The sequence below is a fragment of the Acinetobacter sp. YH12100 genome, from assembly GCF_013419135.1.
Classification (GTDB): Bacteria; Pseudomonadota; Gammaproteobacteria; order Pseudomonadales; family Moraxellaceae; genus Acinetobacter; species Acinetobacter pseudolwoffii.
This window is the reverse complement of record NZ_VPAQ01000013.1, coordinates 1-57,671: the sequence shown is the minus strand read 5'-3', so window position 1 is coordinate 57,671 and position 57,671 is coordinate 1. Positions and strand designations below refer to the sequence as shown.

The following is a 57,671-nucleotide window of genomic DNA, read 5'->3' as shown; positions in this document are numbered from 1 at the left end:
TGGCATTGCTATACAGGTCGGTTGCATAGGTCTGATTGAGCAGCTCGGCCAGAGGCTGCATGCGTTGCAGATGTATGGCACACCAGTCTTCAATCGGATAGCATTGACCATCTGCCAGAATTGCAGCATTCGGCGCACGGCCACGATTTACCACTTCGGTCTGATTCTGCTCAATGATCTCCTGCTCCTCACCGAAAAGTGCTGGACTGTCCTGCAATAAACAATACAAGGCCACCACTTCCAGGAAGCCGGCGGTGTCTTCATTGATGCCAATCGGGCTATATGGATTGACATCGACTGCCCGCAGCTCGACATAGGCAATCCCGCGATTTTCCAGCGCTTGAGATGGGGTTTCACCCTCTTGTGGCACCTGCTTCGGACGTACCAGACTGTAATATTCATTTTCGATTTGCAGCACATGATCATTGATCTGAGTCGGCTGGCCATCTGCTGCATTTAGTCCAAGACGACTAAAGGGTTTATACGGTGTTTTGACTGCTTTTTGCAGTCCTTCTAGATAGTCTTGCAAGTTATTATAGTGAATGCCGAGCTGTTTCTGGGCTGAGTTCTGGTAGCCAAATCGTCCCATACGCAATGCTGTCGCATAAGGGGTATACAGGGTGCCTTTTACCAAGGGCAATAGATGATGATCACGACCGGTCATAAAGCACTGGCAGACTGCCGGACTGGCACCGACCAGGAACATCACCAGTGGGGTCAGACGAATAAAGTTACGGATCAGCCCCATATAGCGGTGGCTGCGATAATCCTGCAGGCTTAAGTCCTTGAGTGCTTCATCCTGCTCCTGCTGCTGTAAGGCTTCGAACAGATGATCCGGGAAAGACAGGTTATAATGCACCCCTGAAATGGTCTGCATACGGCGACCATAACGCACCCCCAAGCCATGACGATACAAGGTTTTAAATAAGCCGATATTCGAGCTGCCATACTGCGCCAGCGGAATACTTTCATCGCGGCTATCCAGCATGCAGGGCATCGACATCGGCCAGAGTTTTTCCTCATTTTCCAGATGACGATGCACAATCGCGTGAATATCAGTGAGATAGTCCAAGGCTTTTTTGATCGTGTCCTGCGGCGGCGTAATGAACTCCATTAAGGCTTCAGAATAGTCTGTGGTGATATGTGGATGAGTCAAGGCTGAACCCAAGGCACGCGGATGCCCTGCCTGTGACAGGAAACCATCACTCTGCATACGTAAGCTTTCACGCTCAATACCACGCAGCATGCCTTTGATGAGTGACGACTCTACCCAGGTCGGTAACACATTTTGGGAAGTCGGTTCAGGTTGACTCATTACAATCTCGCTTAAAGGGGCTAAACTATTAAATTAAAATCATCAGTTTAATCAGTATAACGTGATTTCTGGCCGGCACATGATAGGCTGTCTAGTTTTCAGGCAAACTATTGATTTTTAATTTGGCAATTTTTTAACACAAACTTCCTCTATAAGACATGTGAAATTTGTGATTTTATAATTAAATGAGCAGAGGCAAACAATAAAGCATATGAATTATCAAGATTTTTTAGACTTCTGGTTTTCCCCGGCCGCAGAACCGAACTGGTTTGTTAAAAGCGCCGCCTTTGATGCCTTACTGGCTGAAAAGTTTAGTGTCTTGCATCGGCAGGCCGCACAAGGCGAATTATGGACCTGGCGAGAAACGCCAGCAGGCCGGGTGGCCGAAATCATTATCCTGGATCAGTTATCCCGTAATTTATATCGCAACGATCCACGTGCTTTTGCTCAAGATGGTATGGCTTTGGTCCTGGCGCAGGAAATGATCCAGCTAAAACTCGATCAAGCGCTTGATCCAGTCTACCGCCGTTTTTTATACATGCCCTTTATGCACAGTGAGTCAGCACGTATCCATGAAGTGGCATTGCAGCTGTTTGAAGCGCTGGATAATCCAACTGTATTGGACTATGAGCTAAGACATAAAGTGATTATTGACCGTTTCGGACGTTATCCGCATCGAAACCAGCTTTTAGGCCGGGAATCGACCGCGGAAGAATTAACTTTCCTGACCCAGCCAGACAGCAGTTTTTAAGAGTTTTTAAACCCCGCTGTCTGGACTGGATCATTGCATCAGGAGATCGAACATGAAATATACCCTCTGCGGGCTGGGTCTCATTGCGGTAGTGGGTCTGAGTGGCTGTGCAACGACACCCTCAAAGCCTTTAAGCTTTGATCAGTTAGGTCAATATAGTACCACGCCCCTCAACAGCAGCACCTATCGCATCAGCTTTCAGGCTCGTCCCAATATGAGCTTTGGTACTGCTGAAGAAATCACCCTGCTCAAAGCCGCACAGACCACTGTGCAAAATGGCTTTCAGTTCTTTAGAGTGCTGGATGATCCAAGTAACCGTACCCAGCAACCGCCACGTCAGGCGATCGTCTATCCGGCACCGAGCTATTATCCATATGGTTATTACCGTCGCTATCCGGGGTTCTGGCCAGACCCGTTCTATGACCGTCCTTATACTGTCACCCTGGATCCTGCTCAGGTGGCCTATACCATTGAATGCTTCAAAGCCGGTCAGGCACCCAGTGATGCTTTCGATGCGCGCTTGATTTTACAGTCACTTGGGGCTAAATATGGTCTAAGTCCATCCGGCGCAGTGCTGCAACCGCAACCGGCCAATCCCTCTTGACAGGATGATCTATGCAGACAGAGCGTATCTCACCGAGCTTACAACGCAGTAAACGTTTTGCGACCATCGCGCTGGTGGTCGCGGTACTGATCTGGTTGGCACTCATGCTTGCTGCCAAGCTGCTGCCAGAATATGTCTGGCTGATTCATATCCTGATGCTCTCTGCAGAAGCCGGTGTGGTCGGTGGTCTGGCTGACTGGTATGCGATTACTGTACTGTTCCGTAATCCTTTTGGCCGCTTGCCGATCCCGAAATTTTTACGTGACCATACCGAAATCATTCCCCGCAACAAGGCCCGTATTGCAGAGTCAATGGGCCGTTTTGTGCAGGAAAATTTTCTTTCTCCGCAAATTGTACAGCGCAGTCTGGCCAGTACCGACTTGAGTCTGGCCGCGGGGCGCTGGCTGGCCAATCCGCAGAATAATGCCCAGGTCACCCAGGTGATCCAGCAAACCGTGCCTAAAGTTTTTGAATTTGTCGGGCAGGAACAGATTGCCGGATTTATCCAGAATAATAGCGTGCAATGGGTCAAGAATACCCAGATCAATACCCTGGCCAGCGAGATGCTGCGCGCCGTACTCGAAAATGATTTCCATCAGGATGTACTGCAACGCGGCCTAGACGTGGTACATGCCTGGATGAGCTCACATCCTGAAGAAACCCGGGAACTGACCCGTAACCTGTTCAAGGAAATGGGAGTCTGGAAACTGGCCAAAGGCGCGAGCTGGATCGGGATTAATGTGCAGCAACGCAGCATTGATTCTGTCATTCAGAGGGTTGAAGCGATGCTGGCCGATCCGGATCATCCTTGGCGGCTTAAAATTGAGGAAACTGGACATCACTGGATGTTGCAACTGGCCGACAACCACAGTGAAGCCAGCCAGCGTCTGAATGAAACCAAGGATGCCTTGCTCGATAGCCCGCAGGTGCTGAATTTTATCAGTGGTGCCGTGGTGATTTTATGTGATGCCATTAAAGAGGATTTGCAAAAACCGTATTCCGGTATTGCCGAGAATCTCAGAATTGCGATTCAGCAGGTCGGAGAAAATATTATCTCGAATGCTTCGGTACGTGAGCTGCTGAATAAACGTCTTAGCGGGATCGCGGTGGATCTGAGTGATCAGTACAGTGAAAAAGTGATTCGTTTCATTAGCGAGCGCATTCACGAATGGGATTCGACCGAGATGATCGACAAGATTGAAAATGAAGTCGGTGGCGACCTGCATATGATCCGGGTCAATGGTGTCGTGGTCGGTGCCTGTATCGGTCTGGTGCTCGGGATTATCCGGGCGGCGGTGGAGCATCTGATTTAAAAACCATTTTCTCTTTGATACAGCTTGGCTCTTCAACAGATTCAGGCTGTTTGGGGACAGAATAAAATCAGCCCAACCTTAAAAATAAAACCTGCCTGCCCTATTTTTCACATCGGCATTTTTAAAAGGCTGAAACCCTTACTATTGTCAGAGTTGTTTTAATCAATCACTTCGGTGCTTGAGGGCCGGACATATCCACCAATAGTCCGGTAAATTTGCGGACAAAAGGTAATAAGGTCACCACGACTGGAAAGGCAATTGCCCAGGAAATCATCCAGTTGTGAAACCAAAGTGGCATGAATCCATCAATCCAGCCTAAATTGCGCAGCATATTGATCATGGAAATGATGCCACTCATCAGACCAGACAAGATAAACGGCACAATAATCAGTGCCCATTTCGCCGGAAGTTTAGGAATATTGCCAATAATGGTCGGATGTTGTTGCGAATCCACGGACTGCTCTTTTTCTATATTTTAAGATCACTAATATAAGCCAAATTTTATACTTCTGAAGGTGCATTTTTATTAAAATTGATGTTATTTTCACCCGATTGATCACATTCTCCCAAAGACCAGATTGTAAAAAATCTGTGGAGTGATCGTATAATTTTTATTCCCTAGAAATGCTTTTACCTAAAGAGCATGAAATTTGCTATATTTGCTGTTTTTCTGCGACATTTATTTTCGACTGATTATGAACACGGCAATCCAAGCAGCTCTAGAACATGCAGTGCAATCCCTTCAAGCTGAAGGTGTCCTCCCATCTGACTGGAAAAACAGCAGTAGTTTGACGCGTACCAAAGACCGAACACACGGTGATTTCGCCTCAAATATCGCGATGATTGCCTCTAAAGCTGCGGGTATGAAGCCGCGTGATTTAGCAGAAAAAATGCTTGCGGTTCTTCCTGAAGTGGCGGATATCAGCAAAGCGGAAATCGCAGGTCCTGGTTTTATTAACTTCTTCCTCAATGCAGACCAGCGCTTTGTGGTACTCGATCAGATTCAAGCACAGCAAAATGCTTATGGTCGCACCCAGGTCAATGCGGACAAACGCATTCAGGTTGAATTTGTCTCTGCCAATCCGACCTCTAGTCTGCACGTGGGTCATGGTCGTGGTGCCGCGTATGGCATGACCGTTGCCAATCTTTTAGAGGCGACTGGTGCCAAAGTAGATCGCGAATACTATGTCAATGATGCTGGCCGTCAAATGGACATTCTGGCCACTTCAACTTACCTGCGTTATTTAGAGTTAAATGGTCAGGAACTGGTCTTCCCGAAAAATGCTTACCAAGGCGACTATGTCAAAGAAATCGCGCAAAGCATTATTGACCAGGATGGCGATGCTTATGTCCGCCCGGTTGCGGATGTGTATAAAGATGTACCGGAAGATGTGCAATTCGCTGCTGAACTGGATGCAGATGGCAACAAAGTGGTGGTGTCTGGCGACAAAGAAAAGCACATTGATGGTTTGATCTTTAATTCTCAGGCGTTGATTGGTACAGGCTATCGTGTCTTCCTACAGGCAGCACTCAAAGCGATTCTGGATGATATTAAAGATGACCTGGGCGAATTTGGTGTCACTTTCAACCAATGGTTCAGCGAAGAATCATTAACCGACAAAATTGAAGAAGCCTTACAGACCTTAGATCAACGTGGTTTCCTGTACGAAAAAGATGGCAATATCTGGTTCAAGTCGACTGAATTTGGTGATGAAAAAGACCGTGTGGTGAAACGCCGTAATGGCCAGACCACCTACTTTGCCTCTGACATTGCCTATCACCTGAATAAATTACAACGTGGCTATACCGATATTATTGATATCTGGGGTTCCGATCACCACGGTTATATCGCACGTGTAAAAGCAGCGATTGATGCGATGGGCTATGACTCGAAGAAATTAACGGTGCTTCTGGTTCAGTTTGTCAGCCTGTGGCGCGGTGGCGAGATGGTACAAATGTCATCTCGTTCAGGTCAGTTCGTGACCTTGCGTGATCTGCGCAAAGAAGTCGGCAACGATGCTGCACGTTTCTACTATGTGATGCGTAAATCTGAACAACACATCGATTTCGATCTAGACTTAGCGGTGTCGCAAAGCAAAGACAACGCTGTATATTACATCCAGTATGCGCATGCCCGAATCTGCCGTATGTTAGAAAAAGCGGCCTCTACAGGCGTGAATTTTGACGCTGCGGCAGCGCGTACTCTGGCGGCCCGACTCGAGCTGGATGCTGAAACTGAAGTTCTGGCTAAACTGGCTGCCTATCCAGAAATTCTGGTGCGTGCTGCAAACAGCCATGAGCCACATCAAATCGGCAACTACCTGAAAGAGCTGGCAGCCTTGTTCCACGGCTGGTACAACGACAATAAAGTACTCGGTGATGATGCTGAACTGACTCAGGCGCGTTTACTGTTATCAGTGAACGTACGTCAGGTATTGCGTAATGGCTTAGAACTTTTAGGTGTGTCTGCGCCTGAGAGCATGTAAGCAAAGCACCGCTTTGCATGCTCGCAAGGCGAAAGCTTCGCTTGAGTAAGCATGTATAGATTGTTTTGCATGCTCGCAAGACAAAAGCTCTACTCGAAGCCACAACGAAAACTGTTGTTTTAGCTGTTCAGAAAATACCTGGCTAGATTCTGCCAGCTATTTGAAAAAATAGTTCAAGTATAAATCTGGTGTGCAGTTTGATCTAAATAATGACATTTGGATCTTAATCACATAGGATGAAATAATAGTCAGGCATAACCACTGTTATGCCTTTTCTATGAGGCAACCCCATATAGAGGAAATCCCAAGTGTTTGGAAAAACGCAACGCGGTGTATCTGAAAGACCGAATAAGCCTAAAAAGCCACTGATTCCGACCTGGCTCGGCACACTCGTGATCATTTTAATCGTGTTGAGTTTTTTAATGGCACTGATGTTGTGGAAGCCATGGGAACCGGTTAAGCCTAAAACTCAAACGACTACAGCATCTGTCCAGGAAGAAGACACCAATAAGGATTACCGTTTTTACGATTTGTTGCCACAACAACAAGTAACTCCGATTCCTGAACAGGCGGTACCTGAAGCTAAAAGACAGGATACTGTGGTGATTGTAGAAGCACCTCGACCTGAAGTTCCTGAAGCTGCAGCAAGCACTGAACCTGGCTTAGAAGCCAGCGAAGCACCAGTTGCAGCTCCGGCCAGCTATATTCTGCAGGTCCGCAGTTTTGATGATCCGGATCAGGCCGATGCCCGCCGTGCGGAAATTATTCTGAATGGCCTGTCTGCTGATGTGGTCAGAAGCGTAGAAAATGGCAAAGTCTGGTATCGCGTGGTCTCAGGCCCTTATGACTCGGCTGATGCGGCACTGATTGCCCAGCAGACCTTGCAACACAGTGGCATTGATTCGATTGTGGTGAAACGCTAAAGATTTAAATGAGAAAAAGCGCCTGATGGCGCTTTTTTTATTTAAATCTTTCTCTAACCTTCTCCTTAATAGAAGAGGAAATTCCTCCTTTTTAAAGGGAGACTGAGGGGGATTTTTATTTATTCTAAACTAGAAAATATTTAATCCCTCCAACCTCCCTTTAATAAAGGGAGGCTAAAAGCAGCTTTTAAACCGTATGCCCCAATGCTTCACCCATATTCACCAAAGAATTGGCATTGAACGCGGCATCCCACTGCATTTTATTTTCTTCAAATAAAATCACTGCAGTTGAACCGAGGTAGAACCGGCCCAGTTCCGCACCTTTTTCCAGGAACAGATCATGCTGGTTTAACTCGATCCGACCAGAAGGTTTAACCTTGCCAGTAGCCACCGTTTCGATACCGGCCACAATCATCGCACCAACCAAGACCACGGCCATACGGCCAATTTCAGTATCAAACAGGCAGACCATGCGTTCATTGCGGGCAAACAGACCCGGAATGTTTTCTGCCGTGACCTGATTGACCGAGAACAGTTCCCCCGGTACATATAAAGTTTCAGTCAAAGTCCCTGCAAATGGCATATGCACACGGTGATAATCACGTGGTGACAAATATACTGTCGCAAATTCACCATTCTTGAAGGGTTCAGCCAGTTGCGGGTCAGCAATCAGCGCTTCTACAGTAAATTTTTGACCTTTGGCCTGAAACACATCGCCATTTTCAATTTTACCCAGCTGGGAGATCGCCCCATCCGCAGGTGAAACAATGCTGCTGGCATCTGGATCAACTGCACGAATCCCTTGTTTCAGGGCACGGGTAAAGAATTCATTAAATGATTTGAATTTCAAGGCATTGGCCTGTTCAGAAATCGACATATCAATGCCGTACTGTGCCTTAAAGGCAGTAATTACAGCCGTTTTGATAATCGGGTTTTCGCTGGCAGCAATTTTGCCGACCACACGAGACAGGCGATGTTGCGGTACTAATCGTTGAGCTTTAATAAAAAACTGTTGTTTTAAACGTGATGTGATGCTCAAGATGGCACCTCCCCTGTAGCGATTGGACTATTGAGGCGATTGCCCCATTCACTCCACGCACCATCATAGGCTCGAATTTTCCAGCCCAGTAAACGGCCCAGAATATAGGCCAAACCTGAGCGATGATGGGACTGGCAGTACACCACAACCGGCTGAGTCAAATCAAAGCCCAGTTGTTCCAGACGCTGCTGAGTACGTGGTAAAGGCTGCAATTTTAAATGATTTTGCCGGTTAAGTGCAGTACTCCATTCAAAATGACGTGCTCCCGGAATATGACCGCCGCGGCGCGCTGCCAGACGCAGGCCAGTATATTCATCTTCAGTGCGGCAATCCCACAGTTGAACTTGTTCATTTTCAATGAGCTGGTGTAATTCATCATAGTCAATCTGAAACTCTGATTTTTGCTCGAGATTGACAGGAACTAAATGACTCACCGGGCTAAATATTTCCTGATCGGACGAGGTTGGCAAACCTGCACCTAGCCAGGCATGAATCCCGCCATTCAATAGACTGGTATTTTCAAAACCCAGACAATGCAGATTCCAGAGTAAACGCCCGGCCCACGCCCCGCCCTCATCATCATAGGCCACCACATGATGCTCAGGCGAAATATTCAGATAAGCAATGAGGGCCTGCAAGCCTTCTACATCCGGCAATAGCCCCATCGTATGATCTTCCTGACGAACCAGCAGCTTGGGTTGTAAATGCAGGGCATGTGGAATATGCAACTGCTCATACACAGAAGCCCGGCTGAGGTCGACAATACGAAGTTTTTCATGGCCCAAATAGGGAACTAAATCTTCTGCCTCGATCAGCAGACCAAAATTAAAAGCTGAAGCTGTCATCGTTATCATGGCTATGATGGGTCAAATTGTTTTGATCTTAGCACAGCTCATTTTTACACTTATGCGGTTTCTTTTAAGATGATTAGCAGGATTTTAGATAAGTCATGCTAAAAATCCATCTCGTATAAAAAAAACCGCCCCTGTAACGAAGCGGTTTTTAAAATTACTCATGTCTAAAATGTGCTTAAGCAGGTTCAGTGATCTCGAAAACCTGACGCAAATAAGCCAGGAAAGTATCATTATCGGTCATGGTTTTGCCCGGGCTGTCTGAAATTTTTGCCACCGACTGACGGTTACATTCCACCAGTTTCAATACGATATTTAAGGGGGTTTGGCCCATGTCGTTGGTCAGGTTGGTGCCAATCCCGAAACTGACCTGAAAACGGTCTTTAAAGTATTGATGCAGTTTCCAGGCTTTTTCCAGATTCAGACCATCACTGAAAGTCAGCATTTTGGTTTTGCTGTCAATTTTCAGTTTTTTATAATGTGCATAGGCCTTGTCACCCCAAACATAGGGATCACCACTGTCATGACGCAGGCCGTCAAACAGTTTGGCAAAATACAGGTCAAAATCACGCAGGAAAGCATCCATACCGACCACATCAGTCAGGGCAATACCTAAATCACCACGATATTCCTGTACCCAGGTTTCCAGCGCAGATTTCTGGAAATTACGCAGACGCACGTCAAGCGCCTGAAATGCTTGCAGGAATTCATGCGCCATGGTGCCAATCGGGGTAATTCCCAATTCTTTCGCCAATAACACATTACTGGTACCACGGAAGACATGTGGTGCAGCCTTGTTGAATTCTTCTACCACATGCTTTTGCCATTCGAAACTATAACGGCGACGTGTCCCAAAATCCGACACTAAAAATGGCGGATCATGTGGATGTTGCGATGCATCGTATTCTTTTAATAATTGTATTTTCGCCTGTAAACGGCGCTCACCTTCAGCCAGCACTTCAGGACTACGGATCCGGCTAAAATACAGTTCATTGACAATTGCCAGTACGAAGATTTCAAACATCATCGCCTGAACCATCGGGCCTTCAATGGTGATATCTAAACGACCTTCGCTATCGATACTGGCCTGAATAAAACGGCGTTTCAGTTGAAACAGTTCCAGATAATCGACGAAATCGCTCTTGATAAAACGCAGACTTCTTAAATATTGCAACTCGTCTTCTTTGAAGTTGAGCTGACACAACAGATCAAGTTGATGATTGAGATCATCCAGAATATCCGTCAGTGGATAGACTGTATCTTCCAGATTACGACAACGGAAATGGTAGACACTATGCGTTTGCGGAAACTTGTGTAATACCACTTGTAACATGGTGAATTTGTACAAGTCAGTATCTAACAGGGAACGGATAATTGGAGCCATAACTAAGGAAATATCGCTGTGCTTATCTCAACATTAAAGCATAAAATTTTATGTAATATTGCAGGATTTACGTACAGCTAGCTGAATTCGCGACAAAAGTATCAGAGTATAATGGGTTTTATTTTGACAACTGGCCTTGGGTTTTCCCCTGTTCCTGAATGATTTTCTGCAGCTGTTTTTCCTGACCAATCACCTTGGCAAATTCGGCTGTGGTCTTTTGCCCGGTCTGCTTGGCTTGGGCATCACAGTCGACCTGACGCAGCTGTTTGGCAATCGCAAATTCCATTTTAAACAGTGCCCCCATCAATGCGGTATTGCCTTTATTGTCGCGGGCGCAGCGATCAGCACCATGATTGAGCAAGGTCGTCACAATAGTTTGATGGCCATAATAGGTCGCCATCATCAGTGGGGTAAAACCGGCACTATTGCGTACATCAACAGGAAAACCATACTTGAGAAATTCATGAATCACTTCGTCATTGCCGGTTTTGGCTGCGGCAAAAAACAATGCAACTAATTCCTGTTGTGAGCTCATCTGAATATTGTCCACAGTTTTAGCAGGGGAGATCTCCTTGGCGGTGGCCACGTTTGCGAATATGGAACCTATCGCGAGAATACTGGCTAAAACTGCATGCTGCATAGCTTTCATGATGAACTCCAACAGAAATCAAATAGAGACATGAATCGAAAATGATTCTATTCAGATTAGATAAGATGAGTAAAACGTAGTGCCTGTAGAACTCCCCCTAGGGTGCAGGAAAGGTTTGGAGTTCTACAGGACTTTGCGGAGGTGAATTCTTAAACCCTAGTCACCAATCCTGATCGACCAATCAAAATCAGTCTTTGAGTTGTGCTGCTTTGGCTTTGACCGTTGCGATGTTGCCCTTCACCGCTTTGGTCATACGTGTACCGTAGTCGGTATCTGCCTTGTAGAAATAAGACAACATGATGTGCTTGGTTTCTGAATCTTTTACTGCACCTAAGTCCGCAGCCAGGTTCATAATCAAGTCATCTTTCTCTTTGGCAGTATACGAACGGTACAGCTCACCTGCCTGCTTGAAGTTCTGCTCTTTCACACCGATTTGCTGTACATGACCCGATAATGGTGTTTGTACCGCACGTGCTTTTGCAGTTGCAGCTTTTGGCTCTTTGCGGCTTGGCTCATAGTTCACATCCGAGTCACGCTCAGACACGTTCATATAACCTTCCTGGTTGTTGTTATTTACAGCAACCACTGGACGGTTCACCGGAATTTGCTGGTGATTCACACCCAGACGGTACATTTGCGTATCTGAGTAAGAGAAGATACGGCCTTGTAGCAGACGGTCTTCCGATGGCTCAATACCCGGAACTAGATTACCTGGTGCAAATGCCGACTGTTCAGTCTCATTGAAGAAGTTCTTTGGCATGCGGTTCAGGGTCAATGTCCCCACTTTCACTTCTGGAACTAAGTCAGTTGGCCAGATCTTGGTGGGATCAAGTGGATCAAAATCAAACTTGCCGAGATCTTTTGGATCCAGTACCTGGATATGCAGATCCCATTTCGGGAAGTTGCCGGCATAAATGTTGTTATAAAGATCATTGGTCAAGTGATTGAAGTCTTTGCCCTGTTGCACGGCAGCTTCTTTCACATTCAGCCCCTTCACGCCTTGTTGCGAGCGGAAGTTGAATTTCACATATTTGTATTCGCCCTTGTCGTTATATAGCTTGTAAGCATGTACACCGAAACCGTCCTGTTCGCGGTAGCTGGTGGGCACACCTTGTTTGCCGTACACATAAGTCAGCATGTTGGTAGCCCATGGCTGGCTCGACAGGAAGTCAAACACACGGTTGGCATCTTGTACGTTTGTCACCGGGCTTGGCTTCATTGCATGAATGAAGTCCGGGAATTTGATCGCATCACGGATGAAGAATACCGGTGTCTGGTTACCGACCAGATCCCAATTCCCTTCTTGAGTATAGAACTTGATCGCGAAACCGTGTGGGTCACGCAGGGTTTCCGGTGAACCTTTACCATGAATTACCGTAGACATACGGACAAAAACTGGAGTTTTAGTACCGGTCTTGAATAGAGAAGCAATTGTTAAATCAGACAGGTCTTTAGTTGCAACGAATTCACCATACGCCCCTGTACCACGCGCATGTACCACACGCTCCGGAATACGCTCACGACCAAAACGTTGTAGTTTTTGTACCAATTGAACGTCTTGAAGCAAGACTGAACCATTTGGGCCTGCTGTGATTGAGTTCTGGTTATCACCGACTGGCGCGCCATTGTCTTTAGTTAGAGGAGCAGCTTGTGTGGCTGTGACAGTTGCAAGCATTGCAACCAGTAATGAACGCTTAAACATTTCTAAATCTCTCAATTTATTACCTTTCCTGCAGGTGCTAAGATATATAAAAACTAAAAATTGTTAAAACAGATTATTTTTATCACTTCAATCGTTTTAATGAATTTATAAAAATTAATCAATTGATTTTCAAATATTTAAAACTCATAAAAATTAGCATCTGATACTGCTTCAGGTTTTATTCTTGTTACAATCACGCCCATCTATCGTTATCAGTCAATATGTAAAATGCGTGCCTTATTACAAAGAGTTTTAGAAGCTAAAGTCGTGGTCGAGGGTGAAACCACTGGCGAAATAAATAAAGGAATTCTGGTTTTTCTGGGTCTGAGCAAGGACGACAATCTGGAAAAAGGTAAAAAGCTGATTGATAAGATATTGAAATACCGATTCTTTGATGATGAACAAGGCAAAATGGGCTGGAATGTCGGTCAGGCCGGAGGTGGTTTACTGCTGGTTTCGCAATTTACCCTGATGGCGCAAACCCAAAAAGGTTTACGTCCAGATTTTGGCCCTGCCATGCCACCTGCTGCTGCAAAAGAGCTGTATGAGCAACTGGTTGACTATGCAAAGTCACAATTTGAACATGTACAAACTGGTATTTTTGCAGCGGATATGAAAGTACATTTGGTCAATGATGGGCCGGTGACCTTTAATTTAGAAGTTGAATAGCGACATTATTTTCCACATTAAAAAGCCCTCAGATTCAGTAATCGAGATCAGGCAGGAAACTGTCTGGTTTTTTATTATTGTTATTCATAATGATATGGGGTAGCTGGAAACCTCATCCCCAACGGTCTGGGGCATCAGGTGTATTGTACCGCAAGATTAGAAAATAATTGTTTCTGCAAAAGATTTAAAAAATTAAGGAGCTTAGATCTAAACTCCCTAACTGACTGGCATTACCCAGATTGAAACTGGCTGAATCCTGCCCTCAGCCCTCCTTGAAAAAGGAGAGGAAGTCAGGAGCAGAGTTTTATTTACCCGTTTTTTCTTTAATAAACGCCCGGGCAAATTTAATTTTTTCTTTGACCGGTTTGGGCAATTTGGGTGGAATCATCTTCGCCACCTGGTTAAACCAGACCAGCAGGCCAAAGTCACCTTCCATTTTGATGGTGCCACTTTGCATACCGGTCATGAATGCTGTCGGGTCACCTTTGACCAAGGTCTTTACACCCTGTTCACTATCAGCAAACTGCAATACAAAATCTGCTTTCTCTGCATCACCTGAAACCGTCTCAATCTGGCCATTATTGACAATAATTTGACGTGCCATACCTTCATCTGTGCCAATCTGGATCCGGAATTGACGCTCATGTACCAGTTCAATAAATTTTGGGCTGGTACGTGCCAATTGCTTCATACGTAAAGCCAGACCCGCGACCAACAAGTCCAGTGGATCGGTACTCATATCAATAAGAGGAAGTTTTAACACAGGAATGGACGACAGTTTCATGGAGGATGCCTATTCTAATTGTACGAAAATTGACAAATATCCTAGCATAATTCTTGGCTAGGTTGATTAAGCAGTTTGTATCATATTTCTAAGCTAAAAAATGCACCCGTGGGTGCATTTTTTCTTTGCGATTTGTAGACTTAACGGCTCGAAAGCTGCTGCTGGTCATCTTCATAGACTGGCGTATGTTCGATACAACGGCGTTTTGCCAAGGCACGCTCTGCACGACGGTCTTCACGCAATAATAAGAAAGTGACCACCATCATGACTGCTGTCAATGCACTCAGATAACTATAGGTCATTGGCAGATCAAACCAGGCTTGTGTGCCTACACGAATCATCTCAATCAAGCCCCAGACCAGCATCCCGGCTGCCATAAAACTCAACCAGCGACGATAAGGCGAGAAGAACACAGCAACTACAGCTGCAGCGACTAAACTGAAGCCCACGATCGTTGCTAAATTCGCTGTTACCATATAAACCCCTCCATCCAAATAGATAGTTTGCCTGTTTGATATTGCAACGGTTCTATCTATTGAATTTCGTTCAATCAATAAAATGGAATCTGTTGATTTGTATCTCTATGCCTGCATTATGCTGAGTTTTTTGCATAAAAAAAGTCCTGTGATCTGGTCTCACGACATACTTTGTCGCGATATTATATTGTCATTACATTTTTTGCTTTTGGCATTTTTGTGGATCAATGACTGTGTCAATGTTGGCGTGTCATTACAAAATTATCAGGGCTGTTATTGACTGAAAAAATTATTTTTCCGTTTAAGATGATCGATGTTTTTATAGTCAATCTTCTCTGCTGGCTTGGTCACCTTAGTACAAAGGCAATCAAAAAACGCGACCCTGAGGTCGCGTTTATTCTATCAAAAATAGTGTTTATGCCTGATTCAGGTCTTTATCGTGTACCCCGAGCAGATACAGCACCCCATCCAGACCGACACTGGAAATCGCCTGCGTGGCATTTTGACGCACCAGTGGCTTGGCACGGAAAGCCACACCGAGTCCTGCAATCGATAACATTGGCAAGTCATTGGCACCATCACCGACTGCAATGGTCTGTTCCAGGGAAATTCCCATCTCTTTGGCAATTTCGCCAAGCAATAAAGCTTTACGCGCGCCATCGACAATATGACCTTTGACTTCACCCGTGACTACACCATCCTGAACATCAAGCGCATTGGCATGCACTTCATCAATATCCAGTTTGCCTTGCAAATATTCGGCAAAGTACTGAAAACCACCCGACAGAATTGCAGTACGGTAACCCAATGCTTTCAAAGTTGAAATCAGGCGTTCAGCACCCTCGGTAATGGTCAGGCGCTCGGCAATTTTCGGCAGTACCGATGCATCCATGCCTTTCAATAAAGCCACACGGGCACGGAAACTGGCCTGAAAATCAAGTTCACCCTGCATGGCGCGTTCGGTGATTTCAGCAACCTGCGCACCGACCCCTGCTTCAATCGCCAGTTCATCAATCACTTCCTGTTCGATCAGGGTCGAGTCCATATCAAAGCAGACCAGACGGCGGTTACGGCGATAGGCATTGTCTTCCTGAACCGCAACATCGACATTCAGTTCACTGGACAAACGCAAACAGGCAGCACGCATGGCTGCGGCATCCAGCATTTGTCCTTTTAAACCAAATTCGATACAGGCACGTTTCGGACCGGTACTGCTGCCATCCAGGGCCAGACGGCCAGACAGACGGGTTACGGTTTCAATATTAAAACCCTGAGCCGAGACAATCTGGGTCACGGCCTGCAAATGAGAGGCATTTAATTCAGGGGCCAATGCCGTTACGATATAACGTGTGCGCCCACCCTCTTTGACCCACTGATCATATTCAGTCGCAGAGATCGGTTTAAAGCGCACAGTTAACCCGATATCATGTGCTAGAATCAGGATTTCCTTCATGGCTAATGCTGTCGCCGTTTGGTCATCAGACGCTACAACAATACCTAAGGTTAACTGATTATGAATAACCGCTTGCCCCACATCTAAAATCTGTAGGGAATGGGCGGACAAAACCTGCATTAATCGTGTAAATTGATTAGGCTGGTCAGGTCCTAAAAATGATATAAGAATGATTTCTCGCATGAATTGACTCGGGTCTGAGCTACAACTATTGTTAGAATCATAATCGAAATTGAACAGAATTGCCTTGGAAGTTTACGTTGAATGCGCCTAGACAAGGGCTATTTGCTAGCCTATTGATTGTAAGTTTTGCTCTGCATACCTTTTTACTGGTATTGGCAACCACTCACCAACTGAATGAAAACCGCACCAGTCAGGGGCAGCTGATCACCAGTCAACTGGTGACAGACAGCCTGTCCGAGCTGGAACCCGCCAATCGTGTTTCTCTGGCTTTGCTGGCAAATCGTTATGCGACCAACCCGAGTGTGGCTTCGATTCGAATTCTGGATGCGAAAGGTCAGGTTTTAGCCACCGGTGGACTGACCAAAACTCGTGATGGTGAAGTTTTTGTCCGTGATGCACTGCAAAACGAGAAAAAAGTCGGTCTGATTGAAATCACCCTGATTGAGCCAAGTATGGGTGAAATTCTGCGGACGCAATGGCTGGCGATTCTGTTCTCTTTCATTATTCATGCTTTGATTTGGGTGGCGTACCGCGCGATCGCGCGTCCTAGCCGAACCGAATATCTGGCACGCATTAACAATGAATCCCGTTTAAAATTCGAGATTCAGACCCTGACCCAAGCTCTGGAACAGGAAAAGCACAATGCTGCGCTGGCCATTGCCCAAGCCCAGCAGGCAGTAAAAAATAAAGCCAAAGAAAAAGAACATAAGCCAGCTGTACTGGAAAGCGATAGCCTGAGCTTGAATATCCAGTTCTATGATCCAAAACAGTTACTCGATAGCGTGAATAAAACCGTATCGGTGCCTTATTTCAACCTGTGTCAGATTTTCCTGAATAAAGCCACTGAACTCTGTGTGCAGCGCTACAAACTGAATGGCAGTGATATTAGTACTGTGCATAAATTTGATGAAAAAGGTGCCACTATCAGCATTGCGGCAGACAAACCGAATGCCTTGGCTTGCCTGACCATGATCAGTGCCGTGTTCCAGCTGCTTTCGGAAGTCCTGTATAAACGCTATCGTGAAGAAAAACGTTTTGTGCTGCAAACCCGCAGCGCGATTGCCTCTAAAGTCGAGGAGATGCAGCTCAGCTCGGTACAGGCCGCTGAGCGCCTGACTCAGCATCTGGTCGCGAAAGAAAGTGCCTTACATGTACCGAACACCTTGCTGAAAGATGTAAGCGACCACTTCCAGCTGGTCAGCATGCCAAATCCAACCAATGTCCTGACCCGTCATGCTTTTGTGGTGAATGGAATGGATGCTGAAAGCGCCGAGCTGGCACAGACTTTTAGAACCGAAATTCTAAAATCCAAACAGTCCAAAGCCTCATAAATATCCCTGAATGTTTCAATTAAAAAAGCCGGATCCAACATCCGGCTTTTTTATGGATATAAAAAAATACGCCAGCGTATCTTGGCCTACCCCTTAAATTTTTAATTGTTTTTGTTCCAGCAGATATTGCTGGGCATTATAAGGCTGGGCCGGATCCTGACAGGGGACCTTATGCCACTGACCATCGGCATCTAGCTCCCATGCATTTTGACAATCTTTTAAATAGCTGATCAGGCCATCTTTATAAATCCGTTTTTTCAGCGCTGGATCCAGCACCGGGAAACAGGTTTCAACTCTGGAAAACAGGTTGCGCCCCATCCAGTCTGCACTGGCACAATACAGTTTCTTGGCGCCGCCATGCTCAAAATAATAGACCCGGGTATGTTCCAGAAAACGTCCTACGATTGAACGTACCTGAATATTTTCTGACATGTTGGTGACTTGTGGAATCAGGCAGCAGATTGAACGCACAATGAGGTCAATTTTCACCCCGGCCTGCGAAGCCTGATATAGGGCAGCAATCAATTGCGGTTCGGTAAGCGCATTCACTTTGATGATGATATGCGCGGCTTTTCCAGCCAGGGCAAATGCCTTTTCCTGGTCAATCAGTTTCAGCAATTCACTATGCAGGGTAAACGGCGCATGCAGCAAGGCTTTCAGTTTGGCCATTTTTCCCATACCGGTCAGTTCCTGGAACATGCGGTGCACATCTTCACAGATATCCAGCTGTGTGGTCATCAGGCCATAATCGGTGTACATGCGGGCATTCCCGGCATGATAGTTTCCAGTGCCCAAATGTGCATAACGCAGTAATTCCTGGTTTTCACGGCGGACAATCAGAATCATTTTGGCATGGGTTTTATAACCGACGATGCCATACACCACAACCGCCCCCGCTTCTTGCAGGATATTTGCCACCATAATATTGGATTCTTCATCGAAACGCGCCCGCAGTTCAATCACGGCCGTGACTTCCTTGCCATTTCGTGCGGCTTCTGCCAGCACCTGAACAATTTCCGAGTCCGGACCACTACGGTACAGGGTCTGCTTGATCGCTAGCACCGCCGGATCCTTAGCCGCTTCGCGCAGTAAAGTAATCACCGGCTGGAATGAATCAAAAGGATGATGCAGTAGCACATCCTGCGCCTTCAAAATTTCAAAAATGCTTTTCTGTTTACGGAAAATTTTCGGAATGACCGGACTAAAATGCGGATACTTTAATTCCGGACGCTCAAAGCTGGTACTCAGGCGGGACAAATTGATCGGCCCATCAATCCGGTACAGTTCCTGTTCCGTCAGATCAAATTCATCCAGCAAATAATTGATGATGTTCTGAGGAGAGTCATTTTCAATTTCCAGACGTACCGCACGACCAAAGCGGCGCGAACACAGTTCGTCTTTTAAAGCCACTGCCAGATCATCAACATCTTCCGACAGTACCAGATCGGCATTGCGGGTGACCCGAAAGGCATAACATCCGGTCGCTTTCATGCCCGGGAACAAATCACTGATATGCTGCTGGATGATCGCAGTCAGAAAAATCTGGGTAGCATTGTTTCCGGCAACGTCTTCCGGAATTTTAATCAGGCACGGTAAAGAACGGGGTGCCGGCACAATTGCCATCTCGATTTCACGGCCAAAGGCATCTTTACCTTCCAAGCTGATAATAAAGTTCAGACTTTTATTCACCAAACGTGGAAAAGGATGTGAAGGATCCAGACTGATCGGGGTCAGTACCGGTTGCACTTCTTTGGCAAAAAAGGCTGCAATCCAGGCCTTGTGTTTTTCCAGAAGATCCTGATATTGAAGAAACTGAATCCCCTGCGCCTGAAGTTCAGGCAAAATTGCATGATTCAGTACCTCATACTGTTTGTTAACTGTGGCATGAATGGACTGGGACAGTTCTTGTAGAATCAGCTCGGTAGGTACAGCATCAGGCGTCCGGGTAGTCGCATTCAGGTCTTGCTGTTTCATCAGCCCGGCAATCCTGATTTCAAAGAACTCATCCAGGTTACGGGAAAAAATAATCAGGAAGTTTAAGCGCTCTAAAATCGGTAAATTCGAATCGAGTGCTTGTGCCAAGACACGACGCTGAAATTCAAATAAGGAAAGTTCCCGATTAAAATAGGTCGCTGACGAATGCTGAAATTGTTCCATGCCCTCTCAATGCTGTTGATCACAGTCTGTTGTTTCACATCATTGAGGGGCGATCTTAGGCAGACTTCATGACACTTATGTTACAAAGCTTGATAAATCCATATAAATTAATATTCTAACTTTTTCACATTATAAAAAATCATGCTCTGGTTGGTTGTGTGCTGTCATCAAATTGCAATTAGGTGTCTGTTTTTTCAGTTTGTCTGGCAGCCCAATAAGTGGCTAGTGCTGGTCCTGAAATATTATGCCACAGACTGAAAATGGCACTTGGTAAAGCGGTCATTGGAGATGCAGCAAAATGGGTCGCAGCCAAAGCCACCCCCAGACCAGAATTCTGCATCCCCACTTCAATGGATACTGCACGACAGTCTATTTCTGCCAAGTGAAATATACGGCTGGCCCAATAACCCAGTAAATAGCCCATACCATTGTGTAAAGCCACGATCCCTAAAATCATTAACCCGGATTCCAGAATCTGGGTTTTGCTGCCGGCAATAATCGCCGCGACAATTGCCACAATTGCAATCACAGAAATCAACGGCATCACCTGAATATAGGCCGTGACTTTTTGCTTGAGTAGCGCCCGTACGATTAAGCCCAGAATAATCGGGAATAACACCACCTGTAAGATCGACACCAGCATCGACCAAGCATTGATCTCAATCCACTGACTGGCCAACACATAGAAAATGGCCGGAGTTAGAATGGGGGCCAGTAACGTAGAAACCGAGGTACAGGCAACAGACAAGGCAGTATTGCCCTTGGCCATATAGGTAATCACATTGGATGCCGTTCCACCCGGGCAGCAACCCACCAAGATCACCCCGATCGCAATCTCCGGTGGCAGCTGAAACAGCTTGCACAGTAGAAAAGCCAAACCTGGCATTACCATGAACTGGGCGACGACACCAATTGCTACCGCTTTCGGACTTTGCAGGACACTTTTAAAATCGCCTAACGTCATGGTCATGCCCATGCCGAACATAATGATGCCCAACATCCAAGGAATATAAGCCCGTAACCAGACAAAAGCTTCAGGGATCATCAAGGCAATGCCGGAAAAAAGTACGACCCATAAAGCAAAGGTTTTTTGGACAAATTGGCTAAACTGGAGCAAGGCTGACATGGGGTTCATCCAGGGGTACAAAGGCAGAATAATAACAAGATAAAACAGGCATCTCTCAATACCAGAAATCTGAAGATTTAAATGCGCCGAAGATCAAATAAATATCCGAAGCGCATCATGATAAAATTTTAAACCGGCTGAACGATATCTTTGGTATAGATGCGTTTTACCCCATGCGCCAGCATATCTTGCCAAGCATGTTGCAAGGAACCATTGAGATCAATGCCCTTGCTGGCATCGGCAATGACATAGGTCTTAAAGCCCAGTTTGCAGGCATCGATGGCGGTCCAAGCCACACAGAAATCGGTAGCAATCCCAACCACAAATACCGTATCAATACCACGTTCACGCAGATAGCCGGCCAAACCGGTTGTGGTTTTCTGATCTGCTTCCATAAAGGCGGAATAACTGTCAATCCGGGAATCAAAACCCTTGCGGATAATCAGTTGCGCTTGCGGTAAATTTAAATCCGGATGCAACTCGGCATCTACTGTCCCCTGCACACAATGCTTTGGCCATAAAACCTGAGTGCCATAATCCAGCTGAATGCTGTCATAAGCCGCTTTAGCGGGGTGATTGTCTGCAAAAGAAATATGGTTTTCTGGATGCCAGTCCTGCGTCAGGATAATATTTTGAAAATACTGCCCCAATAAATTGATATTGGGGATAATCTGGTCAGCATTGGCCACTGCCAGATTACCCCCTGGGGTAAATCCTCTTTGTACATCTACGACCAGCAATGCGATATTATTTTGCATGTATTTTCATCCATTGAAATCTCGATTTATGTCCAAGCATAGCGCAAATTGTTATCGGATTTTTAGAGCGGCTGCTAAAAACCCTGTGACTGCATATTCTGATTCTGCCTGTTTTTAACCGCACTGCGGATCTGATTCCTTGAATTTTAAACACAAAAAAGCCTGCAAAAGCAGGCTTTTTCAAATCTTGGCCTATTACACTTTGGTACGGTTCACCAGGAATAGCATACACAGTGCAGAGATGATGATACATGGGATTGCGGCTGTAATTACCCCTGCGGCACCAAAACCTGCCACCAGGAGCTGACCTGCGATGACTGGGCCTAGCATGGCACCAATACGACCGACTGCAGAAGCTACACCGACACCGGTACCGCGCACTTCTGTTGGATACACGATACTACCGAAGGCATAAAGTACACCCTGACAGCCAATTACGAAGGCACCTGCCAATGCTGCTGCCATATACATCTGGTTCAGTGAGCTTGCACCATTTAGTGCCAATAGACCTGCAAGAATACCGCCGTACATCAACAGGATCACATACGCTTTTTTCCAGCGATCGGTCAGCATACCCAGGATAATTGTACCAATCGTCGCCGTGACCATGAAGTAGAACTGTGCGGTTGAACCATCCTTACGGCTAAAGCCAAGTTCCATAAACAATGAGGGTAACCAGCTCAACATGATGTAAACCACCATCAGCGTAAAGAAGTAGCTGATCCAGATGCACATGGTACGTAACAGGTTGTCCGAATTAAACAGGTCCTTAAATGAACCTTGTGGTGCAACGGCAAGTTCTGCTGCAGTTTTGTTCTGTGTTTTCAGGTATTCCTTCGATTCAGGCAAAAATAGCATCATCAATGGAATTGCAAAAATCGGTAACAAGCCGCCCAGATAGAAAACATTTTTCCAGTTGGCACCAAATTCAGTCGCAGCAATTAAAGATAAAATCGCAGCACCCACAGGCATACCGCAATACATCAAGCCGACTGCACGACCACGATTTTGCGGCGATACCGCTTCAGAAGCGAGTGTGATGAGAATCGGCATCGCACCGCCCAGACCTGCTCCGGCCAGAAAACGTACTGCCAGCAGACTGTTAAAGCTATTGACCCAAACTGTACATAAAGTGAATATGGCAAATGTTGCTGTCGACCAGATCAACACTTTCTTACGGCCGATACGGTCTGCAAATCGACCGCCGATCAGTGCACCGGGTAATAAACCCAGAATCCCTGCACTAAAAAACACACCCAACTGGGAACTATCGAGACCGAAGTGCTCACGCACACCGGCTGCAGCAATACCAGCAGCCTGAATATCCAAGCCTTCAATCACCGCTATCAGAAAACAGATGGCGACCGTGACGATAGCATGCTTATTGTCTGATTTTTCCATTGGATTATCCTTGTTCAATCAGCGTTACAAAAGAAAGACCATCATCTATGAGCCTGAGCGCAGAAATAACTATCAATAAGTTGAACGTTTTACTTGGATATCCCCACAGCAGCTGAAGCAGCTCCATGCAATAGACCTTGAGATAAAGTCGCAAAAGCAATTAATCAAAAAGTTTTAAAATTCAAAATTTATACTTTAAGACTTATACATCAAGTTAAAAAACCAACCGATTAGAAAAATATCATGCAATTCATTGATATTAAAAAAAGATTAATCTATTCAATTTTTCAATCTGTTTACATCAGCTTAGCCCCCAGACAAAGATGTTTTACATATAGGTTCATTCAATAAAAATATTAATTCAGCAGCTAAAGACAACGAAATTCACGACTTGGCCGAGATTTTTACTCAAATCGAGCTAATTTTGCAGACAAAATTCCATAATATCTTGCTGAACCGGGACTTAAGTCGCAGTTTGACTGCGGTATTTCGCCGGATAAATCATCTAATTTATTACTTGATTGTTTTCAAAAGGCTTTGTATAAAGAATTGAGTGGCTTTGACTAAAGCATATTGTTCTTATGCGTTTGATCAGTCATAATTTGCATAAGCAATCTTCAATTCAGCGCAAGTCCATTGAATTTGCTATAAATCAAAATACAAATCCATCCCAATTTATGTTTTCTCATTCCTTTCGGATGGACAAATAGGATAGTTTTTTAAAATGACTCAGCAAGCACAGACCATTCAAGGTTCCATAGTCGCAATCGTCACCCCTATGTTTGAAGATGGCAGCGTAGATTGGAAGGGTCTCGAGAAGCTGGTTGAATGGCATATTGCAGAGGGCACCAACAGTATTGTTGCCGTTGGAACGACAGGCGAAGCCTCGACCCTGAGCATGAGTGAACACACCCAGGTGATCAAAGAAATCATTCGTGTGGCCAACAAACGTATTCCTATTATTGCCGGCACAGGCGCAAACTCGACCCGTGAAGCCATCCAACTTACCCGTGAAGCCAAAGAGCTCGGCGCCGATGCTGCTCTTCTGGTGACGCCTTATTATAACAAACCGACCCAGGAAGGCTTGTACCAGCATTATAAAGCTGTGGCTGAAGCGGTCGATCTTCCGCAGATTCTGTATAATGTCCCTGGCCGTACCGGTGTCGACATGCTGAATGAAACCGTGATTCGTCTGGCCGATATTCCACAAATCGTCGGGATTAAAGATGCGACGGGTGATGTACCGCGTGGTGCTGAACTCTTGCAAGGTCTGAAAGACAAAGACATGGTGGTCTACTCAGGTGATGATGCAACGGCATATCAGCTGATGGGTCATGGCGCCAAAGGCAATATCTCGGTCACAGCGAATGTGGCTCCGAAAGCCATGAGTGAAGTGTGTGCCGCTGCCATTACAGGTAATGCTACAGACGCTGAACAGTTAAATGCTCAGGTTGCAAATTTACACAATATTTTATTTTGCGAATCAAACCCAATTCCTGTGAAATGGGCACTCCATGACATGGGCTTAATTGGTACTGGCATTCGCCTTCCATTAACACCACTTGCAGAACAATATCGCGCTCCGCTTCATGAAGCACTGGTCGAAGCGGGCGTTATTAAATAAAAGAGCACAAGATTATGCAATTACGTTTAGGACTTAGCCTTACACTTTCAGTATTCAGTTTGGCAGGTTGTAGTTCAATGGCCTTTAATAACGGCACTTTAGACTATAAAGAAACTACAACTCTGGACGCTTTACAATATCCTGAAGGCGCCATGGTACGTCCTGCAACGCCATTGTATCCTGCTCCAACAGTCGATCCGCTTGCAATTGAAAATGCACCGAAGCTTGAAAACCAGCGTGGCAACCGTTTTGCCTTGCCACGCCCTCAGGCCCAGACTGAAAACACCACTCAAGCTGAGCTGACTGAAAGCAATGCTGTTGGTAAACCACAGTTGGTCACAGACGGAAATCTTAATCCGCTGCTTAAAATTGACGGAAATTCTGCTACAATTTGGCAATATACGCTTGCCACCCTCAGCAGCCTGAATCATAGCATCGTTGCGCAGAATAAAAACCGTTACGAAGTCACGATTCGGGTCGACCAGCAAACCTATGTATTAAGATTATCTTCTGTCGGTTCAAGTAATAACCTCGCTGTGTTCAATGCCGATAACAGTTTTGCCGACCGTGAAAAAGCCGCAGAACTGCTCAACCAGATTTACCAAAATTGGCCAGCCTAGACATTTCTAGGCATTTTTTTTTGTAAAAGGTTCCCTCATGTTAAAACAAACCTTGCTCTATACTGGTAAAGCGAAATCTGTCTACACCACAGACAGTTCAGACCATCTGATTTTAGTCTTTCGAGATGATGCCTCTGCATTCAATGGCGAAAAAATCGAGCAACTAGATCGTAAAGGCAAGGTGAACAACCGTTTTAACGCCTTCATCATGGAAAAGCTGGCAGAAGCGGGTATTGAAACTCACTTTGAAAAGCTGCTGACTCCAAATGAAGTGCTGGTGAAAAAACTGGATATGATCCCGGTTGAATGTGTGATTCGTAACTATGCAGCAGGTTCTTTATGCCGCCGTTTAGGTGTTGAAGAAGGTAAAGAACTGACTCCATCTACATTCGAATTGTTCTTTAAAGACGATGCGCTTGGCGATCCAATGGTCAATGAATCGCAAGCGATTGCTTTAGGTTGGGCGACTGCTGAGCAACTGGAAAAAATGAAAGAATTGACTTACCAAGTCAATGACGTGCTGAAAGCATTGTTTGATGCCGGCAACATGATTCTGGTCGACTTCAAACTTGAATTCGGTGTATTCCATGACCGTATCGTTTTGGGTGATGAATTCTCTCCAGACGGTTGCCGTCTATGGGACAAAGACACCAAGAAAAAACTCGACAAAGACCGTTTCCGTCAAGGTTTAGGCGGTGTAGTTGAAGCCTATGAAGAAGTTGCGGGTCGTTTAGGTATTAACCTCGACAACATCTAATGGCATAGTCCATTGCTTCAAAAAAACCGAGCTCAACAGCTCGGTTTTTTTATCCCTGATTTTTTTGGCTGGGCCAGATTGACCTTTTAAGCTTTAATCGAAAAAATAAATATTACAGATAAAAATGATCGCTTTTACATTGGCAAGCCTATGGTCTAATATCATCACATACCAGGCAAATCAGTGAGCTGATTGATTTAACTCAAGGTTTGCCGACCAGATTGATCGCCTACCCTCTAGGATGTTCTCTCCCTTGAAAAAACATCCTAATTTATGCCCAATTCGCCTTGAATTGGGCTTTTTTTTGCCTGAGTTTAATCTGTTTGTGTACTGATATTATTGCTGCTGTTGCTGTTGTTGCCAACGGCGTTGCTGTAAGCGCTCTCCTTCAACTTCACGTTTATTGCGTGCCGACTCATACAGTTTGGTATCTTTCAGTTCTGGCGGCATATAGTCTTGCAGCACAAAATGCTCAGGATAATGATGCGGATACAGATAATCCACCCCGTAGCCCTGTTCTTTCATCAGCTTGGTCGGTGCATTTCTCAAATGCAAAGGCACCGGCAAATTCGAGGTTTTATCTGCAAGCTCCATTGCCTTGTTAATTGCCAGATAGGTGCTGTTACTTTTGGCACTGGTGGCTAAATACACCGCACATTGTCCTAAAATAATCCGGCATTCCGGCATTCCGACGGCCTGCACCGAACGGAAACATTCACCCGCCAGCAATAAGGCATTCGGATTGGAATTACCGATATCTTCAGAGGCTGCAATCAGCATACGGCGGGCAATAAATACCGGATCTTCACCGCCTTTGAGCATGCGTGCCATCCAGTACAGCGCTGCATCGGGATCACTGCCGCGAATTGATTTTATAAAAGCCGAGACCAGATCATAATGCTGTTCACCGGACTTGTCATAACGGGCAATATTTTGCTGTGCCACTTTCACCACCCCTGCATTGGTGATGATATTTTCCATATCCGGTTCAAAAGTACTGGCAATCAGATCAAGTAAATTCAATGCTTTACGGGCATCACCTGCTGCGAACTGCACCAAGGCATCAAATTCTTCAATCAGGATATGTCGTTCCTGCAAAAAACGGTCATTTTGCAAGGCTTGTGTGAGCAGAGTCTGAATCGATTCCGCACTCAACGCATTCAGGCTATACACCTGACAACGTGACAATAAGGCACTATTCACTTCAAAAGACGGGTTTTCGGTAGTGGCACCAATTAAGGTAATTTTCCCTTTTTCGACTGCATTTAACAGTGCATCCTGCTGGGATTTATTAAAGCGGTGAATTTCATCAATAAAGACCACTGGCGTCAGCAGATCACCACCATCGGCAATCACTTCACGCAGCTCTTTCACTCCGGTATTCAGGGCAGACAGACTGATAAAAGGCCGATCTACCGCTTGTGCCAACAGTAAGGCAATGGTGGTTTTTCCAACGCCGGGTGGTCCCCAGAAAATAATCGACGGTAGATGACCCTGATCAATCATCTGGCGTAAGGGCGCCTGTTCCCCCAGCAAATGTTCCTGCCCGATAATCTCTGCAAGGTCACGTGGTCTTAAGCGTTCTGGAAGCGGGATATGACTATCTGACATGTTATTATTGGCTCAAACTAAATTCTGATCTCATTCTAACACCAGCAGTTTTGATTCCAAGATTGCAAACATAAAGCATAAAAAATTAATTTATGTAGAAATCCTCTATTTTTTTAATTCTGAATGAATTAATCTTCATAAAAGCAAGTAATTTGAACATGATTAATTGTGAATTAATTACAGTGTAATTTTCATATTGTTTATTCTAATTAAAAGAAACTTATGTCGCCCTTTGGGTATTTTTTGGGTTGTATTGGTGAATGCATGAAGCATGATAAATTTGAACAGGGAGCTGTGAGCCAGTCGGAACCTCTGCTGGCAACATCACTGAGTTCAACCCCTGTTCATCTGTCTGAATTAATTCAGCTTCAAAAACTGATTGATGCCTTACCCCAACCTCTCTGGGTCAGTAGCAAAACACATCTGCACTATTTTAACGCCGCCATGACCGATTATCTTGGTGTGAACCTGAATGAACCGGGCAATATATCGTGGCAGAGTTTCATTCATACCGAGGACTTACAGCTGTTTTCGAAGCTGTGGCATGCGGCACTGGATCAGCATCAGAATTTTGAAACCCAGTGCCGGATTAAACGCAGCGATACCCATTATCGTATGTGTACGCTGGCGGTAAAATTTCATCATGATCCGGAAGATGTGTTGCAGTGGGCGGTTTCACTGACCGATGTACATGATTATTTTGAAATCCAGCAACAACTGTCTCAAATCGTTTCAACCCAGGAAAATATGCTGGATGCCAGCGCAGACTGCATCCATATTATCAGTCCTGAAGGTCAGATTCGGCATAGTAACCAGTCTGACGGTCTGACACCAGAAAGCGAAACAACAGCGCAAGATCAGGACAGTTCTTTGTCCTGGCTGAACCGTTTAGCACCTGAAGCCCGAAAATCTGCGCAACGTGCACTGAAACAGGCAGTCCTAGGCTTAAATAGCCGTTTTTCTAGCAAAACTCAGAGCAAAGACCAGCCAATCCAATATTGGGATCATCTGCTGACCCCGATTCTGGATCAGCACAATATTACCCAAAGCATCCTCTGTGTCTCACGCAATATCAGTCAGCAAAAAATTGCAGAAACCCGCTTAAAAGAAGCCATTAAACGAGATGAACTGACTGGTCTGTATAATCGCAGTGCCTTCTATAAAACCTTTAAACAGGTGCTATTAAAAGCGCAACAACAGCAGACCAAGGCGGGTCTACTGCTGATTGATCTGGATTATTTCCGGCACATCAATGACACCTTGGGCCATATTGCTGGCGATCATCTACTCCATGTTCTGGGTCAGCGTTTCCAGGCCTGTTTCGGCCCGAATACCATTGTGGCCCGTTTGGGTGGAGATGAATTTGCTGTTCTGGTGAAAAATCTGGAAAGTGAAGAACAGCTGCTGGCCACGGCGCAACTGGCCTATAGCCAGCTGGATCAACCGATCAATTATATTGGCGACAGTATCAGCAGTGCTATGAGTATTGGCTGTGCCATCTATCCACGTGATGCCCTGAACACCTCGAATCTGTTGAAGTGTGCCGACATTGCCTTAAATGATCTGAAAAATAGTGGTCGTGGCGGCATCCGCATGTTTAATCAGGACATGTGTGGTTCGCTGGAAAATATGACCAAGCAGCTGACTTTGGCCCGCAAGATTATTCTGGCCGATCAGATCATTCCCTACTATCAACCCAAAGTCCGTCTGTCTGATGGTGTGGTGATTGGTTTTGAAGCACTGTTACGCTGGCAAGATCAGGATCAGCAGGTGCAACTGCCTTCCGAGATTTTTGGTGCCTTTCAGGACTATGAGCTGGCCTCACGTATCAGTGAAACCATGCAACTGAAAGTCTTTGCCGATATGAGTCGCTGGCAGGCCCAAGGACTGGATCTGTTACCGATTTCAATCAATGCTGCACCGGTTGAATTTTTGCGCGATGACTATGCTGAAAAAATGTTGGCCCGCCTGTCCAATTTTGATATTCCTGCGCATAAGGTGGAACTGGAAATTACCGAACAGAGTCTGTCCGAGCATGGTGCCAATTATGTGATCCGGGCCCTGAACCTGCTGAAACAGGCCGGAATCCAGATCTCACTGGATGATTTCGGCACCGGACATTCTTCACTAACCCGTTTACAAGACTATCCGGTGGATTGCATCAAAATTGACCGCAACTTCGTCGAGCGTATGAACAGTGACCCCTCTGCCTTGGCGATTGTCAAAGCCATTACCCAGATTGGTTCCAGTATTGCTTTGGATGTTCTGGTCGAAGGCATCGAAAATACCGAACAACTCGATACCCTGATCCATTGTGACTGTCAGATTGGACAAGGCTTTTATTTCTATCGTCCGATGGCCGGTGCTTCGGCTCAGGCCCTACTGCAGCCGGCAAATCAATAGGTACTTATCGCGGCAAATTAACGCACCCAACGCACGATATAGTCTTCGATGTCGTCTTCAGGAATGTCGGCTTCACTCAGGCAGCGCCCTGCTGCCGACTTGCGTGCCTGAATCACACTTTCCCGTGAACCGCTGATCAGATAATGCCAGGATGGCAGGCTTTTGCCCTGCTCGACCCGGCGATAAGCACAGCTTGAAGGCAACCAGTGAATCGTTTCCAATTTTTCTGGCGTGAGCTGAATACAGTCTGGCACATAGTGCAAACGCTCTGGATAATTGGAGCAACGCGCAGTCGTACAATCCAGCAGTTTGCAGGCCACTTTGGTATAAGCGACTTCCTGGGTATCTTCATCTTCCAGTTTAATCAGGCAACAGAGTCCGCAACCATCACACAAGGCTTCCCACTCGGCTTGCGTGAGTTCGGCAAGGCCATAGTTTTTCCAAAATTCGGGACGTAAAGTATCGGTCATGATCAGGTCGGCGCACTCAAAAATCAGCTGATTATAGCAGCCCAAACCGCGCAGACCTACCGCTCAAATTCTTATTACCATCACGTAAACTATTGTTAAATCATAGACAGTTCGTCAACAAAACACTAACAGTCGCTGGAATCGTTTATTTCTATACTAAATTTGAAAATAAAAACACATGGAGAATATATATGTTTCGCTGGGCTATTATTTTTGCTGTTATTGCATTAATTGCGAGTCTACTTGGTTTCGGTGGAGTAGCAGGCTTATCTAAGGATTTTGCAATTATCTTGTTAGTAATTGCGGTGATTCTTGCGATCGTTGGATTTCTTTCCCGCGGTAAGGTCTAGATTCAGTTTAGATTGAGTCGAAGCAAGTATGATCCTTCGAAAAAAACAAGAGCCTTCTGGCTCTTGTTTTTTTATAGCTTTATTAAGCGAATATCAAGTTCAATATTCACTTAAGGTTTTAAATGACGCGGTCTAAAACCTGCCGCCAGCAAGGCCGCCAGATAGGCCACCACACCAATGACACACAAGATGAGTACTTCTGCGACACGCATCCATTGCGACACATCGGCATTGTACCAACTTAAGGCATAAGCCAAAGCTGCGATCATCACCACATTGGCAAACATGAATTGCAGGAAGATTTTTTTCCAGTGCGGGCCAAAGCGGAAAATATGACGCTTATGCAGATAGTAATAAAGCAGGCCGGCATTCACCATGGCTGAACCGGTCGATGCCAGTGCCAGTGCCATATGTTCTGCTTCCCAGTCAATCAACTTGAAGATACCGATAAAAATCACGTTCAGGATTGCATTGGCAGCCACAGCCATCAGACCGACACGCACCGGTGTTTTGGTATCCTGCTGTGCATAGAAACCCGGGGCAAAGACTTTAATCAACATAAAGGCAATCACACCACCGCTCATACATTGCAGCGCCAGAGCCGTCATTTGGGTATCTTCAAAGCTGAACTGACCACGTTCAAACAGGGCCTGAATGATCGGGGTCGACAGCATAAACAAGGCAATACTGGCCGGTAAACCTGCCATTACAATCACTTTAGCGGCCCAGTCCATCATGCCGCGGAATTTTTCCGGATTCTGCTCGGTATGTCGTGCCGATAAAGATGGCAAAATGACAGTACCAATCGCTACACCAATCAGGCCAAGCGGCAACTCGGTCATGCGCTCGGCACTATACAGCCAGGACACCGAACCATCCTGCATAAATGAAGCCCAGATGGTATTCAGCAGCAGGTTAATTTGCGTGACGGATACACCAAATAAAGCCGGCAGCATCAACTTCATGATGCGATCCACGCCTTCATGCTTGAAGTCAATTTTAGGTGGGATCAGCAGGTTTTTACGCCACAGTTCAGGAATCTGAATCGCCAGCTGTAAAATACCGGCAATGATGACTGCCCAGCCCAGTGCCATAATCGGCTCTGCCATATGCGGAGTCAGCCAGAGCGCACCAGCAATCATGGCGACATTGAGCAAGACCGGTGCAAAGGCCGGTGTACTAAAAGAGCCATAACTGTTCAGAATACTGCTGGCAAAAGCCGTCAGTGACATGAACAGTAAATAAGGAATGGTCAGGCGGAACATGTCAGTCGCCAAGGCGAATTTCTCAGGATCGCTATGGAAACCGGGCGCATAGATATACATGATCAACGGTGCAGCAATCACTGCGAACATGGTCAGCAGACTCATTACCGTTGCCAGACAGCCAAAGACCCGGCTAATCAGAATCTGCACTTCGGCATGGGTACGACTGGTTTTGTATTCGGTCAAAACCGGAATAAAGGCCTGTGAGAATGCCCCTTCGGCAAATAATCGCCTGAAAAAGTTTGGAATACGAAATGCGACCACGAAGGTATCGAAGTCCTTACCCGCACCAAAGACATTCAGTAAAACAATATCTCGAACCAATCCCAGTACACGTGACAACATGGTCATCGCACTGACAATGACGGTCGAACGCCAAAGCGCCATCCTATTCACCTAATGTATAAATTTGTGGCTATTGTAATGAAACCTCTGTCAGAAGTTCATTGCTTAATTGCATCCCTCAAGCGAGGTTGAGGTATTTTTATAATGCTGTAACTGGCAACGAAAATCAGCCCAGTTAAAATACGGTCCCGGATCGGTCTTACGGCCCGGGGCAATATCCGAATGTCCGGCAATATGCTGCTGAATTTTAGGATAATAATCTTGCAAACAGGCAGTGACTTTGATCAAGGCTGCATACTGTACCGGTTCAAAAGGCAAGTCGTCACTGCCTTCCAGCTCGATGCCAATCGAATAATCATTACATTCTTTTTTACCCAAATAGGTCGAACGTCCAGCATGCCAGGCACGGTCATTAAAATTGACGAATTGCAGTACCTCACCAGAACGTAAAATCAGCAGATGGGTCGAAACCTGCATCCCTTCAATGCTTTGAAAATAGGGATGGACTGACCAATCCAGTTGATTCTGAAAAAACTGTTCAATATAACCGCCGCCAAACTGTGAGGGTGGCAGACTGATGTTATGCACCACAATGAGCTGAATCTCGGTATTGTCCGGACGCTGGTTAAAATTGGGAGAGGGAATGTGACGTGCGCCCATCAGTTGTCCATTCTTAACCTGAAACTCGGCTGCCTGTTGCATAAAACCATTCTCTCCAAAAATAAAATCTGCACGATCAGGGTTGCAGCCGGCTTCATGCTAAAACTTTCAGGCACAAATCTCAATTCATCCCGGCAGACTGTAGGAAAAATCGCTCATTTTTTATGTAACAGTGCTAAGATAATGCGCAATTTTCACGGCTTAAAAGATACGGAAATACTCATGCGCATATCTCAAGCGTTGCTAGACCAGTCGATTCAGATCAATATCCAACAGGCACTTTCAGAAGATATTGGTGACGGTGATATTACTGCCCTGCTGACCCCTGAAGATGAACAGGCCACTGCCACGATCATCAGCCGTGAAGATATGGTACTGGCCGGGCAACCTTGGGTGAATGCCTTGATTCAGGCTTATGATCCAAGTGTTGAAGTGATCTGGCTAAAAAATGAGGGTGATCGGGTTCAAGCCAATGAAACTTTCCTGAAACTGGCCGGTTCTGCACGCAGTTTATTGACTGTGGAACGTCCTGCGCTGAATTTTGTCCAGACACTGTCTGCCGTTGCGACGAAAACAGCGCATTATGTCAAACAATTGGATGGCTTAAATACCAAGCTGCTGGATACCCGTAAAACCCTTCCTGGCCTGCGTATTGCACAAAAATATGCCGTTGCCATTGGTGGTGGGCAGAATCATCGTCTGGGTTTATTCGATGCCTTTTTGATTAAAGAAAATCATATTATGGCCGCTGGCGGAATTGTTCAGGCGATTGCCAAGGCACACCAGATTGCGCCGGGCAAACCGGTCGAAGTGGAAGTCGAAACCTGGGATGAACTGAATCAGGCCTTAGAGGCCAATGCGGATATCGTGATGCTGGATAATTTCAGCCAGCAGCAAATGATTGAGGCAGTACAGCATGTGGCCGGCCGCTGCAAACTGGAAGCATCTGGCAATATCACGATCGAAAATTTACGTGAAGTTGCCAGTAGCGGTGTCGATTATATTTCGATGGGTGTCTTGACCAAAGATGTCAAAGCTGTGGATTTATCGATGCGATTTAATGCTGAAGCCTAAATTCGATAGATGACCATTGAGGGTGCGAAGCACCCTTTTTTGATTTTTAGAATTTTTTTTGCATATATTTTGCTCAATTTTCTATTTTAGACCTTAATCATCATCGTCGTCCCGATTACCTCGACGATCGCGGTCATCATCGTCACCATCACGGTCGTTATATCTTCCGTTATCCTCCTCACGATCCTGATTTAACACTGAACGCTCGTCATCCTTCCGCTGATTGCCCCAGTCACAGGCGCTTAGTCCAAACATGCCCAGCAAAGACATTGCACAAATCCACTGTTTCATCTCGCATTCCTCATGGTGATATCGTTTGAATATCGGGGTAAAATAGCTCTGGATCTAGCCGATTCATGTCGGAATTTTGTCAGGAAGTTTTGTGCTGCATTTTCAATGGAGCTGTATTCTGAAATTTCCGGCATAAAAAAACGCATCCTGAGATGCGTTTTATATTTGGCAGGAATGAATTACCAGCCCAAAGCTTGTTGCTGTTTTTTTACCAGCTCCTGAATGCCTTTCTCGGCCATTTCCAGCATGGCATCCGATTGGGCACGGGTAAATGGTTTGTCTTCCGCAGTGCCCTGAATTTCAATAAATTCACCGGCCTGTGTCATCACCACGTTCAAATCGGTTTGACAGTTCGAATCTTCTTCATAGCAAAGATCCAGTAATACTTCATCTTTGAAAATACCAACAGAAACCGCAGCCACCAGACCTTTTAATGGATCATGTTTGATTTTCTTTCTTTCCAGCAAAACATTCATGGCATCGACCAGCGCCACCGCAGCACCGGTAATCGCTGCAGTACGGGTACCGCCATCAGCCTGAATCACATCACAGTCAATGGTAATGGTATTTTCACCCAGCTTTTTCAGGTCAACCATTGAGCGCAAGCTACGACCGATCAGACGCTGGATTTCCTGGGTACGGCCACTCTGTTTGCCACGTGCCGCTTCGCGGTCGCTACGGGTATGGGTTGAACGTGGCAACATGCCATATTCAGCCGTCACCCAGCCCTGGCCCTGACCTTTCAGGAAACGTGGAACAGAACTCTCTACACTGGCAGTGCACAGTACTTTGGTATGACCAAACTCAACCAATACCGAGCCTTCCGCATAACGTGTATAGTTACGGGTAATTTTCACTTCACGTAATTGATCTAATGCTCGTTGGTCGATACGCATGATAAGTCCTGTATAGGCTAAAAATAATTGCGGCTCAGTATAACAGAAGCCTTTGCCAAGATTGGTCAGCCGGATGATTGATTTACAAAATCGATGCATCAGAGTGCGGTTAAATATCGAAATTCTGCCGACCTGTGGCGCTACGATTTGCCTTAATTTTTGCTAGACTAAATCTCCCCTTGAGGAAACCCATTTATGTCCTTACGTGAAGATCGCAAGCAGCAAAGCCATCAGGCGCTACTGGATGCCACACTGGCCTTGAGCAGTCAGGGTCGCGCTTTTAGCACCATCAGTCTGCGTGAAGTCGCGCATGCCGTTGGACTGGTGCCCACGGCATTTTATCGGCATTTTCAGGATATGGAGCAGTTGGGACTAGAGCTGCTGGATCAGGTCGCGATTCATCTCAAGGGAGTGCTGAATCAACTGGGACAGGCCTATCTGTATCAGCCCAACACCCGGACTAAAACCGGAATTGAGCTATTTTTTCAGGCAGTCGAATATCACCCTGAATCCTGGATTTTTTTTGTTGCAGAACGCTGGGGGGGCTCGGCAATGTTACGTGCAGGAATAGAACGGGAAATTCGTTTTTTGACTGAAGATGTCATGCATGAACTGGAAAAAATGCAAGCCGCCCAACATATCCAGTCTTCGCAAGATTTGCAGGCACTGGCACAGATGCTGATTGATCTGTCGCTGAACTGGGCCATGGGCTGGATTCATCTGCAACATCAGGCTGATCCAGAGCTACGCCGCACCCTATCCAATGTCTTTAAAACCCAAAGCGTGCTACAGATGCAGCTTTTATTGCGAGGGATTTTGCACTGGCATCGAATTCCGACAAAAACAGCAGATCCGTCAATCAGTACAGAAACAAGTACTCCCCCCATCTGAATAAAAAAAACCTGCATTATTGATGCAGGTTTTTTACGGATACTCGGTTATTTCTTATTTGGCTTTACGCTCTTTTTCAATCAGGTAATTTACCACCTGAATTACTTTGGCATCATTGCCCTGCACAATATATTTACCATTGACAGTCACCGCCGGTACGCCGCTTAACTGATATTGAGCAGCCAGATTTTTGGCCTGCGCAATTTTTGACGAAATCGGGAATGATTTATAAGTCGTGTTAAATTTTGCTTCAGAAATACCATAACGGGTATAGAACTTGGCGAGTTGTGCCTGTTCTAAAATTGGACGCTGCTTGTCATGAATATCATGGAATAACTGCAAATGGGCTTTTTGGCGCACACCCAAAGCTTCAGACACATAATAAGCACGTGCCGCCTGTTCCCAGAGTGGATTCATTGCAGCAGGCGTACGCACAAAACGCACATCTTTTGGTAATTTTTTCAACCAGCTTTGCATATGTGGCTCAAGCGTGAAACAGTGGCCACAGCCATACCAGAAGAATTCACGTACTTCAATTTTGCCCGGTTTTTCGACTTTGACTGGTTTTGCGACCACCTGATAGTCCTGACCTGCCACAAAATTGGCCATCGCACTGCCAGAAAAGGCCAAAACAGATGCGGCAACAGCGCCTAAAAGGAATTTTTTCATTGGGATTATCGTCCTCTAAATCATTATGTTTAGTGTATGGGTTCACTATAAATCAATTATGCCGATTTCGTTTTCATTCTGTGAACTTTTTTGCTGCTTTTATCGCTTTTTCTGCCAGAAACGCTACACTAAAGCATCGGACTGATTTTCAAGGTTAAATCAGTTTCTCTGGCCATTTGGCCTCTATATTTTTAGCTAATCACAACTGATTGAGGTGACCACGATGTCGCAATTGAATGTTGATCCACAAGAAATTGCCAAGTTTGAAGCATTTGCAGCTATATGGTGGGATCAGCATTCCGAGTTCCGCCCCTTGCACATGATTAATCCACTACGTTTAAACTGGATTGATGAACATGCGGGTGGCCTGAGCGGCAAGAAAATCCTCGATGTTGGTTGTGGCGGTGGCATTCTGGCCGAAAGCATGGCGCGTCGCGGTGCCGATGTACTGGGGATTGATATGGGTGCTGCGCCACTGAATGTGGCGCGGATTCATGCCGAACAGGAAGGCGTGACCAATATCGAATATCGTCAGATCCCGGTTGAACAACTGGCCGATGAACAGGCTGGCCAATACGACATCGTGACCTGTATGGAAATGCTGGAGCACGTACCCGATCCGGCCTCGATCATTCAGGCCTGTCACAAGCTGGTCAAGCCAGGCGGCCATGTGTTCTTCTCGACCATTAACCGCAATCCAAAATCGTATTTATTTGCCATTATTGGTGCAGAATATGTGCTGCGGATGCTGGCCAAAGGCACGCATGATTACAGCAAATTTATCAAGCCCTCCGAGCTGGCGCACGATATTCGCAATGCCGGCTTGAAACTCAAAGACATGACCGGTCTGCACTACAATCCGCTGACCAAACGCTACTGGCTGGCACCGAATGTCGATGTCAACTATATGGTCTATACCGTGAAAGATAGCGCAGCAGAGACCACAGCATGAAGGCCGTTCTGTTTGACCTCGATGGTACCCTGATTGATACCGCAGCCGATTTTATCCGGATTATCCAGCAGATGTGCCGTGAAGAAGGCCGGATGCCGGTCGAACCCGAGCTGATCCGGACGCAGGTCTCCGAAGGCGCGCGCGCCATGGTGAAACTGGTCTATCCGGAACTGGAACTGGAAGATCCGGTATTTCTGCAACATCGTCAGCGCTTTCTGGACATGTACGGCGCAGACATTGCAGTCGATACCGATCTGTTTAAGGGCATGTATCCGTTACTGGAACAGCTGGAAGCACAGGATGTTCCCTGGGGCATCGTCACCAATAAACCACGCTGGCTCAGTGAATCTTTATTAAAAGCATTAAACCTGACCGAGCGCTGTGCCGTGCTGGTCTGTCCGGAAGATGTGACCCGTACCAAGCCCGACCCTGAACCGATGTATCTGGCTGCCAAGCAACTGGGGCTTGCGGCAGAAGACTGTATCTACATTGGCGATCATCCGCGCGATATTGATGCAGGACGCCATGCCAAAATGCCTACCATTCTGGCAGCTTACGGTTATTTACCACTGCAATACAAAGATGACTTAACAGCCTGGCAAGCCGACTATATAGTGAACACGGTGGCAGAATTACAACAGCTGATTCAGACCTTACTACGCAAACAGCAGACTGCAGTATCTTGAACGCTTAAAACTGAACAATAACAAATAAGGAGGTAGATAATGAAATATTCAGCCTATCAACCTCGCCCCGATCTGCTCAAGGATCGTATTATCCTGATCACAGGTGCGGGCGATGGCATTGGACGTGCGGCAGCAATCAGTTATGCCTTGCATGGTGCAACCGTGGTGCTGCATGGACGTACCCTGAATAAACTGGAAGTCATCTATGATGAAATTGAAAGTTTAGGTGCACCGCAACCTGCCATCTTGCCGCTACAGCTCTCCAGTGCTTCGGAACAGGATTATGAGCTTCTGCTCGACACCCTGGACCGTCAGTTTGGCCGTCTGGATGGGATCTTGCACAATGCCGGCATCCTTGGTGAGCGTACAGAACTGGCGCATTATTCGCCTGAGGTCTGGGATGATGTCATGGCAGTCAATCTGCGGGCGCCTTTTGTCATGACCCAGGCGCTATTACCGCTCTTATCCAAATCTGAACATGCTTCGGTGGTATTTGCCAGCTCGGGTGTAGGCCGCGAAGCCCGGGAACGCTGGGGTGCATATTCGGTATCTAAAATCGCGATTGAAGCCGTAAACCAGTTATTTGCCAAGGAACAGGTACATCCGAATATCCGCTATAACTGCATCAATCCCGGGGCAACACGGACTGCCATGCGTGCCAGGGCCTATCCCAATGAAGATCCTAAGACCCTGCCAACACCAGATTCGATTATGCCGGCCTATCTGTATCTGATGGGCGATGACAGCCTGCATATGAATGGTCAGAGTATCGATGCACAAGATTAAAATCATCTTGGTTTAATATCAGCAAGCGCCTGCTGTTGCTGTCCCACAATTGTATTGAGTGGATTTTGGATACGCGAGTGTGACAGGAATGTCACACCTTAGCCATCCTGACAAGGATGGTGGGTATGGCGAACAAAAGATTTTTGCCTACTTTGGGTCTGTCAAAAGTAGGATTTCGCCGACACAAGCCATTTAAATATTTGAAGAAAAGATGATGAGACAGCAATGCAGTAATCGCTGCCTTTTCATTTCCGTTTGAGCTTCGCACAGTGAATAAATCTTCCGCAGCCTGATACAGCCAGCCTTGAGTTCCCCTCAAATTACAGCATACTAAGCTCCAACAAATTTCACTCGAGTGCACCATGACTGAATTAAACAACATGACCGTAAGCAACCTGGAAGATGGCATGGTTTCACTGTTGATCGATCAACAGCCGATTTCAGAAAAATATGACACCAAGTTTGAAGCCAGTATTGTGGATGACATCAAGGCACTCGAAAATGGTCAGAAACTGAAATTATTCGATCAGTTTGTTTTTTCACATAGTGATCTGAATTTTGAACATGCGTATTATTATGTGACCGGAATTGAAAAATTAGACGATCGCTATCGTCTGGCCAAGCATTTTGTTTATCGCATTAAAATTGAAGGTCAACCCGAAATTGAGCATGTGATCAGCAATCAGGGGAAAGCCATGACTGCCGAAGATGTCCGTAGCTTTATTCAGGCACATGTACAAAAATCACTTAACGATTATACCGATCTGAATTACGCGTATTAAAAGCCACGCAATTTATATCTACGAGGGCACTTCCTAAAAAGTGCCTTTTTTAGCCTGTGTTTTATCAGCCTGACAATCAATCGATTTTTTATATCAAATTTATAAAATTATTCGGTTTTTCAAATAGATTGTTCTGAGCTATGCTTTTCTGATCCCGTATAGCTTAAATCAGGAACACAGCATGGCTGACCAAAAACGTAAAATTGACACCATTCGCCGCATCGAACATTTGCAGTTATCCGAGGCTCTCATTGTGGCACTCGATGATGCAGTTCAAGCTGAATCGGTGGCTGCAGCGATTCAGTCCTTGCAAGGTTTGACCGAGCAATGGAATTAATATCCAGAAAGTTTTTAGAATTTTCTGTGTTTTAAGCCGATCATATATCGTTTCGGTGTGACTTCAATGCTGTTTTTTTGAGCTAAATCATCGATTTTAGCTTGCATGTTTGCCCTCACTTTGATGAGATAAGAACCAGGCTCAGCCTGTCGGGTCATCGGACAAATGCTCAGCCTAAGCTCATGTAAAATCATGACATAATCATAATATCTCTGCATTTGTTATAAAACTGGTGCCTGTTCTTCACAGTTTCTCTGTAATCTTTCCGTATATTAGACACAGTAGAACATGAACAATTTAATGAGGGTTCAACATGAAAAAGGTTTTGGTGGCATTAGCGATCTCCTGCAGTACATTCATGCTGAGTCATGTTGCAATAGCCTCCCCTCATTTCAATGCTGAATCACAAATGGATAGCCGTCATGGGCATGGCAAGAAAGGCCGTGAATTCCGTGAAAATGATCAAGGGCAACATGATAAACGCCGTATGCGTGAAGAACGCGGGGTCAAACGCCTGCAACAGCTCAGATGGCAGCCTGGCTATGTCATGCCGCAGCATTATCGTGGCAATGGCTATAAAGTCGAATATAAAGAGCATAACCTGCCTCGACCAGATCGCAAACAGCAGTGGTATAAAATTAACAATGACTACATTCTGGTCAATTCTGAAAATAACAGCATTATCCGGATTGTGGGGGATTAATTCACCATCCTGTTCAAGCTCCGATCCTCGTATCGACTCAACCATGTTTGGGTCTTTTTTTATTTTCAGCAATTGAAAATTTTTGAACTAAAACTCCTGCTGATTTTCACACTTTTGGTTCAAGTGATTTATCTTCTAAATTTCTTCATGAATTTAACAATTTAACTAAATAGCCCTCACGCTTTCTATGTACTTATTCGCTAATTTAATCTCATCGAAATCAGATCTACATTTTAGGTGAGAGCCATGAAAAAAGTCCTAACTACAATTGCGTTATCCCTAAGTGCTTTGTTGGCTACTTCTGCAATGGCAGCACCACAGCATGATCCGCGTTATAACCATAATCCGCATAAACCGGCACCGCACTGGAATGCTAAAGACAGTAAAAAATGGAATGACGACCGTCGCTGGAATGATGACCGCCGCCATAATAACCGTATGGTTAATCCAAGCCGTGACTGGCGTGTAGGACAAAGCTTACCGCGTCAATACGATAACAAGCGTTTTGAAGTCAGTGATCGCGAAGCTCGCCGTTTACCGAATACCGGCCGTTTCCAGCAATGGTACAAAGTCAACAATGACTACGTTCTGGTCAATGAACGTAGCAATAGAATTGTACGAATCATCAATTAATTTTTCTCCATTACTGCTCGTCTTGCAGACACCTGAAGTCCCCTTCAGGTGTTTTTTTATTTCTGCACTTCCACTTGCGTTTTTTTTCATTAGAATCAAAGCTGGATCTTCAATCATTGAAATAGGCACAGGCATGACTTCAGCAGAAACCTCACACAGCACAACATTGCAATATGTGCACTGGTTTCGCCATTCTGCGCCTTATATCAATGCGCACCGCAATAAAACCTTTGTGATCATGTTTGATGGTGAAGCGGTCTTAAATGACAATTTTCAACATATCATTCACGATATCGCCTTATTGCACTCTTTGGGCATTCGGCTGATTCTGGTACATGGTGCACGTCCACAAATTAACCAGAATCTGGCCCAGAGCCAGATCAGTACGCCCTTTCATCAGCAGCGCCGGGTAACCACACGTGAATCCTTAAGCTGTGTGATGAATGCGGTCGGTTCGATTCGTCTGCAAATTGAAGCCCTGCTGTCTATGGGACTGGCCAACTCACCGATGTATGGTGCCCGTATTGATACGGTTTCAGGAAATTTTGTGACGGCCAAACCTTATGGCATTCGTGATGGCATAGATTTTCAGCTCACTGGTGAAGTCCGCGCGGTCGATACCGATGCGATTCAGCGACATCTGGACAGCCATAATATTGTGGTGCTTGGCCCGACTGGTTATTCCACCACCGGCGAAGTTTTTAATCTATTGGCTGAAGAAGTTGCGACCAAAACTGCGATTCGACTGAAGGCAGATAAGCTGATTTTTCTGGGCAAGCAGCATGGTTTAATGGACAGTAACGGCCAGCTCAAACGCGAAGTCACCCCGCAACAGCTGGATGACTATATTCCGGCAGAACAAGATGGGCTTGAAAGAGGCTTGCAACTTAAGGCAGCACAAGAGGCCTCCATGAACGGCGTACATCGGGTGCACCTGATTTCCTATGCCTATGATGGTGCGCTACTTGAAGAGCTGTTTACCCGTGATGGTTCTGGCACCTTGGTCACTGACGCGCATTATGAAGAAGTGCGAATGGCAGATATTCAGGATGTCGGTGGCCTGATCGGCTTGCTGCGTCCATTAGAAGAAGAAGGGATTCTGGTCTATCGTTCCCGTGAACGTCTGGAAAATGAAATTAACCAGTTTGCCGTGATTGAACGGGATGGCATGATTCTGGCCTGTGCAGCCCTTTACCCGATTCCGACCACTGGCGATGAATTACGTTCTGCAGAAATTGCCTGTGTCGCAGTGCATCCAAGTTATCGCCAGTCCAATCGCGGTAGCCAGATCTTGCATTATCTTGAAGAAAAAGCCAAAAGCATGCAGATTCAGCAGCTGTTTATTTTAACCACGCGTACCGCGCACTGGTTTCTGGAACAGGGCTTTGAACCAACTTCAGTCGATGACCTGCCGGATGCGCGTCAGGCATTTTATAATTATCAACGCAATTCAATCGTTTGTAAAAAGTCACTTTAAAGTGACTTTTTCTTTGAGTGCCTTAGCTTAATTTCAGATAAAGATATCTGACAATTCCAATTTAAATTTTAAAATGCCATTGCTGCTTTTTAGCTAAATATATCAGCAGATTGAATTTATAAAAATAAATATATATTTCATAAGTTTGATTAATTTTATTGGCAAATCTTCATTGTCATATAAATCACTTTTTCGCATAAGTTTTGCGTTTTTTTATTTATCTTTTTTCTTCATTAGAAATTCCTGAATAGTTATTTTTTTAGAAAAACAAAAACGATTAGCGTGTGTCTAGGTTTTATTCGCTAGTTTTCACTTTCGGGAGTTTTGCTTCATGCGCCAATCTAATGTTCAGTTTTTAGCAAAAACTGCAGTACTCGGTACTGCAGTGGCTGGCGTCATGATGCTTTCTGGCTGTTCAAAACAGGAAGATACCACCACCTTGAATATTGGTTTCCAAAAATACGGCGTACTGCCAATTTTAAAAGAACGCGGCACGCTAGAAGCCTCATTAAAAAAACAAGGCGTAAATGTGAAATGGGTGGAGTTTCCCGCTGGCCCACAGTTACTTGAAGGCCTGAATGTCGGCAGCGTGTCTTTTGGTGAAGCAGGTGAAGCACCCCCAATTTTTGCCCAGGCAGCGAACTCAAATCTGGTCTATGTCGCAAACCAGCCACCAGCGCCTAAAGCCGAAGCCCTAATTGTACCGAAAGACTCCCCGATTCAATCGATTCAGGATCTGAAAGGCAAACGTGTGGTCTTGAACAAAGGTTCCAACGTGCATTATTTACTGTTGAAAGTTCTTGAAGCCAACAATCTGAAACTCAGCGATATTGAAGTGATTTACCTGCCACCCTCTGATGCACGTGCAGCTTTTGAACGTGGTGCAGTGGACGCTTGGGTGATTTGGGATCCATTCTTTGCCGCTGCTGAACATCAAATTGGCGCGCGTGTGATTGCCACGGGTGAGAACATCGTGAGCAATCACCAATTTTATCTGGCAGATCGCAAGTTTGCAGAAAGCCATCCTCAGGTGGTACAGGCAGTCGTCAATGAACTGAATCTGACCACGGACTGGGTTGCAAAAAACCAGGATGCAGCAGCCAAACTTCTGCAACAACCGACCGGTCTGGCCGTTGATGTCTTAAAAACCTCGATTTCCCGTATGGGCTTTGGCGTTAAACCCCTCACTCCTGACGTGATTCAAAAACAGCAACAGGTGGCAGATGCGTTTTATGCGCAGCAGCTGATTCCACAAAAGCTGAATATTGATGCAGCGATTATTAAATAACAACAGAATAATTCGGGAATACAGATGCGTCATTTAAAAACGGTTTCCTACCTCAGTTTAGCCTTATGCAGCTTGGCTCTGACTGCTTGCCGGAAACACAAGCCACAGCGAAGCACTGCTGCAGAACATACAGCACGGCAACAGGTTCAAAGCATTGCGATGAGTTTTCAGAAATCAGCCTTGAATCTGCTGGTAGCAAGCAATGACAAGCTGACCTGTTCCAGCGGGTTCAATTAATTCCTAATCACATTAGCGTCCAGGAACAGATTTGGTCGCCTACTACTCCACATTAATTTCTGAGCAATTTAATTTTAAGGATATCGAGCATGAAAATTTTCTGGTTTATCCCAACACATGGTGACAGTCGCTACTTGGGCACCAGCAAAGGTGCACGCCAAGTCGATCATGCCTATATGAAGCAGATTGCAGTTGCGGTCGATAATTTAGGTTATGAAGGTGTCCTGATTCCCACAGGCCGTTCATGTGAAGATCCTTGGTTAACAGCAGCAAGTTTGATTGATGCAACGAAAAAATTAAAATTTCTGGTGGCACTTCGTCCCGGGGTGACCACACCTGCGCTGGCGGCACGTATGGCTGCAACCTTTGACCGTTTATCCAATGGCCGGGTGCTGCTAAATCTAGTTACTGGTGGTGATGAGCAGGAACTAAAAGGTGACGGCGTCTATGAAGATCACAAAACCCGCTATAAAACGGCCACTGAATACACCACCATCTGGCGTGAAATTTTAAAACGTTCCCATACTGGTGAAAGCTTCACTTTCCACGGCGAACGCTTAAGTGTCGATGATGCCAAACTCCTCTATCCACCTGTACAACAGCCACATCCGCCGCTCTGGTTCGGTGGCTCTTCGGATGATGCGGTTGAGCTGGCCACCGATCAGGTGGACACTTACCTGACCTGGGGTGAACCACCAGCAGCAGTCAAAGAAAAAATTGAAAATGTCCGTGCCAAGGCAGCCGCTAAGGGTCGTGAACTGAGCTACGGTATCCGTCTGCACGTGATTGTGCGTGAAACCAATGAACAGGCTTGGGCGGCAGCGGAAGAACTGATTCAATATGTCGATGATGCCACCATCGCTGCGGCCCAAGCCAAGTTCAAATCTATGGATTCGGTCGGTCAGCGTCGTATGGCTGAATTGCACAACGGCGACCGTAGCAAGCTGGAAGTATCGCCAAACCTCTGGGCCGGTGTAGGACTGGTGCGTGGTGGCGCAGGGACTGCATTGGTCGGTGACCCAGCAACTGTCGCAGCACGTATTCAGGAATATGCGGATTTAGGAATTGATACTTTCATTTTCTCTGGCTACCCGCATCTGGAAGAATCCATCCGTTTTGCCGAACTGGTGTTCCCATTCCTTCCACTGGAAACCCAGAAAAAATTGGCTCAACCAAACTTGACGGGTCCATTCGGTGAAATCGTAGCGAATAACTACACACCGGATGAGAACAAGCAGGCTGAGAAAATTCAGGAGTCTGTTTAATGTCGAAAGTCGTTTCCGTTGAAACCCTCTCAAAAAAGCAGGTTTCACGTGGAACAATTCTGGGGCGGCATTTGCTGCCCTGGCTGGTTCCAGTTGTATTGATTGCCATTTGGCAAATTGCTTCCAGCACAGGTCTACTGGAAAGCCGGATTTTGCCTGCACCCACTGCAGTAATTTTGGCCTTCTGGAATTTATTGCTCAGCGGCGAACTCCAGACTCATGTACAAGTCAGCGCAGGACGTGCCATCAGCGGCTTATTGGTCGGTGGTGGTTTAGGTCTGTTATTGGGTCTGTTAAATGGTTCATCCAAAATCGCCTCTACCCTGCTCGATACCACTTTGCAGATGATCCGCAACATTCCGGCGCTCGCGCTGATTCCATTGGTGATTCTCTGGTTCGGGATTGATGAATCCGCCAAACTGTTTTTAGTCGCTATCGGGGTATTTTTCCCGATTTATATCAATACCTATCACGGAATTCGCTCAGTCGATCCACAATTGATCGAGATGGGTAAAAGCTATGGCCTCACGCGTTGGCAGCTGTATAAAGAGATTATTCTCCCGGGAGCAATGCCTTCCATTTTAGTCGGGCTACGTTTTTCTCTAGGGCTGGTCTGGGTGCTTTTGATTGTTGCTGAAACGATTTCTGCCCAGTCCGGTATTGGCTATATGACCATGAATGCACGCGAATTCCTGCAAACGGATATCGTCCTGGTCGGTATTTTACTCTATGCCCTGCTCGGTAAATTGGCCGACGTGCTGGCAGTCGCCTTAGAACGATTCCTGCTGCGCTGGCATGCCGGCTATCAAAAATAAATTGAAATAAGGAGCATGTAATGACTGATCTGAGTTTAGGGCGTCATGTCAATGACCCGATTGCACCACCCGAGCAACCTGCGACAGATATCAATCCGAATGCAGCCCTTGGTGCCGAAATCATTATTGAACAATTGCACAAATTTTATGGTTCAGTCAAAGTTCTAGAAGATCTGGATCTGCATATTCAACCGGGCGAATTTCTGGCGATTGTCGGTCGTAGTGGTTGTGGTAAAAGTACCCTATTGCGTCTGATTGCTGATCTGGAAAAACAGAGTTATGGCGAAATCAAGTTTAAATCCGCACGGCATATCCGTGAAGGAATTACTGCAGATGATATTCGGGTGATGTTTCAGGACCCGCGCCTGCTGCCATGGCGTAGCATCGAACAAAATGTACAATTAGGCCTCGGCAAAGAGCAACATGCCAAAGCTTCACACATGCTGGAAAAAGTGGGCTTAAAAGAGAAAGCTGGGCTGTGGCCATCACAGTTGTCTGGTGGTCAACGTCAACGGACGGCCCTGGCACGTGCATTATCGCATCAGCCCCTTATTCTGCTGCTGGATGAACCACTCGGTGCCCTGGATGCCCTGACACGTCTGGAGATGCAAAACCTGATCGAACGCTTATGGACCGAGCAAGGCTTTACCGCGATTCTGGTGACTCATGATGTCAGTGAGGCAGTGCAACTGGCAGACCGGATTATCCTGCTGGATAAGGGTCATATTGCCAAAGAGTTTCGGGTTGACTTGCCACGTCCACGGCAAAAAAGTCTGAAATTTGCAGAACTGGAACAGCAAGTCTTACAGGCAGTTTTGGCCACCTAAATATCCGATGAAGCCCAGAATAGGGGAGTTTTGGGTTTCATCTTCAAGCCAAGTCCTGAGCTGAATTTAAAACTGCAGGCTAATCTGGGTCATAAAAGCATTCATTTTTTGACTCTATTTCAAAATAAAAATATTTCAATAATTTAAGTATTTTCATAAACTTGCATTTTTTGCTCTGGCTTGATGCATTTAAGCCATTTTAAATATTGATCTAGAGAATAAATCATCATTATTCAAAAAATTAGCCATGGACTGTGTGCACAAATCTGATGATTTGCCGTACAATTGAGGATTCCCATTTTTTCATTGTTTTTTATATTTGCTAATGGAACAAAAAAAGAGTACTCAAAAACGCAACCAGCTGCTGAATGCTGCACTAGATGTATTTTCCCTGTACGGTTTTAATGGGGCAAGTCTAGATGAAATTGCACAGATTGCAGAAATGCATAAGTCGAATATTTTCTATTATTATGAAAATAAAGAAGCCCTCTATGTAGAGGTATTGACCACCGTTCTACAAAAATGGCTGGCGCCTTTACAAACCCTTGAGGCCGAACTTGAGCCTGAAGAAGCGATTACCAACTATTTAATGCAAAAAATTGAAGTATCACGTACCCAGCCTAAAGCATCTCGTTTGTTTGCTTTAGAGGTGATCCAAGGTGCACCGCATATACTGGAAATTTTAAAAGGCCCGCTAAAGAAACTGGTGAAGCGTAAAGCCAAAGTCATTTCTAACTGGCAGGAACAGGGCAAGATTTCAGCAGATATCGATCCTGAATTGCTGATTCTGAATATTTGGGCCCTTACCCAGAACTATGCAGACTTTTCGACCCAGATGGAAATGGTGACAGGGAAAACCTTGCGTAACCGCAGTATGCAGCAACGCATTATCCAGCATACGGTCAATATGATGTTATACGGCGTGATTCCACGTACGGATAAATAAGCAAGCGCTTCTGATTGGCATACGACCATAGCTGCTATGGTCGCCGAGCAAACTTACCCTTCTCTCTTATTTTACCATTCGATATAAATCTAATAACTTTTTCGCACCCTGTAACAGGTTTTCTTCCCAGTCCAGATGTGCAGTCTCATTGGCCCCATCCGTAATATACTTGACTGAAATCAGGCGAACACCGAGCTTCTTACACACTTTTGCCAGGGCATAACCTTCCATATCGACCAGATGACATGGCACTTTCGCACTACCGGTTTCAAAACTGTCGCCTGTCCCGCAAATTCCTTTGGGTAAATGTTCAAAGAACGCCTCCAGTTCAATCGCGGCAGGATAATCCTGATCCATGGGTGTTACACCGACTTCAAAACCAAGTGGTGAAACATCCATATCACGCTGTACAAACTGACTGACTTCAATCAGTTCATGGGCATTAAAATGCGAGCTGCCAGCTGTACCCAAATTCAGCAAGGTTGTGCAGCCCGTTTTTTGAATCACCTCGAAGGCTTTAAAGGCTGCATTCACTTTACCAATTCCGCTGTAATGTACATTTATGCCTTGAGCTTCAAACAAGCCTTTTGATTCATTGGGTAGCGCCATGATGAGTGCCAGATTGGACATTTGAAATACCTGATACAAAGAAAAGCGCTGACATTAGAAAGCAAAATTCGCTGAATGAAAAGCAGGAATGCGCTGATCGGATCCATTTGAAGCGTCGAAAAACAATCTGATTTGATATTCAGGAAAATGAATTTTCAAGAAAAATATTGCATAAAAACACAACAACAAGACGAAACGGCGAGATTATGGCAATATATAGCCTCTCGATATTTCCAAGCACTTGATTTGCCCATGCAGCTGCTCCGTCTAAATGCTTTAGCATCTCATTCTGAACTACCCAAAACGGCCTTGACGATCGGCAATTTTGACGGCGTGCATTTAGGTCATCAGGCGATGATCCGTCAGCTGCAACAGGTGGCTGAAGCACAGGGTTTAAAATCTGTTGTAATGATTTTTGAGCCGCAACCTCTTGAATATTTTAAGGGTTATGAAGCCCCACCGCGGATTTCATCCTTACGTGAAAAAGTCGAATACCTGACTGAACTCGGTGTGGACTATATTGCGGTGGCGAAATTCGATCATACTTTTCGCAGCCTGACCGCAGAAGCCTTTGCCGACATTTTAAAAGAAAAACTCAATGCACAGCATCTGGTTTTAGGTGATGACTTTCACTTCGGTAAAAACCGTCAGGGCAATAGCGAATTCCTGCGCAATTATGGTTTCCAAGTCACCAATTTAAGCACCATTGCTTTAGAGGGTGAACGGGTCAGTTCAACCCGGATTCGTCAGACTTTACAAGCAGGCGATTTAGCCCTTGCTGCCAAATTACTCGGCCGGCCTTATAGTATTACCGGACGGGTGCAATACGGCGATCAGATTGGCCGAACCATTGATTTCCCAACCATTAATGTACGACTGAACAGGCATAAGCCCTGTCTGAATGGCATTTATGGGGTTGAAGTCATCTGTGAAACTGAATCCCTCAGGGATAAAGTAAAACATGATCATGCTACTAAAACAGGCATTGCGGGTTATGACCCCACTGCCCTGTTTGGTGCGGGTCATGTGGGAACACGCCCAGCCATCAAACAAGCCCATCCAGAATGGCGATTAGAAGTACATTTTCCGGATGTTTCTGCTAATCTGTATGGCCTGTTAATGCGGGTGACGTTCTTAAACTATTTACATGGCGAAAAGGACTATCCTTCGCTTGAAGCGCTAAAAGCCGGAATTGATGATGATGTCGAGAAACTGCTGGAGTTTCGTCGAAATCATCCTACATTTCCCTTTTAATATCCCATATTTTTATTGTAAAACGTGTCAGTAACATAACTGATTAGATTGGAAGACGACTTGCATGAGCGATAAGCAAACTCCTGAAAATGCAGTGGACTATAAAGCCACGCTAAACCTCCCAGGTACTGAATTTGCAATGAAAGCAAATTTGGCAGTACGTGAAGCGAAATGGTTAGAAGAGTGGTATGCCGACAACATTTATCAGCAGATTCGTGCGTCGCGTATTGGCAAGAAAAAATATGTACTTCATGACGGCCCTCCCTATGCAAATGGTCAAATCCATTTGGGTCATGCGGTCAATAAAGTATTAAAAGACATCATCATCAAAAGCCGCGTGATGGATGGTTTTGATGCACCCTATGTACCGGGCTGGGACTGTCACGGTCTGCCAATCGAACTCAAAGTTGAAGAAAAAGTCGGTAAAGTCGGCGTCAAGGTAGATGCCTCTACCTTCCGTAAAGCCTGCCGTGAATATGCCTACACCCAAGTTGAACTGCAAAAGAAAGACTTCGTGCGTATGGGTGTATTCGGTGATTGGAACAACCCTTACCTGACCATGAACTTCAAACAGGAAGCGGACATCGTACGTTCATTGGGTGCGATTGCCAAAGCCGGTCATATCGAGCCGGGTCTGAAACCGGTGAACTGGTGTCTGGACTGTGGTTCATCTTTGGCTGAAGCTGAAGTTGAATATGAAGATAAAAAATCAGATGCCATTGATGTCGGTTTTACGGTGGTTGATTTAGCGGATTTATCTGCACGTTTGGGTGTAACTGTTAGTGATTCAACAGACATCGTCATCTGGACCACCACGCCTTGGACACTACCTGCCAACCAGGCCGTTGCTGTACATGCCGAAATTGAGTATCAACTGGTTAAAGCACGTGGTGACGAAAAAGCAGCACAAAACTTTATCCTGGCCAAAGATCTGGTGGAATCGGCAACTGAGCGTTATGGTTTTACTTCATTCGAAGTAATTGCAGGCTTTAGCGGTAGCAAACTTGAACACCTTGTTCTGCAACATCCTTTAATTAGCGATCGTCAGGTACCGGTCATTTTGGGCGAACACGTGATTGCCACCAGTGGTACCGGTGCAGTACATACGGCTCCGGGTCATGGTGTGGACGACTATAAAGTGGGCTTATTGTACAACTTGAAGGTTGACAATCCAGTCGGCGGAAATGGGGTGTATTTACCGACTTCGCCACTGTTTGCGGGTGAGCACATTTATAAAGCCAATCCACAAATTATTGCGGCGCTGGGTGAAGCCAATAAGCTGTGGGCACATAAGCCAATCAAGCATAGCTACCCACATTGCTGGCGTCATAAAACCCCAATTATCTTCCGTGCCACACCACAATGGTTTATCAGCATGGATGCCAAAGGCCTGCGTCAGGGCGCGTTGAATGCGATTGAAAATGATATCCAATTCGTTCCAGATTGGGGTAAAAACCGAATTCAGGCCATGATCGAAGGTCGTCCGGACTGGTGTATTTCACGTCAACGTACTTGGGGCGTGCCAATTCCGTTCTTCGTACATAAAGACACCAATGAATTGCACCCACGTACACCTGAATTGATCGAAATCGTAGCAAAACTGATTGAACAAGAAGGCATTGATGGTTGGTACAACCGTGATGCATCTGAATTCATCGGTGCGGACGCGGAGCAATACAATGCTGTACGCGATACGCTAGACGTTTGGTTCGACTCTGGTACCACCCATTATGCGGTACTGCGTGAACGTGAAGACTTAACTGATCCTGCTGATTTGTATCTTGAAGGTTCAGACCAGCACCGTGGCTGGTTCCAGTCATCGTTATTGACCTCGATTGCCATCAATGAACGCGCACCGTATAAAGGCTTGCTGACTCACGGTTTCGTGGTCGATGAAAAAGGCCGCAAGATGTCGAAATCAATCGGTAATGTAATCACACCGCAAGACATCATTAAAGATATGGGGGCAGACGGCTTGCGTTTCTGGATCGCCTCTGCGGATTACCGTTATGAAATGACCGCGGGTAAAGAAATCTTTAGCCGTGCATCCGATGGTTATCGTCGTATCCGTAACACCTTGCGTTTCTTGTTAGCGAACTTGAATGGCTTCAAACCTTCAACAGATGCATTACCAGTCGATCAGTTGATTGCACTGGATCAATACATCCTGCAACGTGCAGCGGAAGTTCAGAAAACCGTTCAGCAAGCTTATGAAGATATGAACTTCCATATCGTGACCAGCGCATTAACTAACTTCTGTATCAACGACCTCGGTGGTTTCTACCTCGACATCATCAAAGACCGTCAATACACCACCAAAGCGGACTCAAAAGCGCGTCATTCTGCACAAACTGCGTTGTATCATTTGGTACAGGCCTTTGTGCGCTGGATGGCACCGATCCTGAGCTTTACTGCACAAGAAGCATGGCCACTGATTCCTGAGCAATCAGAGAAATATGTATTCACCACTGAATGGTATGACATTCCGGTCGCGTCTACAGCCAACGTGATTTCAGAAGCAGAATGGCAAACCCTGATTGCGGTGAAGTCGGCCGTGAACAAGTTTATTGAAACTGCACGTGGTGCCAAAACAGTCGGCTCGAACCTGTCGGCGAAAGTTGAACTGTGGGCAACTGCAGAACTGAAAACCGTACTTGACCGTCTCGATGATGAATTACGCTTCGTTCTGATTACCTCGCAAGTGATCGTGAACGAGTTTGAGGCTACACAAGGTGAAGCCTCAGATCTTGAAGGGCTTAACGTGAAAGTCTCTGCGGCAGATGGCGAGAAATGTGTACGCTGCTGGCATGTGCTTCCGGATGTAAATACACATAGCTCACATCCAGGACTCTGTGGCCGTTGTATTATTAACCTTCCTACAGGCCAAGGCGAAGAGAGAAAATATGCCTAATACCCAGACTAAAAAGGGCTTATTCCAGTTCTATCCACATAATTTATGGTGGATTGGGCTGGCCATTGTGGCGATCATTCTGGATCAATGGACCAAATGGATTGCAGTGACGAATCTGAACTATGCAGATCCTATCCCTGTGCTGCCCTTTTTAAATTGGACACTATTGCATAACTATGGCGCTGCCTTTAGTTTTCTGTCCGATGCGGGTGGTTGGCAACGTTATTTCTTTACTTCACTGGCAGGGATTGTGTCTGTGATCTTTGTTTTTTGGCTGATGCGTATGCCAAAAAACATGAAGGTTTTACCGCTAGCAATTGCCCTGATTTTGGGTGGTGCAATCGGTAATTTAATCGACCGGGTCAGTCTCGGCTATGTGGTCGATTTTATTCATGTGTATTACCAGAACAGCCACTTCCCTGCTTTCAATATCGCAGACAGTGCCATCACGCTTGGCACTATTCTGATGCTAATTGATACCTTTTTCTTAGAAAAATATCGAATTCAACGGGCGCAAGCACAACATGACTGATTTTATTCATCCTAATGAAGAAACCCGGGTTGCAGACGGCTCTAAGGTCGAGCTGCATTTTTCTGTCGCGATCGAAAATGGCGTAGAAATTGACAATACCCGTAGCCGTGAAGCCCCGGTCAGCCTCACGATTGGCGATGGTAATTTATTGCCAGGCTTTGAAAAAGCACTGTTTGGTTTACGTGCCGGTGACCGTCGTACCGTAAGTCTGCCTCCGGAAGATGCTTTTGGTCCGTGGAATCCGGAAAACATCCAGAAGTTCGATACGGTGAAGTTTGGAGAACGTCCGATCGAGGGTCACATGATCGAGTTTGAAGACAAAGCCAAGGCGACTTTGTATGGTGTGGTACGTTCAGTCAATGATGACATCACCGAAGTGGACTTTAACCATCCACTGGCAGGCAAGAACATCACCTTTGAAGTGGAAATCTTTAAAGTAACCCCTGCCGGTCAGCAAGGCCTAAAGTTGATGTAAAACATCTGCTAATCGCATGATTTTTAAAAGCTCCTTCGGGAGCTTTTTTATGCTCAGGATACAAATCATCTCTAGTCACCTCTCTGAAATCTGATTAATTTAATTGGATGATAAGAAACCCAGAAAGGAATAGGTATGAAAATTTATATTGTGGTCGGCAGTGTACGTGAGGGGCGTACCGCGCTTAAAGTGGCGCACTGGGTACTACAGGAAATTAAAAGCTATGGTTTTAGTACGCTTGAAATTGAAATTGTCGATTTAAAAGAATGGGCTCTTCCACTCTTTAGCGGTGCTCATCCGCCACTGACCGGGATCTATGATCAGCCCAAACAGCAAGACTGGGCAGACAAAATTGCGCGCGGCGATGCCTTTATTTTTATCACACCTGAATATAATCATGGCTACAGCCCTGCGCTAAAAAATGCGCTGGATTACCTTGCCAAGGAATGGCAAGGCAAACCGGCAGCCTATATTGGTTATGGTGTCACCAACGGTTCACGTTCAATAGACCAGATTCGTCAGGTCGGGACTCAACTTGGACTGATCGATACCAATGCCGTGATTGAAATCCGTGACATCTTCGCAAGAAATAAGGATTATTCGTTCCAGGGCAATGAATTTGATACTAAAAATCTAAAAGTAGTAGTAGATAAATTAATTCAGTATGTCAGTGCTTGAGACTTTAGCCGACAGCATCGTAGGTTTTCGCCTACAGCGACCGCTGCATATAGCGGCTATGTACTACGCTTAGTTAGGACTATAGTCACTACATAGACAGACAGGACGTCTGCAAAGCGATACGACAACAATAACAAGCGCAAATCAACAGGACGTTGACAGATTAGACAGGAGTCAGATCTGAGAAGCAAATCCAGAAAAGCCTCAACAGGATGTTGAGGCTTTTTTGTTTTAAAGCTTAGATCCTGCTCAAACTAAAATATTCAGGTTGGGTTTAATGATTGATTTAATAAAAACGATGGACTGCTGCTTTGGTTAAATAGTCATTCTTTCACTGCTATTTTTGAAATTCACCTGTCAGCTTTGACCTACAATCGATGCAGTCAAATGCCCTATTGGGCTGCACTACTTCGGGCTATATTCGAGTCATACCAAGACAGGCAGTCTTGTCAGAAAAATAAAAAGATTTACCAAGCAGGATGCTGATCGGTATAACAGACATTATACCTTTGCCAGAATATGAAAAGGCCTTCACAGGATGTCGAGGCCTTTTTCTTTCATATCAGGATCATCTTAAAAAAAAATTTATTCAGATCGTCAGCAGATCATGAGCATTCTGCCTCGCTCGATATTTCATGTCCAAATGCAGCCTTTCAAACAAAGGATTAAGGTGCGGTCATTTTTAATAACTTGGCTTGCGTGCCATCCTGAATTATCCAAAGCGTACCATCACTGGCCTGAATCGCGCCACGAATCCGCTCCTTCATATCCACACGCTGGACTTCTTTGACCGGATTCTGTGTCGTATCCACAATCACAAGCGCCTTGGAAGACAAACCAGTCGTGATCGCTTTATTTTTCCATTGTGGAAATACATTTCCTGTATAAAACAACAGATCTGAAGGAGAAATGACCGGCGTCCAATCCAGTGCTGGCGCTTCAAATTCCGGGCGAGTAGCATGGTCGGGAATGGGCTTGCCATCATAATGATCACCATTTGACACCACTGGATAGCCATAATTTTTAGCTTTGATGATCTTATTCAGCTCATCCCCACCTTTGGGACCCATTTCAATCACCCAGAACTGCCCCTGTGGATCAAAAGCCATGCCTAAAGGATTGCGGTGTCCAAGACTCCAGATCTGCTGGGCAATTTTACCCTGATTCATAAAAGGATTATCAGCAGGAATTGAACCGTCATCATTTAAACGAATAATTTTACCGGCATTGGACTGCATATCCTGTGCTGGAGTAAATTGCTGCCGTTCCCCTGAACCGATCCAGAGCTTGCCATCCGGTCCAAATACAATCCGGTGTGCATAATGTCCCTGCCCTGAAAATTTAGGGACTTGAGTCCAGATCCGTTCAATTTGAGTCAATTGAGGGGCAGTCTGGTTTAAATCCAGTTTGCCACGGATCACCACTGCGCCATAGCCACCCTGACCTTGTTCAGCATAGCTGAGATAGACCCACTGATTGTTTGCAAAATCCGGATGTAAAGCGACTTCACCCAAGCCTCCTTGGCCACCATAGGCAACTTGAGGAATACCTTTAACTTCGACTTTCTGCTTGGTACGTGGATCAAAAAGTTGTAATTTTCCTTTACGTTCGGTAATCAGTAAACGGCCATCTTTGAGTGATGCAATTGCCCACGGCTCATTAAATTGTGCCACCTGTGCGATCTTATATTTTTGTACATTTGAGGCTGTAGCTTCAGATTTAGAAGATGAGGTGGAAGCCTCTTGAATACTGCCAGAAGATGAGTTATCGGCATGACAGGCAGTCAATGCCAAAGCACAACAACTGAGTAAAATTTTTATTTTAAATTGCGCTACCATCATCCTCTCCACGCTTTTTTATTCTCTAAATTAATATCACAATACACAAGTCTTCACAGAAATTCAGCATAGAAAAGTAAACAGATATATTTGCAGCAACAGCAGAGACTCGTTTTATAGTATTTGAATGGCTTTGATTTTACTTTTGGATCTAGCATCTAAATACCTGCCCCAATTTCATCTACTTATAATATTATCCCGCGCACAAAAAAACACCCCCAACTGTTAAGTTGGGGGTGTTTCGAATAATGAGCTGGCGATGACTTACTCTCACATGGGTAACCCCACACTACCATCAGCGCAAAGAGGTTTCACTTCTGAGTTCGGGAAGGGATCAGGTGGTTCACTCTTGCTATTGT

56 protein-coding genes and 1 rRNA gene (1 of these 57 running past the window's edge) are annotated in these 57,671 nt (G+C 45.6%); 33 read left to right on the top strand and 24 right to left on the bottom strand.

The window, feature by feature from the left end; genetic code table 11:
- On the bottom strand, window positions 1-1,315 hold the 5' portion of the coding sequence (gene gshA, locus FTU40_RS10405) for a glutamate--cysteine ligase (protein WP_074383841.1). 263 nt of this gene lie to the left of the window's left edge; the window shows 1,315 of its 1,578 coding nt (coding positions 1-1,315); the start codon lies at window positions 1,313-1,315; its stop codon lies off the left edge, out of view.
- A 211-nt stretch (window positions 1,316-1,526) separates the two neighbouring features.
- Here gshA and FTU40_RS10400 point away from each other — a divergent pair, with 211 nt between their 5' ends.
- Genes FTU40_RS10400 through FTU40_RS10390 form a run of 3 tightly spaced genes read left to right on the top strand, consistent with a single transcriptional unit; the run spans window position 1,527 to window position 3,983 of the window.
- A complete protein-coding gene (locus tag FTU40_RS10400) occupies window positions 1,527-2,066 on the top strand; it encodes a DUF924 family protein (protein ID WP_180040755.1) in 540 nt (179 codons plus the stop codon).
- Window positions 2,067-2,118: 52 nt separating this feature from the next.
- Window positions 2,119-2,670 carry a hypothetical protein gene (locus FTU40_RS10395; protein WP_180040753.1) on the top strand — a complete coding sequence of 184 codons (552 nt, stop codon included), beginning with the start codon at window positions 2,119-2,121 and terminating at the stop codon, window positions 2,668-2,670.
- Between the two features lie 11 nt (window positions 2,671-2,681).
- Window positions 2,682-3,983 carry a DUF445 domain-containing protein gene (locus FTU40_RS10390; protein WP_180040751.1) on the top strand — a complete coding sequence of 434 codons (1,302 nt, stop codon included), beginning with the start codon at window positions 2,682-2,684 and terminating at the stop codon, window positions 3,981-3,983.
- Between the two features lie 166 nt (window positions 3,984-4,149).
- Here the strand turns inward: FTU40_RS10390 and FTU40_RS10385 are convergent, their stop codons facing one another.
- A complete protein-coding gene (locus FTU40_RS10385; protein WP_005173318.1) occupies window positions 4,150-4,437 on the bottom strand; it encodes a DUF2798 domain-containing protein in 288 nt (95 codons plus the stop codon).
- A 241-nt stretch (window positions 4,438-4,678) separates the two neighbouring features.
- On the opposite strand from FTU40_RS10385, the gene argS reads away from it, so the two are divergent.
- A complete protein-coding gene (gene argS, locus FTU40_RS10380) occupies window positions 4,679-6,469 on the top strand; it encodes an arginine--tRNA ligase (RefSeq protein ID WP_100354955.1) in 1,791 nt (596 codons plus the stop codon).
- 308 nt (window positions 6,470-6,777) lie between these two features.
- Window positions 6,778-7,392, top strand: coding sequence for an SPOR domain-containing protein (locus FTU40_RS10375; RefSeq protein WP_180040749.1), 615 nt, complete (start codon window positions 6,778-6,780; stop codon window positions 7,390-7,392).
- 187 nt (window positions 7,393-7,579) lie between these two features.
- On the opposite strand, the gene asd is transcribed toward FTU40_RS10375, so the two are convergent.
- The 5 genes from asd to FTU40_RS10350 all read right to left on the bottom strand — a co-directional run bounded on the left by asd (window position 7,580) and on the right by FTU40_RS10350 (window position 13,017).
- Entirely contained in the window at window positions 7,580-8,431 is an 852-nt protein-coding gene (gene asd / locus FTU40_RS10370) for an archaetidylserine decarboxylase (protein ID WP_180040747.1), read from the bottom strand.
- The gene (locus FTU40_RS10365) at window positions 8,428-9,276 is read right to left on the bottom strand and encodes a sulfurtransferase (RefSeq protein WP_074383834.1); all 849 of its coding nucleotides are present in this window, start codon (window positions 9,274-9,276) and stop codon (window positions 8,428-8,430) included. The genes asd and FTU40_RS10365 overlap by 4 nt, the downstream gene beginning before the upstream one ends.
- A 184-nt stretch (window positions 9,277-9,460) precedes the next feature.
- Complete coding sequence (gene pncB, locus FTU40_RS10360) at window positions 9,461-10,666, bottom strand: nicotinate phosphoribosyltransferase (protein WP_100357001.1); 1,206 nt, start codon at window positions 10,664-10,666, stop codon at window positions 9,461-9,463.
- A gap of 118 nt (window positions 10,667-10,784) precedes the next feature.
- Window positions 10,785-11,315, bottom strand: coding sequence for an ankyrin repeat domain-containing protein (locus FTU40_RS10355; protein WP_180040745.1), 531 nt, complete (start codon window positions 11,313-11,315; stop codon window positions 10,785-10,787).
- 187 nt (window positions 11,316-11,502) lie between these two features.
- Window positions 11,503-13,017 (bottom strand): catalase, encoded by a 1,515-nt coding sequence (locus FTU40_RS10350; protein WP_100329536.1) that lies wholly within the window; start codon window positions 13,015-13,017, stop codon window positions 11,503-11,505.
- A 228-nt stretch (window positions 13,018-13,245) separates the two neighbouring features.
- Between FTU40_RS10350 and dtd the strand changes: the two genes are divergently transcribed.
- On the top strand, window positions 13,246-13,686 hold the full coding sequence (gene dtd, locus FTU40_RS10345) for a D-aminoacyl-tRNA deacylase (RefSeq protein WP_074383830.1): 441 nt from the start codon (window positions 13,246-13,248) through the stop codon (window positions 13,684-13,686).
- A gap of 304 nt (window positions 13,687-13,990) precedes the next feature.
- On the opposite strand, the gene FTU40_RS10340 is transcribed toward dtd, so the two are convergent.
- From FTU40_RS10340 to serB, 3 genes are all read right to left on the bottom strand, one after another.
- Window positions 13,991-14,470, bottom strand: a complete 480-nt coding sequence (locus tag FTU40_RS10340; RefSeq protein WP_005173328.1) for an SCP2 sterol-binding domain-containing protein — start codon at window positions 14,468-14,470, stop codon at window positions 13,991-13,993.
- A gap of 140 nt (window positions 14,471-14,610) precedes the next feature.
- Window positions 14,611-14,946, bottom strand: a complete 336-nt coding sequence (gene aciT, locus FTU40_RS10335; RefSeq protein WP_074383829.1) for a ciprofloxacin tolerance protein AciT — start codon at window positions 14,944-14,946, stop codon at window positions 14,611-14,613.
- A 415-nt stretch (window positions 14,947-15,361) separates the two neighbouring features.
- A complete protein-coding gene (gene serB / locus FTU40_RS10330; RefSeq protein WP_180040743.1) occupies window positions 15,362-16,582 on the bottom strand; it encodes a phosphoserine phosphatase SerB in 1,221 nt (406 codons plus the stop codon).
- Between the two features lie 77 nt (window positions 16,583-16,659).
- Here serB and FTU40_RS10325 point away from each other — a divergent pair, with 77 nt between their 5' ends.
- Window positions 16,660-17,913, top strand: coding sequence for a hypothetical protein (locus tag FTU40_RS10325; RefSeq protein ID WP_180040741.1), 1,254 nt, complete (start codon window positions 16,660-16,662; stop codon window positions 17,911-17,913).
- A 93-nt stretch (window positions 17,914-18,006) separates the two neighbouring features.
- Here FTU40_RS10325 and ppk1 read toward each other — a convergent pair whose 3' ends face one another.
- The 4 genes from ppk1 to mhpT all read right to left on the bottom strand — a co-directional run bounded on the left by ppk1 (window position 18,007) and on the right by mhpT (window position 23,355).
- A complete protein-coding gene (gene ppk1 / locus FTU40_RS10320) occupies window positions 18,007-20,070 on the bottom strand; it encodes a polyphosphate kinase 1 (protein ID WP_180040739.1) in 2,064 nt (687 codons plus the stop codon).
- 178 nt (window positions 20,071-20,248) lie between these two features.
- The gene (locus FTU40_RS10315; protein WP_180040729.1) at window positions 20,249-21,196 is read right to left on the bottom strand and encodes a bile acid:sodium symporter family protein; all 948 of its coding nucleotides are present in this window, start codon (window positions 21,194-21,196) and stop codon (window positions 20,249-20,251) included.
- A gap of 128 nt (window positions 21,197-21,324) precedes the next feature.
- Window positions 21,325-21,954, bottom strand: coding sequence for a bifunctional nicotinamidase/pyrazinamidase (gene pncA / locus FTU40_RS10310; protein WP_005173338.1), 630 nt, complete (start codon window positions 21,952-21,954; stop codon window positions 21,325-21,327).
- Between the two features lie 195 nt (window positions 21,955-22,149).
- Window positions 22,150-23,355: a 3-(3-hydroxy-phenyl)propionate transporter MhpT gene (gene mhpT / locus FTU40_RS10305; RefSeq protein ID WP_005173339.1), complete on the bottom strand. Its 1,206-nt coding sequence runs from the start codon at window positions 23,353-23,355 to the stop codon at window positions 22,150-22,152.
- 724 nt (window positions 23,356-24,079) lie between these two features.
- Between mhpT and dapA the strand changes: the two genes are divergently transcribed.
- From dapA to purC, 3 genes are read left to right on the top strand one after another with little or no spacing between them, the layout of a single operon-like run.
- A complete protein-coding gene (gene dapA / locus FTU40_RS10300; protein ID WP_005173340.1) occupies window positions 24,080-24,979 on the top strand; it encodes a 4-hydroxy-tetrahydrodipicolinate synthase in 900 nt (299 codons plus the stop codon).
- A 14-nt stretch (window positions 24,980-24,993) separates the two neighbouring features.
- Complete coding sequence (locus tag FTU40_RS10295) at window positions 24,994-25,599, top strand: lipoprotein-34 precursor (NlpB) (protein ID WP_074383825.1); 606 nt, start codon at window positions 24,994-24,996, stop codon at window positions 25,597-25,599.
- Window positions 25,600-25,636: 37 nt separating this feature from the next.
- A complete protein-coding gene (gene purC, locus FTU40_RS10290) occupies window positions 25,637-26,356 on the top strand; it encodes a phosphoribosylaminoimidazolesuccinocarboxamide synthase (RefSeq protein WP_005173343.1) in 720 nt (239 codons plus the stop codon).
- 336 nt (window positions 26,357-26,692) lie between these two features.
- On the opposite strand, the gene FTU40_RS10285 is transcribed toward purC, so the two are convergent.
- Entirely contained in the window at window positions 26,693-27,967 is a 1,275-nt protein-coding gene (locus tag FTU40_RS10285) for a replication-associated recombination protein A (protein ID WP_005173345.1), read from the bottom strand.
- A gap of 264 nt (window positions 27,968-28,231) precedes the next feature.
- Here FTU40_RS10285 and FTU40_RS10280 point away from each other — a divergent pair, with 264 nt between their 5' ends.
- Entirely contained in the window at window positions 28,232-30,370 is a 2,139-nt protein-coding gene (locus FTU40_RS10280; protein WP_180040727.1) for a bifunctional diguanylate cyclase/phosphodiesterase, read from the top strand.
- A 17-nt stretch (window positions 30,371-30,387) separates the two neighbouring features.
- Here the strand turns inward: FTU40_RS10280 and FTU40_RS10275 are convergent, their stop codons facing one another.
- Window positions 30,388-30,843 (bottom strand): YcgN family cysteine cluster protein, encoded by a 456-nt coding sequence (locus tag FTU40_RS10275; RefSeq protein WP_171063370.1) that lies wholly within the window; start codon window positions 30,841-30,843, stop codon window positions 30,388-30,390.
- Between the two features lie 188 nt (window positions 30,844-31,031).
- Between FTU40_RS10275 and FTU40_RS10270 the strand changes: the two genes are divergently transcribed.
- Window positions 31,032-31,190 (top strand): DUF1328 domain-containing protein, encoded by a 159-nt coding sequence (locus tag FTU40_RS10270; protein WP_004647174.1) that lies wholly within the window; start codon window positions 31,032-31,034, stop codon window positions 31,188-31,190.
- Window positions 31,191-31,300: 110 nt separating this feature from the next.
- On the opposite strand, the gene murJ is transcribed toward FTU40_RS10270, so the two are convergent.
- Together murJ and ampD are read right to left on the bottom strand one after the other, a co-directional pair.
- Window positions 31,301-32,851: a murein biosynthesis integral membrane protein MurJ gene (gene murJ / locus FTU40_RS10265; RefSeq protein WP_171255753.1), complete on the bottom strand. Its 1,551-nt coding sequence runs from the start codon at window positions 32,849-32,851 to the stop codon at window positions 31,301-31,303.
- Between the two features lie 54 nt (window positions 32,852-32,905).
- Window positions 32,906-33,502, bottom strand: coding sequence for a 1,6-anhydro-N-acetylmuramyl-L-alanine amidase AmpD (ampD, locus tag FTU40_RS10260; protein WP_005173355.1), 597 nt, complete (start codon window positions 33,500-33,502; stop codon window positions 32,906-32,908).
- 180 nt (window positions 33,503-33,682) lie between these two features.
- Between ampD and nadC the strand changes: the two genes are divergently transcribed.
- Window positions 33,683-34,534 (top strand): carboxylating nicotinate-nucleotide diphosphorylase, encoded by an 852-nt coding sequence (gene nadC, locus FTU40_RS10255; protein WP_074383822.1) that lies wholly within the window; start codon window positions 33,683-33,685, stop codon window positions 34,532-34,534.
- Between the two features lie 93 nt (window positions 34,535-34,627).
- Here nadC and FTU40_RS10250 read toward each other — a convergent pair whose 3' ends face one another.
- Both FTU40_RS10250 and rph read right to left on the bottom strand, forming a co-directional pair.
- A complete protein-coding gene (locus FTU40_RS10250) occupies window positions 34,628-34,825 on the bottom strand; it encodes a hypothetical protein (protein ID WP_074383821.1) in 198 nt (65 codons plus the stop codon).
- A 179-nt stretch (window positions 34,826-35,004) separates the two neighbouring features.
- Window positions 35,005-35,721: a ribonuclease PH gene (rph, locus tag FTU40_RS10245; RefSeq protein WP_005173362.1), complete on the bottom strand. Its 717-nt coding sequence runs from the start codon at window positions 35,719-35,721 to the stop codon at window positions 35,005-35,007.
- 195 nt (window positions 35,722-35,916) lie between these two features.
- On the opposite strand from rph, the gene FTU40_RS10240 reads away from it, so the two are divergent.
- On the top strand, window positions 35,917-36,612 hold the full coding sequence (locus tag FTU40_RS10240) for a TetR family transcriptional regulator (protein ID WP_180040725.1): 696 nt from the start codon (window positions 35,917-35,919) through the stop codon (window positions 36,610-36,612).
- Window positions 36,613-36,666: 54 nt separating this feature from the next.
- On the opposite strand, the gene FTU40_RS10235 is transcribed toward FTU40_RS10240, so the two are convergent.
- The gene (locus tag FTU40_RS10235; RefSeq protein ID WP_180040723.1) at window positions 36,667-37,281 is read right to left on the bottom strand and encodes a thiol:disulfide interchange protein DsbA/DsbL; all 615 of its coding nucleotides are present in this window, start codon (window positions 37,279-37,281) and stop codon (window positions 36,667-36,669) included.
- 223 nt (window positions 37,282-37,504) lie between these two features.
- Here FTU40_RS10235 and ubiG point away from each other — a divergent pair, with 223 nt between their 5' ends.
- From ubiG to FTU40_RS10165, 14 genes are all read left to right on the top strand, one after another.
- The gene (gene ubiG / locus FTU40_RS10230) at window positions 37,505-38,233 is read left to right on the top strand and encodes a bifunctional 2-polyprenyl-6-hydroxyphenol methylase/3-demethylubiquinol 3-O-methyltransferase UbiG (RefSeq protein WP_180040721.1); all 729 of its coding nucleotides are present in this window, start codon (window positions 37,505-37,507) and stop codon (window positions 38,231-38,233) included.
- Window positions 38,230-38,919 carry an HAD family hydrolase gene (locus FTU40_RS10225; RefSeq protein ID WP_100534559.1) on the top strand — a complete coding sequence of 230 codons (690 nt, stop codon included), beginning with the start codon at window positions 38,230-38,232 and terminating at the stop codon, window positions 38,917-38,919. Before ubiG ends, FTU40_RS10225 begins: the two co-directional genes overlap by 4 nt.
- A 39-nt stretch (window positions 38,920-38,958) precedes the next feature.
- Window positions 38,959-39,705, top strand: coding sequence for a YciK family oxidoreductase (locus FTU40_RS10220; protein WP_005173370.1), 747 nt, complete (start codon window positions 38,959-38,961; stop codon window positions 39,703-39,705).
- Between the two features lie 362 nt (window positions 39,706-40,067).
- Window positions 40,068-40,487 carry a hypothetical protein gene (locus tag FTU40_RS10215; protein WP_074383818.1) on the top strand — a complete coding sequence of 140 codons (420 nt, stop codon included), beginning with the start codon at window positions 40,068-40,070 and terminating at the stop codon, window positions 40,485-40,487.
- Between the two features lie 181 nt (window positions 40,488-40,668).
- Entirely contained in the window at window positions 40,669-40,824 is a 156-nt protein-coding gene (locus FTU40_RS10210; protein ID WP_005173373.1) for a hypothetical protein, read from the top strand.
- A 313-nt stretch (window positions 40,825-41,137) separates the two neighbouring features.
- Entirely contained in the window at window positions 41,138-41,527 is a 390-nt protein-coding gene (locus tag FTU40_RS10205; RefSeq protein ID WP_005173376.1) for an RcnB family protein, read from the top strand.
- Between the two features lie 246 nt (window positions 41,528-41,773).
- Window positions 41,774-42,160, top strand: a complete 387-nt coding sequence (locus FTU40_RS10200; RefSeq protein ID WP_005173379.1) for an RcnB family protein — start codon at window positions 41,774-41,776, stop codon at window positions 42,158-42,160.
- A 133-nt stretch (window positions 42,161-42,293) separates the two neighbouring features.
- Complete coding sequence (argA, locus tag FTU40_RS10195; protein ID WP_005173384.1) at window positions 42,294-43,637, top strand: amino-acid N-acetyltransferase; 1,344 nt, start codon at window positions 42,294-42,296, stop codon at window positions 43,635-43,637.
- 331 nt (window positions 43,638-43,968) lie between these two features.
- Window positions 43,969-44,925 carry a sulfonate ABC transporter substrate-binding protein gene (locus FTU40_RS10190; protein WP_180040719.1) on the top strand — a complete coding sequence of 319 codons (957 nt, stop codon included), beginning with the start codon at window positions 43,969-43,971 and terminating at the stop codon, window positions 44,923-44,925.
- Between the two features lie 24 nt (window positions 44,926-44,949).
- Window positions 44,950-45,162, top strand: coding sequence for a hypothetical protein (locus FTU40_RS10185; protein WP_100354966.1), 213 nt, complete (start codon window positions 44,950-44,952; stop codon window positions 45,160-45,162).
- An 89-nt stretch (window positions 45,163-45,251) separates the two neighbouring features.
- A complete protein-coding gene (ssuD, locus tag FTU40_RS10180; protein WP_180040717.1) occupies window positions 45,252-46,427 on the top strand; it encodes an FMNH2-dependent alkanesulfonate monooxygenase in 1,176 nt (391 codons plus the stop codon).
- On the top strand, window positions 46,427-47,242 hold the full coding sequence (ssuC, locus tag FTU40_RS10175; protein WP_005173397.1) for an aliphatic sulfonate ABC transporter permease SsuC: 816 nt from the start codon (window positions 46,427-46,429) through the stop codon (window positions 47,240-47,242). The genes ssuD and ssuC overlap by 1 nt, the downstream gene beginning before the upstream one ends.
- 20 nt (window positions 47,243-47,262) lie before the next feature.
- On the top strand, window positions 47,263-48,069 hold the full coding sequence (locus FTU40_RS10170) for an ABC transporter ATP-binding protein (RefSeq protein WP_180040715.1): 807 nt from the start codon (window positions 47,263-47,265) through the stop codon (window positions 48,067-48,069).
- Window positions 48,070-48,394: 325 nt separating this feature from the next.
- Window positions 48,395-49,015, top strand: coding sequence for a TetR family transcriptional regulator C-terminal domain-containing protein (locus tag FTU40_RS10165; protein ID WP_005173402.1), 621 nt, complete (start codon window positions 48,395-48,397; stop codon window positions 49,013-49,015).
- A 66-nt stretch (window positions 49,016-49,081) separates the two neighbouring features.
- On the opposite strand, the gene FTU40_RS10160 is transcribed toward FTU40_RS10165, so the two are convergent.
- The gene (locus FTU40_RS10160) at window positions 49,082-49,645 is read right to left on the bottom strand and encodes a 5'-nucleosidase (RefSeq protein WP_180040713.1); all 564 of its coding nucleotides are present in this window, start codon (window positions 49,643-49,645) and stop codon (window positions 49,082-49,084) included.
- A gap of 231 nt (window positions 49,646-49,876) precedes the next feature.
- Between FTU40_RS10160 and ribF the strand changes: the two genes are divergently transcribed.
- From ribF to FTU40_RS10135, 5 genes are all read left to right on the top strand, one after another.
- Complete coding sequence (gene ribF, locus FTU40_RS10155; protein WP_100354969.1) at window positions 49,877-50,878, top strand: bifunctional riboflavin kinase/FAD synthetase; 1,002 nt, start codon at window positions 49,877-49,879, stop codon at window positions 50,876-50,878.
- 64 nt (window positions 50,879-50,942) lie between these two features.
- Window positions 50,943-53,789 carry an isoleucine--tRNA ligase gene (gene ileS / locus FTU40_RS10150; RefSeq protein ID WP_100534571.1) on the top strand — a complete coding sequence of 949 codons (2,847 nt, stop codon included), beginning with the start codon at window positions 50,943-50,945 and terminating at the stop codon, window positions 53,787-53,789.
- Window positions 53,782-54,321 (top strand): signal peptidase II, encoded by a 540-nt coding sequence (gene lspA / locus FTU40_RS10145; RefSeq protein WP_005173413.1) that lies wholly within the window; start codon window positions 53,782-53,784, stop codon window positions 54,319-54,321. Before ileS ends, lspA begins: the two co-directional genes overlap by 8 nt.
- On the top strand, window positions 54,314-54,796 hold the full coding sequence (locus FTU40_RS10140) for a peptidylprolyl isomerase (RefSeq protein WP_100354970.1): 483 nt from the start codon (window positions 54,314-54,316) through the stop codon (window positions 54,794-54,796). The genes lspA and FTU40_RS10140 overlap by 8 nt, the downstream gene beginning before the upstream one ends.
- 135 nt (window positions 54,797-54,931) lie before the next feature.
- The gene (locus FTU40_RS10135) at window positions 54,932-55,474 is read left to right on the top strand and encodes an NADPH-dependent FMN reductase (RefSeq protein ID WP_100354971.1); all 543 of its coding nucleotides are present in this window, start codon (window positions 54,932-54,934) and stop codon (window positions 55,472-55,474) included.
- A gap of 665 nt (window positions 55,475-56,139) precedes the next feature.
- Here FTU40_RS10135 and FTU40_RS10130 read toward each other — a convergent pair.
- Both FTU40_RS10130 and rrf read right to left on the bottom strand, forming a co-directional pair.
- Window positions 56,140-57,312, bottom strand: a complete 1,173-nt coding sequence (locus tag FTU40_RS10130) for a PQQ-dependent sugar dehydrogenase (protein ID WP_074383804.1) — start codon at window positions 57,310-57,312, stop codon at window positions 56,140-56,142.
- Window positions 57,313-57,563: 251 nt separating this feature from the next.
- Window positions 57,564-57,671: ribosomal RNA gene (rrf, locus tag FTU40_RS10125) — 5S ribosomal RNA — on the bottom strand; the annotation flags it as partial.

What these genes read in the sequence shown, in the direction of transcription:
- rph (WP_005173362.1), bottom strand. Translation starts at nt 35,721, where the DNA reads ATGCGTATCGACCAACGAGCATTAGATCAATTACGTGAAGTGAAAATT.
- purC (WP_005173343.1), top strand. Translation starts at nt 25,637, where the DNA reads ATGTTAAAACAAACCTTGCTCTATACTGGTAAAGCGAAATCTGTCTAC.
- FTU40_RS10135 (WP_100354971.1), top strand. Translation starts at nt 54,932, where the DNA reads ATGAAAATTTATATTGTGGTCGGCAGTGTACGTGAGGGGCGTACCGCG.
- ssuC (WP_005173397.1), top strand. Translation starts at nt 46,427, where the DNA reads ATGTCGAAAGTCGTTTCCGTTGAAACCCTCTCAAAAAAGCAGGTTTCA.
- FTU40_RS10130 (WP_074383804.1), bottom strand. Translation starts at nt 57,312, where the DNA reads ATGGTAGCGCAATTTAAAATAAAAATTTTACTCAGTTGTTGTGCTTTG.
- FTU40_RS10365 (WP_074383834.1), bottom strand. Translation starts at nt 9,276, where the DNA reads ATGACAGCTTCAGCTTTTAATTTTGGTCTGCTGATCGAGGCAGAAGAT.
- FTU40_RS10170 (WP_180040715.1), top strand. Translation starts at nt 47,263, where the DNA reads ATGACTGATCTGAGTTTAGGGCGTCATGTCAATGACCCGATTGCACCA.
- pncA (WP_005173338.1), bottom strand. Translation starts at nt 21,954, where the DNA reads ATGCAAAATAATATCGCATTGCTGGTCGTAGATGTACAAAGAGGATTT.
- FTU40_RS10295 (WP_074383825.1), top strand. Translation starts at nt 24,994, where the DNA reads ATGCAATTACGTTTAGGACTTAGCCTTACACTTTCAGTATTCAGTTTG.
- FTU40_RS10400 (WP_180040755.1), top strand. Translation starts at nt 1,527, where the DNA reads ATGAATTATCAAGATTTTTTAGACTTCTGGTTTTCCCCGGCCGCAGAA.
- ribF (WP_100354969.1), top strand. Translation starts at nt 49,877, where the DNA reads ATGCAGCTGCTCCGTCTAAATGCTTTAGCATCTCATTCTGAACTACCC.
- nadC (WP_074383822.1), top strand. Translation starts at nt 33,683, where the DNA reads ATGCGCATATCTCAAGCGTTGCTAGACCAGTCGATTCAGATCAATATC.
- FTU40_RS10215 (WP_074383818.1), top strand. Translation starts at nt 40,068, where the DNA reads ATGACTGAATTAAACAACATGACCGTAAGCAACCTGGAAGATGGCATG.
- ileS (WP_100534571.1), top strand. Translation starts at nt 50,943, where the DNA reads ATGAGCGATAAGCAAACTCCTGAAAATGCAGTGGACTATAAAGCCACG.
- ampD (WP_005173355.1), bottom strand. Translation starts at nt 33,502, where the DNA reads ATGCAACAGGCAGCCGAGTTTCAGGTTAAGAATGGACAACTGATGGGC.
- FTU40_RS10250 (WP_074383821.1), bottom strand. Translation starts at nt 34,825, where the DNA reads ATGAAACAGTGGATTTGTGCAATGTCTTTGCTGGGCATGTTTGGACTA.
- FTU40_RS10225 (WP_100534559.1), top strand. Translation starts at nt 38,230, where the DNA reads ATGAAGGCCGTTCTGTTTGACCTCGATGGTACCCTGATTGATACCGCA.
- dapA (WP_005173340.1), top strand. Translation starts at nt 24,080, where the DNA reads ATGACTCAGCAAGCACAGACCATTCAAGGTTCCATAGTCGCAATCGTC.
- FTU40_RS10240 (WP_180040725.1), top strand. Translation starts at nt 35,917, where the DNA reads ATGTCCTTACGTGAAGATCGCAAGCAGCAAAGCCATCAGGCGCTACTG.
- FTU40_RS10205 (WP_005173376.1), top strand. Translation starts at nt 41,138, where the DNA reads ATGAAAAAGGTTTTGGTGGCATTAGCGATCTCCTGCAGTACATTCATG.
- lspA (WP_005173413.1), top strand. Translation starts at nt 53,782, where the DNA reads ATGCCTAATACCCAGACTAAAAAGGGCTTATTCCAGTTCTATCCACAT.
- mhpT (WP_005173339.1), bottom strand. Translation starts at nt 23,355, where the DNA reads ATGGAAAAATCAGACAATAAGCATGCTATCGTCACGGTCGCCATCTGT.
- FTU40_RS10390 (WP_180040751.1), top strand. Translation starts at nt 2,682, where the DNA reads ATGCAGACAGAGCGTATCTCACCGAGCTTACAACGCAGTAAACGTTTT.
- FTU40_RS10350 (WP_100329536.1), bottom strand. Translation starts at nt 13,017, where the DNA reads ATGTTTAAGCGTTCATTACTGGTTGCAATGCTTGCAACTGTCACAGCC.
- FTU40_RS10220 (WP_005173370.1), top strand. Translation starts at nt 38,959, where the DNA reads ATGAAATATTCAGCCTATCAACCTCGCCCCGATCTGCTCAAGGATCGT.
- FTU40_RS10285 (WP_005173345.1), bottom strand. Translation starts at nt 27,967, where the DNA reads ATGTCAGATAGTCATATCCCGCTTCCAGAACGCTTAAGACCACGTGAC.
- aciT (WP_074383829.1), bottom strand. Translation starts at nt 14,946, where the DNA reads ATGGTAACAGCGAATTTAGCAACGATCGTGGGCTTCAGTTTAGTCGCT.
- FTU40_RS10185 (WP_100354966.1), top strand. Translation starts at nt 44,950, where the DNA reads ATGCGTCATTTAAAAACGGTTTCCTACCTCAGTTTAGCCTTATGCAGC.
- FTU40_RS10165 (WP_005173402.1), top strand. Translation starts at nt 48,395, where the DNA reads ATGGAACAAAAAAAGAGTACTCAAAAACGCAACCAGCTGCTGAATGCT.
- FTU40_RS10235 (WP_180040723.1), bottom strand. Translation starts at nt 37,281, where the DNA reads ATGAAAAAATTCCTTTTAGGCGCTGTTGCCGCATCTGTTTTGGCCTTT.
- FTU40_RS10315 (WP_180040729.1), bottom strand. Translation starts at nt 21,196, where the DNA reads ATGTCAGCCTTGCTCCAGTTTAGCCAATTTGTCCAAAAAACCTTTGCT.
- ssuD (WP_180040717.1), top strand. Translation starts at nt 45,252, where the DNA reads ATGAAAATTTTCTGGTTTATCCCAACACATGGTGACAGTCGCTACTTG.
- FTU40_RS10270 (WP_004647174.1), top strand. Translation starts at nt 31,032, where the DNA reads ATGTTTCGCTGGGCTATTATTTTTGCTGTTATTGCATTAATTGCGAGT.
- pncB (WP_100357001.1), bottom strand. Translation starts at nt 10,666, where the DNA reads ATGGCTCCAATTATCCGTTCCCTGTTAGATACTGACTTGTACAAATTC.
- ubiG (WP_180040721.1), top strand. Translation starts at nt 37,505, where the DNA reads ATGTCGCAATTGAATGTTGATCCACAAGAAATTGCCAAGTTTGAAGCA.
- dtd (WP_074383830.1), top strand. Translation starts at nt 13,246, where the DNA reads ATGCGTGCCTTATTACAAAGAGTTTTAGAAGCTAAAGTCGTGGTCGAG.
- FTU40_RS10355 (WP_180040745.1), bottom strand. Translation starts at nt 11,315, where the DNA reads ATGAAAGCTATGCAGCATGCAGTTTTAGCCAGTATTCTCGCGATAGGT.
- FTU40_RS10190 (WP_180040719.1), top strand. Translation starts at nt 43,969, where the DNA reads ATGCGCCAATCTAATGTTCAGTTTTTAGCAAAAACTGCAGTACTCGGT.
- ppk1 (WP_180040739.1), bottom strand. Translation starts at nt 20,070, where the DNA reads ATGGAACAATTTCAGCATTCGTCAGCGACCTATTTTAATCGGGAACTT.
- FTU40_RS10395 (WP_180040753.1), top strand. Translation starts at nt 2,119, where the DNA reads ATGAAATATACCCTCTGCGGGCTGGGTCTCATTGCGGTAGTGGGTCTG.
- FTU40_RS10340 (WP_005173328.1), bottom strand. Translation starts at nt 14,470, where the DNA reads ATGAAACTGTCGTCCATTCCTGTGTTAAAACTTCCTCTTATTGATATG.
- FTU40_RS10140 (WP_100354970.1), top strand. Translation starts at nt 54,314, where the DNA reads ATGACTGATTTTATTCATCCTAATGAAGAAACCCGGGTTGCAGACGGC.
- FTU40_RS10200 (WP_005173379.1), top strand. Translation starts at nt 41,774, where the DNA reads ATGAAAAAAGTCCTAACTACAATTGCGTTATCCCTAAGTGCTTTGTTG.
- argS (WP_100354955.1), top strand. Translation starts at nt 4,679, where the DNA reads ATGAACACGGCAATCCAAGCAGCTCTAGAACATGCAGTGCAATCCCTT.
- FTU40_RS10160 (WP_180040713.1), bottom strand. Translation starts at nt 49,645, where the DNA reads ATGTCCAATCTGGCACTCATCATGGCGCTACCCAATGAATCAAAAGGC.
- serB (WP_180040743.1), bottom strand. Translation starts at nt 16,582, where the DNA reads ATGCGAGAAATCATTCTTATATCATTTTTAGGACCTGACCAGCCTAAT.
- FTU40_RS10280 (WP_180040727.1), top strand. Translation starts at nt 28,232, where the DNA reads ATGAAGCATGATAAATTTGAACAGGGAGCTGTGAGCCAGTCGGAACCT.
- FTU40_RS10210 (WP_005173373.1), top strand. Translation starts at nt 40,669, where the DNA reads ATGGCTGACCAAAAACGTAAAATTGACACCATTCGCCGCATCGAACAT.
- argA (WP_005173384.1), top strand. Translation starts at nt 42,294, where the DNA reads ATGACTTCAGCAGAAACCTCACACAGCACAACATTGCAATATGTGCAC.